Annotated in this window: 43 protein-coding genes and 1 pseudogene (1 of these 44 running past the window's edge); 23 read left to right on the plus strand and 21 right to left on the minus strand. The window is 67.8% G+C overall.

What is annotated here, in order from left to right; translation table 11 throughout:
* Positions 1-345 precede the first annotated feature (345 nt).
* Positions 346-1,398 carry an NAD(P)-dependent alcohol dehydrogenase gene (locus ABE522_RS08050; RefSeq protein ID WP_346591234.1) on the minus strand — a complete coding sequence of 351 codons (1,053 nt, stop codon included), beginning with the start codon at positions 1,396-1,398 and terminating at the stop codon, positions 346-348.
* Positions 1,399-1,504: 106 nt separating this feature from the next.
* Here ABE522_RS08050 and ABE522_RS08055 point away from each other — a divergent pair, with 106 nt between their 5' ends.
* The 5 genes and pseudogenes from ABE522_RS08055 to fghA form a co-directional block, all read left to right on the plus strand.
* The gene (locus ABE522_RS08055; RefSeq protein ID WP_346591235.1) at positions 1,505-2,392 is read left to right on the plus strand and encodes a LysR family transcriptional regulator; all 888 of its coding nucleotides are present in this window, start codon (positions 1,505-1,507) and stop codon (positions 2,390-2,392) included.
* 380 nt (positions 2,393-2,772) lie between these two features.
* Positions 2,773-4,677: a pyridoxal phosphate-dependent decarboxylase family protein gene (locus ABE522_RS08060; RefSeq protein WP_346591236.1), complete on the plus strand. Its 1,905-nt coding sequence runs from the start codon at positions 2,773-2,775 to the stop codon at positions 4,675-4,677.
* Positions 4,678-4,756: 79 nt separating this feature from the next.
* Positions 4,757-5,032, plus strand: coding sequence for a metal/formaldehyde-sensitive transcriptional repressor (locus ABE522_RS08065; RefSeq protein ID WP_346591237.1), 276 nt, complete (start codon positions 4,757-4,759; stop codon positions 5,030-5,032).
* Positions 5,033-5,122: 90 nt separating this feature from the next.
* The gene (locus ABE522_RS08070; protein WP_346591238.1) at positions 5,123-6,232 is read left to right on the plus strand and encodes an S-(hydroxymethyl)glutathione dehydrogenase/class III alcohol dehydrogenase; all 1,110 of its coding nucleotides are present in this window, start codon (positions 5,123-5,125) and stop codon (positions 6,230-6,232) included.
* Between the two features lie 14 nt (positions 6,233-6,246).
* A pseudogene (fghA, locus tag ABE522_RS08075) lies at positions 6,247-7,053 on the plus strand (S-formylglutathione hydrolase); the annotation flags it as partial.
* 100 nt (positions 7,054-7,153) lie between these two features.
* Here fghA and ABE522_RS08080 read toward each other — a convergent pair.
* The 5 genes from ABE522_RS08080 to ABE522_RS08100 form a co-directional block, all read right to left on the minus strand.
* Complete coding sequence (locus ABE522_RS08080) at positions 7,154-8,014, minus strand: PA4780 family RIO1-like protein kinase (RefSeq protein ID WP_191769659.1); 861 nt, start codon at positions 8,012-8,014, stop codon at positions 7,154-7,156.
* Positions 8,015-8,133: 119 nt separating this feature from the next.
* Positions 8,134-8,478, minus strand: a complete 345-nt coding sequence (locus ABE522_RS08085; protein WP_346591239.1) for a hypothetical protein — start codon at positions 8,476-8,478, stop codon at positions 8,134-8,136.
* A 67-nt stretch (positions 8,479-8,545) separates the two neighbouring features.
* A complete protein-coding gene (locus ABE522_RS08090; protein ID WP_182657704.1) occupies positions 8,546-9,487 on the minus strand; it encodes a DegV family protein in 942 nt (313 codons plus the stop codon).
* Between the two features lie 156 nt (positions 9,488-9,643).
* Positions 9,644-10,897 (minus strand): amidohydrolase family protein, encoded by a 1,254-nt coding sequence (locus tag ABE522_RS08095; protein WP_346591240.1) that lies wholly within the window; start codon positions 10,895-10,897, stop codon positions 9,644-9,646.
* A complete protein-coding gene (locus ABE522_RS08100) occupies positions 10,897-12,300 on the minus strand; it encodes an amidohydrolase (protein ID WP_346591241.1) in 1,404 nt (467 codons plus the stop codon). Before ABE522_RS08100 ends, ABE522_RS08095 begins: the two co-directional genes overlap by 1 nt.
* Positions 12,301-12,541: 241 nt before the next feature.
* Here ABE522_RS08100 and ABE522_RS08105 point away from each other — a divergent pair, with 241 nt between their 5' ends.
* The 3 genes from ABE522_RS08105 (at position 12,542) to ABE522_RS08115 (ending at position 17,420) form a co-directional block, all read left to right on the plus strand.
* The gene (locus tag ABE522_RS08105) at positions 12,542-15,931 is read left to right on the plus strand and encodes an autotransporter domain-containing protein (protein ID WP_406846324.1); all 3,390 of its coding nucleotides are present in this window, start codon (positions 12,542-12,544) and stop codon (positions 15,929-15,931) included.
* A gap of 128 nt (positions 15,932-16,059) precedes the next feature.
* Positions 16,060-16,836, plus strand: coding sequence for an AMP nucleosidase (locus ABE522_RS08110; protein ID WP_101098963.1), 777 nt, complete (start codon positions 16,060-16,062; stop codon positions 16,834-16,836).
* A 44-nt stretch (positions 16,837-16,880) separates the two neighbouring features.
* Positions 16,881-17,420 (plus strand): DUF924 family protein, encoded by a 540-nt coding sequence (locus ABE522_RS08115; protein ID WP_346591243.1) that lies wholly within the window; start codon positions 16,881-16,883, stop codon positions 17,418-17,420.
* Positions 17,421-17,492: 72 nt separating this feature from the next.
* Here ABE522_RS08115 and grxD read toward each other — a convergent pair whose 3' ends face one another.
* On the minus strand, positions 17,493-18,419 hold the full coding sequence (grxD, locus tag ABE522_RS08120) for a Grx4 family monothiol glutaredoxin (RefSeq protein ID WP_042613684.1): 927 nt from the start codon (positions 18,417-18,419) through the stop codon (positions 17,493-17,495).
* 59 nt (positions 18,420-18,478) lie between these two features.
* Between grxD and ABE522_RS08125 the strand changes: the two genes are divergently transcribed.
* A complete protein-coding gene (locus tag ABE522_RS08125) occupies positions 18,479-19,261 on the plus strand; it encodes a polysaccharide deacetylase family protein (protein WP_346591244.1) in 783 nt (260 codons plus the stop codon).
* A gap of 9 nt (positions 19,262-19,270) precedes the next feature.
* On the opposite strand, the gene ABE522_RS08130 is transcribed toward ABE522_RS08125, so the two are convergent.
* The 3 genes from ABE522_RS08130 to ABE522_RS08140 are packed head-to-tail and all read right to left on the minus strand — an operon-like array spanning position 19,271 to position 21,898.
* Positions 19,271-19,999 carry a methyltransferase domain-containing protein gene (locus ABE522_RS08130; RefSeq protein ID WP_346591245.1) on the minus strand — a complete coding sequence of 243 codons (729 nt, stop codon included), beginning with the start codon at positions 19,997-19,999 and terminating at the stop codon, positions 19,271-19,273.
* A gap of 4 nt (positions 20,000-20,003) precedes the next feature.
* The gene (locus ABE522_RS08135) at positions 20,004-20,615 is read right to left on the minus strand and encodes an SGNH/GDSL hydrolase family protein (RefSeq protein WP_346591246.1); all 612 of its coding nucleotides are present in this window, start codon (positions 20,613-20,615) and stop codon (positions 20,004-20,006) included.
* A 5-nt stretch (positions 20,616-20,620) separates the two neighbouring features.
* On the minus strand, positions 20,621-21,898 hold the full coding sequence (locus ABE522_RS08140) for a pyridoxal phosphate-dependent aminotransferase (protein WP_346591247.1): 1,278 nt from the start codon (positions 21,896-21,898) through the stop codon (positions 20,621-20,623).
* Between the two features lie 122 nt (positions 21,899-22,020).
* On the opposite strand from ABE522_RS08140, the gene rsgA reads away from it, so the two are divergent.
* Together rsgA and ABE522_RS08150 are read left to right on the plus strand one after the other, a co-directional pair.
* The gene (gene rsgA, locus ABE522_RS08145) at positions 22,021-23,118 is read left to right on the plus strand and encodes a ribosome small subunit-dependent GTPase A (protein ID WP_346591248.1); all 1,098 of its coding nucleotides are present in this window, start codon (positions 22,021-22,023) and stop codon (positions 23,116-23,118) included.
* 93 nt (positions 23,119-23,211) lie between these two features.
* Positions 23,212-24,465, plus strand: a complete 1,254-nt coding sequence (locus ABE522_RS08150) for a flavohemoglobin expression-modulating QEGLA motif protein (RefSeq protein ID WP_346591249.1) — start codon at positions 23,212-23,214, stop codon at positions 24,463-24,465.
* 488 nt (positions 24,466-24,953) lie between these two features.
* Here the strand turns inward: ABE522_RS08150 and ABE522_RS08155 are convergent, their stop codons facing one another.
* The 4 genes from ABE522_RS08155 to ABE522_RS08170 all read right to left on the minus strand — a co-directional run bounded on the left by ABE522_RS08155 (position 24,954) and on the right by ABE522_RS08170 (position 30,880).
* Positions 24,954-27,239 carry a TonB-dependent receptor gene (locus tag ABE522_RS08155; protein WP_346591283.1) on the minus strand — a complete coding sequence of 762 codons (2,286 nt, stop codon included), beginning with the start codon at positions 27,237-27,239 and terminating at the stop codon, positions 24,954-24,956.
* 326 nt (positions 27,240-27,565) lie between these two features.
* The gene (gene phbB, locus ABE522_RS08160; protein ID WP_346591250.1) at positions 27,566-28,306 is read right to left on the minus strand and encodes an acetoacetyl-CoA reductase; all 741 of its coding nucleotides are present in this window, start codon (positions 28,304-28,306) and stop codon (positions 27,566-27,568) included.
* Between the two features lie 31 nt (positions 28,307-28,337).
* A complete protein-coding gene (locus ABE522_RS08165; RefSeq protein ID WP_346591284.1) occupies positions 28,338-29,666 on the minus strand; it encodes a CitMHS family transporter in 1,329 nt (442 codons plus the stop codon).
* A 56-nt stretch (positions 29,667-29,722) separates the two neighbouring features.
* The gene (locus ABE522_RS08170) at positions 29,723-30,880 is read right to left on the minus strand and encodes an OprO/OprP family phosphate-selective porin (protein WP_406846326.1); all 1,158 of its coding nucleotides are present in this window, start codon (positions 30,878-30,880) and stop codon (positions 29,723-29,725) included.
* Between the two features lie 528 nt (positions 30,881-31,408).
* Between ABE522_RS08170 and ABE522_RS08175 the strand changes: the two genes are divergently transcribed.
* The 4 genes from ABE522_RS08175 to ABE522_RS08190 are packed head-to-tail and all read left to right on the plus strand — an operon-like array spanning position 31,409 to position 35,254.
* Positions 31,409-32,107: a response regulator transcription factor gene (locus ABE522_RS08175; RefSeq protein WP_346591252.1), complete on the plus strand. Its 699-nt coding sequence runs from the start codon at positions 31,409-31,411 to the stop codon at positions 32,105-32,107.
* A complete protein-coding gene (locus ABE522_RS08180; RefSeq protein ID WP_346591253.1) occupies positions 32,082-33,488 on the plus strand; it encodes a sensor histidine kinase in 1,407 nt (468 codons plus the stop codon). The genes ABE522_RS08175 and ABE522_RS08180 overlap by 26 nt, the downstream gene beginning before the upstream one ends.
* Positions 33,485-34,585 (plus strand): ABC transporter substrate-binding protein, encoded by a 1,101-nt coding sequence (locus tag ABE522_RS08185; RefSeq protein ID WP_346591254.1) that lies wholly within the window; start codon positions 33,485-33,487, stop codon positions 34,583-34,585. Before ABE522_RS08180 ends, ABE522_RS08185 begins: the two co-directional genes overlap by 4 nt.
* A 21-nt stretch (positions 34,586-34,606) precedes the next feature.
* Positions 34,607-35,254 (plus strand): response regulator, encoded by a 648-nt coding sequence (locus ABE522_RS08190; protein ID WP_042614680.1) that lies wholly within the window; start codon positions 34,607-34,609, stop codon positions 35,252-35,254.
* Between the two features lie 86 nt (positions 35,255-35,340).
* On the opposite strand, the gene ABE522_RS08195 is transcribed toward ABE522_RS08190, so the two are convergent.
* A complete protein-coding gene (locus ABE522_RS08195) occupies positions 35,341-37,989 on the minus strand; it encodes a hybrid sensor histidine kinase/response regulator (protein WP_346591255.1) in 2,649 nt (882 codons plus the stop codon).
* Positions 37,990-38,048: 59 nt separating this feature from the next.
* Positions 38,049-39,209: an OprO/OprP family phosphate-selective porin gene (locus ABE522_RS08200; RefSeq protein ID WP_346591256.1), complete on the minus strand. Its 1,161-nt coding sequence runs from the start codon at positions 39,207-39,209 to the stop codon at positions 38,049-38,051.
* Between the two features lie 236 nt (positions 39,210-39,445).
* Here ABE522_RS08200 and ABE522_RS08205 point away from each other — a divergent pair, with 236 nt between their 5' ends.
* Complete coding sequence (locus ABE522_RS08205) at positions 39,446-40,789, plus strand: dicarboxylate/amino acid:cation symporter (RefSeq protein WP_346591257.1); 1,344 nt, start codon at positions 39,446-39,448, stop codon at positions 40,787-40,789.
* 238 nt (positions 40,790-41,027) lie between these two features.
* On the plus strand, positions 41,028-43,319 hold the full coding sequence (locus ABE522_RS08210; protein ID WP_346591259.1) for an NADP-dependent malic enzyme: 2,292 nt from the start codon (positions 41,028-41,030) through the stop codon (positions 43,317-43,319).
* Positions 43,320-43,434: 115 nt separating this feature from the next.
* Here the strand turns inward: ABE522_RS08210 and ABE522_RS08215 are convergent, their stop codons facing one another.
* Positions 43,435-44,133 carry a basic secretory protein-like protein gene (locus tag ABE522_RS08215; protein ID WP_346591260.1) on the minus strand — a complete coding sequence of 233 codons (699 nt, stop codon included), beginning with the start codon at positions 44,131-44,133 and terminating at the stop codon, positions 43,435-43,437.
* A complete protein-coding gene (locus ABE522_RS08220) occupies positions 44,130-47,477 on the minus strand; it encodes a GH92 family glycosyl hydrolase (RefSeq protein ID WP_406846325.1) in 3,348 nt (1,115 codons plus the stop codon). Before ABE522_RS08220 ends, ABE522_RS08215 begins: the two co-directional genes overlap by 4 nt.
* Positions 47,478-47,690: 213 nt before the next feature.
* Here ABE522_RS08220 and ABE522_RS08225 point away from each other — a divergent pair, with 213 nt between their 5' ends.
* The 3 genes from ABE522_RS08225 to ABE522_RS08235 are packed head-to-tail and all read left to right on the plus strand — an operon-like array spanning position 47,691 to position 50,329.
* Positions 47,691-47,888 (plus strand): zinc-finger domain-containing protein, encoded by a 198-nt coding sequence (locus ABE522_RS08225; protein ID WP_042614687.1) that lies wholly within the window; start codon positions 47,691-47,693, stop codon positions 47,886-47,888.
* A 16-nt stretch (positions 47,889-47,904) separates the two neighbouring features.
* The gene (locus ABE522_RS08230) at positions 47,905-49,020 is read left to right on the plus strand and encodes a glycosyltransferase (protein WP_346591261.1); all 1,116 of its coding nucleotides are present in this window, start codon (positions 47,905-47,907) and stop codon (positions 49,018-49,020) included.
* Positions 49,001-50,329 (plus strand): O-antigen ligase family protein, encoded by a 1,329-nt coding sequence (locus tag ABE522_RS08235; protein WP_346591263.1) that lies wholly within the window; start codon positions 49,001-49,003, stop codon positions 50,327-50,329. The genes ABE522_RS08230 and ABE522_RS08235 overlap by 20 nt, the downstream gene beginning before the upstream one ends.
* Positions 50,330-50,823: 494 nt before the next feature.
* Here the strand turns inward: ABE522_RS08235 and ABE522_RS08240 are convergent, their stop codons facing one another.
* Positions 50,824-51,741: an LpxL/LpxP family Kdo(2)-lipid IV(A) lauroyl/palmitoleoyl acyltransferase gene (locus tag ABE522_RS08240; RefSeq protein WP_346591264.1), complete on the minus strand. Its 918-nt coding sequence runs from the start codon at positions 51,739-51,741 to the stop codon at positions 50,824-50,826.
* A 70-nt stretch (positions 51,742-51,811) separates the two neighbouring features.
* Here ABE522_RS08240 and waaA point away from each other — a divergent pair, with 70 nt between their 5' ends.
* Complete coding sequence (gene waaA / locus ABE522_RS08245; RefSeq protein ID WP_346591265.1) at positions 51,812-53,131, plus strand: lipid IV(A) 3-deoxy-D-manno-octulosonic acid transferase; 1,320 nt, start codon at positions 51,812-51,814, stop codon at positions 53,129-53,131.
* 130 nt (positions 53,132-53,261) lie between these two features.
* Positions 53,262-54,227 carry a hypothetical protein gene (locus tag ABE522_RS08250; RefSeq protein WP_346591266.1) on the plus strand — a complete coding sequence of 322 codons (966 nt, stop codon included), beginning with the start codon at positions 53,262-53,264 and terminating at the stop codon, positions 54,225-54,227.
* 61 nt (positions 54,228-54,288) lie between these two features.
* On the opposite strand, the gene mgtE is transcribed toward ABE522_RS08250, so the two are convergent.
* Positions 54,289-55,674, minus strand: coding sequence for a magnesium transporter (gene mgtE, locus ABE522_RS08255; protein ID WP_346591267.1), 1,386 nt, complete (start codon positions 55,672-55,674; stop codon positions 54,289-54,291).
* Positions 55,675-55,756: 82 nt separating this feature from the next.
* Positions 55,757-56,425 carry a hypothetical protein gene (locus tag ABE522_RS08260; protein WP_346591268.1) on the minus strand — a complete coding sequence of 223 codons (669 nt, stop codon included), beginning with the start codon at positions 56,423-56,425 and terminating at the stop codon, positions 55,757-55,759.
* Positions 56,426-56,940: 515 nt separating this feature from the next.
* Here ABE522_RS08260 and ABE522_RS08265 point away from each other — a divergent pair.
* Positions 56,941-57,671, plus strand: partial view of a hypothetical protein gene (locus ABE522_RS08265; RefSeq protein ID WP_346591269.1) — the 5' portion only. 229 nt of this gene lie beyond the right edge of the window; 731 of the gene's 960 nt are visible here — the first part of the coding sequence; the start codon lies at positions 56,941-56,943; the stop codon falls past the right edge of the window.

The following is a 57,671-nucleotide window of genomic DNA, read 5'->3' on the forward strand; positions in this document are numbered from 1 at the left end:
TTCGCCCCGCCCCTGGGGCGGCTTGCGCTGGGGGCGGTTGGCGTTAAAATTCCGCCGCCCTTGGGCCGCCGCTACCGGAGATCCCCGTGGCGCGTCGGGTGGAGGGAGCCCCTGGGTCAGGGGCGGCCGCGAAGCGGCGGGGTGTGGGTGCTGGTGAGGAGGGGCCCACGGTTTGCGCAGCACAGCGTGGGAGCGACAGCGCGAATGCGATGTCGTGAACCCGCGAAACGAGGCCCGCATGGATGCGGCTTCTGCCGTCCCCCGGCCAGTCTCACCGCCCGGCCCAAACCAGAGACCAGGCTCTACGCGACCCACCACGAGGGGCCGCGCCGTTCGCCTGCCTGATCAGCCCTTGATCGAGGCCATGTCGATCACGAAGCGGTAGCGCACGTCATTCTTCGCCATGCGCTCCCAGGCTTCGTTGACGTCCTGGATGTTGATCACTTCCACGTCGCTGACGATGCCGTGCTCGGCGCAGAAATCCATCATTTCCTGGGTCTCCGCCATGCCACCGATCGCAGAACCGGTCAGGTGCTTGCGGCCGAAGATCACGCTCACGCCGGTCAGCGGCGGGTCGAGTTCGGTCAGCACGCCCACCAGGCACATGGTGGCGTCGCGCTTGAGCAGGCCCATGTACGGGTTGGTGTCATGCCCGACCGGGATGGTGTTGAGAAGGAAGTCGAAGCTGCCGGCATGGGCCTTCATCTGCTCTGATTCACGCGAGACCAGCACCTCATCGGCGCCCAGGCGGGTGGCATCGGCGCCCTTTTCCGGGGTCGTGGTGATCATCACCACGTGGGCGCCGAGTGCCTTGGCGAACTTCACGCCCATGTGGCCAAGGCCGCCCAGACCGATCACGCCGACCTTCTGGCCCGGGCCGACCTTGAAGTGCTTCAGCGGCGAATAGGTGGTGATGCCGGCGCACAGCAACGGGGCGGCGGCCTTCAGGTCCAGCGTCTCGGACACTTTCACCACGAAGCGCTGCTCCACCACGATGTGATCGGAATAGCCGCCCTGGGTGGGCTCGCCGGTGTGGCGGTCGGTGCCGTTGTAGGTGAACGTCGCGCCTTCGGCGCAGTACTGCTCCAGGTCATCGCTGCAGGCTTCGCAGTGGCGGCAGGAATCAACCATGCAGCCGACGCCGGCAAAGTCGCCGACCTTCAGCGTGGTGACGTCGGCGCCGACTTCGACCACCTTGCCGATGATCTCGTGGCCGGGAACCATCGGGTACTTGGCGCCGCCCCAGTCATCGCGGGCCTGGTGCAGGTCGGAGTGGCAGATGCCGCTGTACAGGATCTCGATGCGGACATCGCCGGCGCCGACGGCGCGGCGCTCGAAGGTGAACGGAACCAGCGGCGCCGTGTTGGAATGCGCGGCATAGGCTTTGGCGAGGGACATGGGGGAATCCTTGGCAAGGGTTTATGGAAAGGCGTTTTACAATACGCCGGCGGCGACGCCCCACATAGGCCGTTGATCGGGATGATTCATCAAGGCGGACAGGATAATGGCGACGGATAACCTCACCCATCTCGCGGCGTTTGCCGCCGTGGCGCGTCATCGCAGCTTCCGCCGCGCCGGTGCCGAACTGGCGTTGTCCACGTCGGCGGTCAGCTATGCCATCCGCGCGCTGGAAGAACGGCTGGGCGTGGGCCTGTTCCACCGCACCACGCGCAGCGTTTCGCTGACCGAGGCCGGGCAGCGGCTGATGGAGCGGCTGCAGCCGGCACTGGGGCAGGTGAGTGACGCACTGGAGGAAATGAACCAGTTCCGCGCCACGCCGGCCGGCTTGCTGCGGATCAACGCGGCCCGCGCTGCGGTGCCGACCCAGCTCAGCCCGCGGCTGGCAGATTTCCTGCGCGCGCATCCGGACGTGCGCATCGAGGTAACCGAGAACGACGGGCTGGTGGACATCGTCGCCGAAGGCTTCGATGCCGGTGTGCGCCTGCACGAGTTCGTGCCCGAAGACATGGTGGCCGTGCCGCTGGGGCCGTTCCTGCGCGGCATGATCGTGGCCTCGCCCGCCTACCTGGCGCGCCACGAAACCCCGCAGCACCCGCGTGACCTGCTGCGCCACCAGTGCGTTCGCTTCCGCTTCGCCAGTGGTCATCTGTACAAGTGGCAGTTCGAACGTGGCGATGAAACGCTGGAGATCGACGTCCAGGGCCGGATCACCTTGAGCGAGCAGACCACCATCGTGCGCGCTGTGCTGGACGGATTGGGCATCGCCTACGTGCTGGAAGATGCCGCGCGACCATGGTTGGCGTCCGGGCAGCTGGTCAGCATGCTGGAAGACTGGAGCCCGCCGTTCCCGGGATTCGTGCTGTATTACCCGCGGCAGCGCCAGATGACCTCGGCGCTGAGGGCGTTCGTGGACCTGCTGCGCGGGACGTGAATGGCGCCATCGCGCCGCCCGCATCCGGATTCGACCCTGCGCCGGCCGTCTGCAGGGCGGGTACGCGCGGGGCGCTGCCGCACACGCGGTGACGCGTATCGACCACGAGCGGGCCATCGCCGGAAATCCGGATGCCCGGCCGGGCGGATTCCCTGCAATTCCCATCGGCCAGGCGACGCAGGATCGGGCTGCTGCACGCGCACCCGCCATGAAGCAGGCGCCAACCGCCTGCGTTGCCGCGGCAGCACTCTTCTGCCACGGCCAAGGTGTATACCCGCATGCAATCACGAGCTTTCAATCCTGCCGTACTTACCCAAGCGTGGCCTGCCGCCACCCCCGGACTTCCCGCCAGGCCAGCGCTGCGCTCGACGCAGGATCCCATGGCGGCCTGTTTTCTCGGGCCCTTCGCGGACAACGACGGGTTCATCCAGGAGCTGCTTTACGACTTCTTCCGCGATCATGTCGAGTGGCGTCGCGGCCTGCACCCGCACGGCGACGGGCCCGTGCCGGCCCCGCGCGCGGCGTCGCCGAAATACCGGCAACTGCAGAAGCGCATGTTCGAAGAGCTCAGCGCACTGTCCCATGCACTGAAGGATTCGGTGCCTTTCCACAGCCCACGCTACATCGGCCACATGTCATCGGACCTGCTGCTGCCCGGCCTGTTGGCGCAGATGCTGACGCTGCCTTACGACCCCAACAACATCAACACGGACTCCGGCGCGGTCACCATGCGCATGGAAATGGAGGTCGGCCTGCAATTGGCCCGCATGCTCGGCTGGCCCCACGATGTCAGGCAGCCCGGCTGTGCCTTCGGCCACCTGACCTCCGGCGGCACTACCGCCAACTACCAGGCGCTGCGCCTGGCCATGTCACTGAAGGCCTGGCCGGTGGCGCTGCGCGCTGCCAAGGTGCCGGAGATTCCCCTGCCGGTGGACGACGATGCGGCGTTCAACTGCGATCCTGCCGCCGGCATCACGCTGTTCCAGCAATGGCAGGCGTGGATCGCCGCGCTCCCACCCGCTGACCGCCTGCGGTGGCGGGCCCGGGTCGGCCAGCAGCAGGTCGAAACACTGGGGTTGAACGAATTCTTCGCTCGCCATCCCACGCTTCGCGTTCCGCAGGTACTGGCGTCGTCGACCGTCCATTACTCCTGGAACAAGGGCATGAAGCTGGTCGGCCTGGGGAAGGCGCAACTGCGGCTGCTGCACACCCAGGGCATGCGGCTGGACATCGAGGCCCTGGACGAAGCACTACGCGACTGCGCGCGCACGCGGCAGCCGGTGCTGATGGTCGTGGCCGTGCTGGGCAGCACCGAGTACGGCAGCATCGACCCGGTGGAGGCGATATGCGATGCGCGTGATCGCTCGACCCGCGCAGGGCTGGGCTTCGGCGTGCACGTCGATGCGGCATGGGGCGGCTATCTTGCCAGCGTATTCCGCCATGAAAGCGGGGCGTTGCGGTCGTTGCAGGAAATGCGCGCAGAGTATCGTGACTTCCCGCAACCCTATGTCTACCGGGCGTTCGAAGGCCTGGCCCGGGCAGATTCGGCCACCGTGGATCCGCACAAACTGGGCTACCTGGCATGCGGCGCAGGCGCCTTCGTCTGCCGTGACAACCGCGCGATGCCCTTGCTGGCCGAACAGGCCGACTACGTGTTCGCCGGTGACCCCGCGGCCGGCTACCTCGGTCAGTACGCGCGCGTGGGGCAGTTCACCCCGGAGGGCTCGCGTCCGGGGTCGATGGCTGCGGCGGCCTATGTCAGCCAGCGCGTGCTGCCGCTGGACCATGCCCATTTCGGGGTGCTGGCACGTCGCACCATCCTGGCCGCCGAGTTTTTCACCCGCCAGGCGACGGACTTCGCCGAACGCGTTCGCGACGTGGCCGAAGTGCTGGTGCCCTGCGAGCCGGACAGCAACCTGGTGTGCCTTGCGTTGAACCCGCAGGGCAATCGCTGCATCGATGCGGCCAACCGCTTCGTGCAGCAGCTCCATGATCGGCTCAGGCCTGATCCGGCGGGAAATGGCCGCTGCCCGGCCTTCCTCGCTTCCAGCACCTGTCTGCGCGAGCAGGCGGTGGGCCGGCGGGACATGCAGCGCATCCTGCGCCAGCTCGGCCTGGACGGCGGCGAGGCCGGCAGCGTGGGCAGCCTGTCCATCCTGCGCCACTCGCTGATGAACCCCTTCCTGCTGCATGCCGATGCTGCAGGGGAGGTGGGCAATCCCATCACGCAGTACTTCGTGCATCTGGAGGCGCTGGTGCGGGAGCTGGCGGCGGGCCGGCGGTGATCCTGCCATGACCCGGGCTGGACCGCTGCGGCGGCCGTGAATATACTGTGCCCCAGTATAGTTCCATGGCCGCTGCCCGATGCCGCACTCCGCTGAAGAAAAAAAGAAAGTCCTGGCCCGTGTGCGGCGCATCCGCGGCCAGTGCGATGCGTTGGACCGCGCGCTGGAATCCGGCGCGGAGTGCGGTCCGGTGCTGCAGCAGATCGCGGCCATCCGCGGTGCGGTGAACGGGCTGATGTCCGAAGTCATGGAGGCGCACCTGCGCGAGGAATTCGGCCAGCCCGCAGCCTCCGACGCGCAGCGTGCCGAGCGCGTGCGCGATATGGGCGCGCTGATCCGTTCCTACCTGAAATGAGCCGTGCCCGCCGCGTGCGGGCGCTCGTCAACATGCGCGCAACACGCGCCTGCCTACCCTTGTCCTTCCCGTCCCCTGGAGAATCCCATCATGAAGTCCCGCGCCGCCGTAGCCTTTGGTCCTGGCCAGCCGCTGAAGATCGTCGAGATCGACGTCGCCCCGCCGAAGAAGGGCGAGGTGCTGGTCAAGATCACCCACACCGGCGTCTGCCACACCGATGCGTTCACCTTGTCCGGTGATGACCCGGAAGGCCTGTTCCCGGCCGTGCTGGGCCATGAAGGCGCCGGCATCGTGGTGGAAGTGGGCGAGGGCGTGACCAGCGTGCAGCCGGGCGACCACGTGATTCCGCTGTACACCGCCGAGTGCGGTGAATGCCTGTTCTGCAAGAGTGGCAAGACCAACCTGTGCGTGGCGGTGCGTGCCACCCAGGGCAAGGGCGTGATGCCCGACGGCACCACCCGCTTCAGCTACAACGGCGAGCCGATCTACCACTACATGGGCTGTTCGACCTTCAGCGAATACACCGTGGTGGCCGAAGTGTCGCTGGCCAGGATCAATCCCGAAGCCAATCCGGAACACGTCTGCCTGCTCGGCTGCGGCGTCACCACCGGTATCGGTGCGGTACACAACACGGCGAAGGTACAGGAAGGCGACAGCGTGGCGGTGTTCGGGCTGGGCGGCATCGGCCTGGCGGTGATCCAGGGCGCGCGCCAGGCCAAGGCCGGCCGCATCATCGCCATCGACACCAACCCGTCCAAGTTCGAACTGGCGCGTGAGTTCGGTGCCACCGACTGCGTCAACCCGAGCGAGCACGAGGCGCCGATCCAGCAGGTGGTCGTGGAAATGACCGGCTGGGGCGTGGACCACAGCTTCGAGTGCATCGGCAACGTCAACGTGATGCGCGCCGCACTGGAATGCGCGCACCGTGGCTGGGGCCAGTCGGTGGTGATCGGCGTGGCCGGTGCCGGCAAGGAGATCTCCACCCGTCCGTTCCAGCTGGTCACCGGCCGTACCTGGAAGGGCAGCGCGTTCGGCGGGGTAAAGGGACGCAGCCAGCTGCCGGGCATGGTCGAAGATGCGATGAAGGGCGATATCGAACTGGCGCCGTTCGTCACCCACACCATGGAACTGGAAAAGATCAACGAAGCCTTCGACCTGATGCATGAAGGCAAGTCGATCCGTTCGGTCGTGCATTTCTGATCGGGGGACACAGCATGCAACGCATTGAACACCGCGCCTGTTCCGGCGGCTGGCAGGACGTCTACCAGCACCGTTCGGAGGTGCTCGGCTGCGAGATGAAGTTCGCGGTCTACCTGCCACCGCAGGCCGCCACGCAGAAGCTGCCGGTGCTGTACTGGCTGAGCGGGCTGACCTGCAACGAGCAGAACTTCATCACCAAGGCTGGTGCACAGCGCTACGCCGCCGAGCACGGCATCATCCTGGTCGCGCCGGACACCAGTCCGCGCGGCGATGACGTGGCCGATGCGGAAGGCTACGACCTGGGCAAGGGCGCGGGGTTCTATCTCAATGCCACGCAGGAGCCGTGGGCGCGCCACTACCGCATGCACGACTACATTGTCGATGAGCTGCCGGCGTTGATCGAAGCGCATTTCCCGGCAACCGATGCACGTGGCATCAGCGGTCATTCGATGGGCGGTCACGGCGCGCTGGTGCTGGCGCTGCGCAACCCCGGCCGCTACCGCAGCGTGTCGGCGTTCTCACCGATCGTGGCGCCCAGCCAGGTGCCGTGGGGCGAGAAGGCGTTCACTGCCTACCTGGGCACTGATCGCAGCGCGTGGGCGCAGTGGGATGCCACCGAACTGGTGGCCACCGCGACCGAGCGCCTGCCGCTGCTGGTCGACCAGGGCGACGCCGATGAGTTCCTTGGCGGGCAACTGCAGCCGCAGCGCCTGCAGGCCGCATGCGAGGCGACGGGCCACCCGCTGCAGCTGCGCCTGCAACCCGGGTACGACCACAGCTATTACTTCATCGCCAGCTTCATCGGCGACCACACCGCCCACCCCCCCAATAAAAAATGGGTACGGTGTGTATTATGTCTTTTCTGGCGCAACCCTGCAACACACGACTTAATCCCCTCCGTCCCCTTTTTGCTCCAGCGGGTCAGTCGTCGTTCTCTTCGGCGGCTTCGCGACCCTGCTGGCGGATCAGCGCTTCTTCGCGCGCATCGTTGATGGCGTGGCGGACGCTGTCCAGGTCGATGGTGGTTTCATCGTGGACGAAGGTGCCGGTCAGCGGCGAGTCGGGCAGCAGGTCACCGGCTTCGAACAGCGCCCACATCTCTTCGCCGTACCAGGTGTCGAGCAGCTCCGGGGCAAAACGACCCAGGTAGGCGGTGAGATTGTTGACGTCGCGCAGCAGCATGCTGCGTGCGGCATTGTTGCCTGCGGCACTGACCACCTGCGGGAAGTCGATCACCACCGGACCCTCCGGGTCCACCAGCACGTTGTACGGTGACAGATCGCCGTGGATCAGGCCGCAGCACAGCATGCGCACGACCTGGCGTACCAGCACCTGGTGGTAATCGCGTGCCTGGTCCGGCGCCAGTTCCACTTCGCCCAACCGCGGGGCGGAGAAGCCTTCGGCATCGGTGACCAGTTCCATCACCAGCACGCCGTGGTAGTAGCCATGCGGCTCGGGCACGCGGACACCGGCGTCGCGCAGCTGGTACAGCGCGTCCACTTCGGTGTTCTTCCAGGCGGTTTCCTGCTGCTTGCGGCCGTACTTGCTGGCCTTGCCCACGGCACGGGCTTCGCGGCTGCCACGGACCTTGCGGCCTTCCTGGTACTGCACGCGCTGCTGGAAGCTGCGCTGTGCCATGTCCTTGTAAACCTTCGCGCAACGCACATCGTCGCCGCTGCGTACCACGTACACAGCCGCTTCCTTGCCACTCTTGAGTGGGCGCAGCACTTCATCGATCACGCCGTCGTCGATCAGCGCCTGCAGGCCTTGGGGGGTCTTCACATAACCTCGGTGGGACGGCCGGCGCCAACGGCGGGCCTGAAAGGGGGGTGATTTTCGCACCTTCCTGACCCGGCGGCCACCTGCCCCTTCCTGCGCAAGCCGCCGGGCATGGCGCGGCGTTACGAGCGGACGTCGTGCAGGGTCCAGTGCGGGCCGGCGAGCAGGCGCAGGCGTTCCTTAAGGATCTCGCCCTTGATCGTGGTGCGGGCTTCAAGCTTGATCTGCAGGTCGTCCTGGCTGCCGGTCACGCTGGCGGCGGGGTCGGTGACGCCCCACTGTTCGGGCACCGCGTCCGGATCGGACTGCTTGGCCTTCCACTTCTCGAACAGCGTCGGGTTGGCAAGGGCTGCCTGCAGCTGCTCGGCGAAGCCATCGGCACCATGGGCGGTGAAAGCAAGTTCGGCATCGCTGCCGCGGGCCTTGGCCGGGTCCGGCAGGCTGATGTAGTACGTGGTCATGGGCATCTCCGTTCAAGGGTGCAAGCGTTGCAGGCGGCCGGTGCACGGTGCGTGCAGGACCGCCGCAGGCTACTCATTCGAAGCGGTGCGGTCCATCGGCGAAACCGACCGTCAATGCCCCCTTGCCCACGTTGACCATGCCGGTCAGGCTCATCACCGTTTCCAGCACCGCCACGCCGTGGTCGCTGCAGACCTGGCGCAGCGCATCGTAGCCGGGCAGGGCGCGCAGTTCGTCCAGTTCGCCGCCGTAGCTCAGGCATACCGCCGGGGTCATCAACCCGGCGCGTACGCGCTGGCCGACCACCTCGAACAGCTTGGTCACCGCGTTGTCGAAACCCTTGATCTTGGCCACCGGGCCGGTCTCGCCGCGGTAGCCGTGCAGCACCGGCTTGATGTCCAGTGCACTGCCCAGCGCGGCGCTGATCAGGCCGACGCTGCGATCCCCTTTGTGGCGGGCGCGGGCGCGCATGTAATACAGGTCGCGGGTGATCATGTAGCCGTGCACGTTGCCGGCCAGTTCCTCCAGCCGCTCGCGGATCTGCTGCACGCTGGCGCCGCTGTCGCGCAGCCGCACCGCTTCCACGGCGGTCACGGCCTGGGCGGCGAACAGGTTCTGGGTGTCGATCACCCGCAGCGCGAACGGCGAATTGAAGCCGGCCGCCTGGCGCACCGGTTTGTAGTCGTTGAGGATGGCGAAGCTGGCCTGCAGCGCGTTGTCGTGGATCGGGCTGCGGGTCTTGGTGATGGTCATGCAGAACACATGGTCGTAATCGATCACCAGGCGCTGCAGGAACAGGTCGCGGATCTGCTGGACGCTGAAGGGGATGGTCTCCGCCTCCGCGCCGTTCTCGGCCACGTGGGCATGCAGGAAGCTGAGCGTGGCCTGTTCGTCACGATGGTCGGCGAGGATGGCTTCGCCGATCCGCACCGTGATCGGCAGCAGGACGATGTTGTGCTGGGTGATGAAGTCCTGCGGCAGGTCGCAGGCCGAGTCAACGACGATTCCGATGCGCATTCGCAGGCCCCCTCCAGGCGCGTTTACCGCTTCATAAGCGTGAAACGTATCGCACTTTTGGGAATTCCGCGCGTGCCATCGGCGTCCCGGTGCCCAGCGGCTGCGGTGCACCGCAGCCGGGCGGGTGGTGTCCTTGGGGCCCGGGGCCTGGGCAGGTCAGGGCTGCGCCGTGCGCGGCAGGTAACGGTCGCGCAGTTCGGTCTGGCGCGAACGCATCGGCATTGCGCGTCCGCCCAGCCACACGTGTTCGGCATAGTGCGCCACGTCCAGCGGATCGCCTTCCCACAGCACCAGGTCGGCCAGCTTGCCCGGTTCGATGCTGCCGATGCGGTCGCCCACGCCCAGCGCCTGCGCCGGTACCCGGGTCAGGCCGGCCAGTCCGTCGGCCCACGGCAAGCCATGCGCCACCGCGTTGCCCGCCAGCTGGCGCACCTTGCGCGCGTTGTGCGAGGCATCGCCGCCCTGGGTGAAGCTGACCTCCACTCCGGCCTTGCGCAGGCGGGCGGCATTTTCCAGGGTCGCGCCGATCTGGTCGAAGGTGGTCGGCAGGTTGCCCAGCGCATCGACGAACACCGGCACGCGGGCCTGGGCCAGTCCGGGTGCCAATTGCCAGGCCTCGGCGCCGCCGGCGATGGCGATCTTGACGTTCTCGCGTGCCGACCAGCGCAGCAGCTGGCGGATGTCCGCGGCACGGTCCACTTCGATGATGATGCGGCCCTTGCCGGCCAGGTAGTCGGCCAGCGTGCGCCGGCCGGCGGGGGTGAGCAGGGCATGCGGGGAATCACTGCCGACGCGGCCACGGGCCTCGTCGACGGCCTGCTGCAGCAGCATCCACTGGGCAGCGCGGGACTTGCCGGTCAGCTCTGCCGCGGCCGATCCCAGCCGCAGGTACAGGGCGCGCGGACCGATCGGATCGGCACTGCCATCCAGCCGGATCACGCCGCCCTGGCCGGCGATGAAACCACCGCCGGTGTGCGCGCCCAGCGCGGTGAAGCCGATGCCTTCCACGCGTGCCACCGGAACCAGGATCGAGGCCGGGTTGTAGGCCAGGGTGACGTCGAACTCCGGCCGCAACGGCTGCTCGCCGAGGGTCAGCGTGCTGTCCACCGTGCTCTCTTCGCCGGATACTTCCTCGATGCCGATTTCGGTGATGCCGCCGAACAGCGCGGGCGTCAGCGGACGGCCCTCGGCCTCCACCACCGCCACGCCGGCCGGTGCGGCAAGGCCGCTGCCGACGGCCTGGATGACGCCGCCGCGCACCAGCACATCGGCATTGGGCAGGCTGCCGCGCGCGCTGGCGGTATGCACGGTCGCATTGCGGATCAGCAGGTCCTGCGCGGCGGCGGGCAGCGCGGCCAGGCCCAGCAGCAGGGCGAGGACGTGCGCGGTCTTGATGCGTGCACGGATCATCAGCGCAGCTCCTGGCCGAGACGGAAATCAGACACCGGTTTGCTGCGCGGATCGGCCCGGTCGTAGTACTGATGGCCGTCGATGAAGACCTGGTCGGCCAGCGCATAGGAACTGAAGGGGTTGCCGTTCCACACCACCACGTCGGCATTCTTGCCCGCTTCCAGGGTGCCGGTCTTGCCTTCGATGCCGAGCGCCTTGGCCGCATTGGCGGTCATCCAGGTGATGGCGCGTTCCGGCGCGATCGCCGGCATGTCGGCGCGGCGCGCGGCGGCGATCACCTTGGCCGCTTCCTGGTTCAGGCGCTGGATGCCTTCAGGGGAGTCCGAATGCACGATGGCGCAGCTGTTGGCGGGGCGATCGACCAGCGCGATGTTCTCCTGGATGCCGTCGAAAGCTTCCATCTTGAAGCCCCACCAGTCGGCCCACAGGGCGCCGCAGACGCCTTCCTGGGCCAGCCGGTCGGCCAGCTTGTAGGCTTCCACGCCGTGGTGGAACGCGGCGATCCTGAACCCGAACTCATCGGCCAGGTCGAGCATGGTGGCCATCTCGTCGGCGCGGTAGCAGTGGATGTGCACGCGGATGTCGCCCTGGATCGCGCCGGCCAGCGTGTCCAGTTTCAGGTCGCGCTTGCCGCCGCTGTCGCCGCTGCTGTCTTCCTTGTCGCCGCCGAACCAGCGCTTGCGCTTGGCCGGCTTGGCGGTGTTCTTGGCGATGTATTCGCTGGCATCGATGAAGGCGGCGCGGTAGCCGGCCACGTTGCCCATCCGGGTGCCCGGCGCGGTGCCCTTGCCGCCGTACACGCGCTTGGGATTCTCGCCGCAGGCCATCTTCAGCCCCCACGGCGCACCGGGGAATTTCATCGCCTGGTAAGTGGTGGTGGGGACGTTCTTGAGCACCACGCCGCGGCCGCCGACCAGGTTGGCCGAACCGGGCAGCACCTGCATGCTGGTCACCCCGCCGGCCAGCGCCTCGGCGAAACCGGGATCCTGCGGCCACACCGAATGTTCGGCCCAGACGTTGGCGGTCACCGGGGCGGTCATCTCGTTGCCGTCGCTGTGCGCGCTGACGCCGGGGCTGGGATACACGCCCAGGTGCGAGTGCACGTCGATCAGGCCGGGGGTCACCCAGCGCCCGTGCGCGTCGATGCGGCGCACGTCGCTGGCCGCCTGCAGGGCACGGCCGACCTCAACCACTTTTCCGTCACGCAGCAGCACGTCCGCATCGTCCAGCCGCTGCCCGGTGCCGGTCAGCACGGTGGCGTTGTGGATCAGCACGGCCTCGCTGCTGCGTGGCTGGTAGGTGCTGGGATACGGATCCTGGATGAAGCGCGAAGCAGCGATGGCCGGCGCAGCGGCCAGCGACAGCAGCGCCAGGCCGATGCCGGCGCGCAGCAGGTTGTGCATGGAGTCCCCGTGAGCATGGTGGTGCAGGCCGCTGACGCTAGCCGAGTATCGCCCTGCTTGCCAAGTGGCCTTCGGCCTGGCGTTGCCACCGTGCGTGGCGCGACGGTGAAAGCGCGCCTGCGTATTTGCGGTAATCTCGGGGAGCGATGGCGCCACGCGCTGTCCGCCGTGTGGGTCGCCGCGAGCTGCAATGGCCGCGCGCGCCCAGGATGAACCACGTAATCAAGGAATAGATCCAACCATGACCCGTAGCATGTTGTTCCGTACTTCTTCTTCGTCGCGCCGCCCCCTTCCTTCGCTGCTTGCTTCGGCCATCGCCGGATCCTTGCTGTTGGCCACCGCGATGCCTGTACTGGCGCAGCCGCAGGATGCGCAGCTGGACCGCTACCAGCAGCTGCGCAGCGTACAGGCGGCGGCCGCGTCTGTGCCTTCGGCCAGCGTTGCACGTTCGACCGCAACCGCGCTGGCATCGGCTGCTGAAACCGCCCCGGTAATGGGCGCGGCCGGCAACCGCGAAAGCTGGCAGACCGGAGAATTCCAGGTCGATTGGGGCCTGGCGACGATGAACGCCGACGCCGCCTATGCGCGCGGCTTGACCGGCCAGGGGATCCGGCTGGGCGTGTTCGACAGTGGCAGCGGGTTGGCGCACGACGAGTTCGCCGGCAAGAACCACAGCAGCATCCGCATCGCCGACCTGCTGCCCGATGGCACCTCGTGCAGCAACGTCAACGCGTTGTGGGGCCCGGACGCCTGCTTCGCCAGTGACGGTGACGTGGTGGCGCTGGAGGCCATCGGCTTCGATTACGGCCTGACCGAGGAAGACATCGCCTTCCTGATCGGTGCCGGTGCGCCGTACGGCCTGACCTTCAACACGCATGGCACGCATGTATCGGGCACCATCGCCGCCAACCGCGATGGCAGCGGCATGCATGGCGTGGCCTTCGGCGCGGACCTGGCTGCCGCCAAGCTGTTCTTCGACAGCTATGTCGAGTGGTACCTGGGATCGGACAATTACTACCGCCAAGGCGCTGTGTTCCCGCAGGTGGGGCCGAGCGAAGATGCCTTCGCCAGCATGTATTCGCAGATGAACGCCCAGGGCGTGCGTGCGATCAACCACAGCTGGGGCCTGGGCAGCGAGCCGGAAACCGTCGAGGAATTCGACGAGATCTACAACCACGAAGGCGACCGCGCCTACCTGGACATCTTCGCCGAAGGCTCGCGCCAGGCCGGCATGATCCAGGTGTGGGCAGCCGGCAACTCCGCCGACTACAACCCCAGCCCGGAAGAAGCTCCGTTGGCCGGCGTGTATGCCACGCTGCCGCGCGCCTTCGCCGATATCGAACCGTACTGGCTTGCCGTGGTGAACCTCGACCAGAACCTGCAGCTGAGCGACCTGTCGCACCGCTGCGGGCTGGCGGCGAACTGGTGCCTGGCCGCGCCGGGCAGCGACATCATCTCCACCTCGTACGGTTCGGAAGGACTGGAAGGCCAGCTGGCCACCGATGACAACCAGAACGTGCTGCTGGACGTACTGCAGCGCGTGCCCAGCTACACCTACGAACAGATGAGCGGCACCTCGATGGCGGCCCCGCATGTCACCGGCGCGCTGGGCCTGCTGTTCGAACGTTTCCCGTACCTGGACAACGCGCAGGTGCGCGACGTGCTGCTGACCACCGCCACCGACCTCGGCGCCGAAGGCGTGGACGATGTCTACGGCTGGGGCCTGGTGAACCTGGAAAAGGCCATCGAAGGCTATGGCCAGCTGCGGGTGGACACCCACGTGGTGATGAACACCGCGGCCGGCGGCCTGAAGGTGTGGGAAGGCGATGCGTGGGATGACTGGAGCAACGACATCGGCGGCCCCGGCGCGCTGACCAAGTCCGGCAGCGGCTGGCTGCGCCTGAGCGGTGACAACAGCTTCCATGGTGCCGTGCTGCGCGAAGGCATCCTGGAGCTGGACGGCGTCAACACGCTGACTGACGCCGTGGTGGTGCAGGGGGGGCAGCTGCGCTTGAACGGCAGCCTGGTGGACACCGACCTGGACGTGCGCGGCGGTAGCGGGCTGGTCGCCGCAGGCGCGCTGCTGGAGGGGGCGTCGTTGTCGATCAGCGGCGGCATGCTGTCTTTCAACGGCACCCAGACCGGTGGATCCACCGTGGTCGGGGCCAATGGCCTGCTGCAGGGCATCGGTACGCTGGGCGATACGCGCGTGGCCGGCATCATCGCGCCGGGCAACTCGATCGGCACGCTGACCATCGATGGCGATTACGTGCAGACCGCCAGCGGCGTCTACCTGGCAGAACTGTCGCCGGGTGGCAGCAGCGACCTGCTGCGCGTCAGCGGCAGCGCCTCGCTGGATGGCACGCTGAAGGCGCTGCCGGAAGCGGGCATCTACTACCTTGGCGAGCAGTTCAACGTCATCCAGGCCGATGGCGGGGTGCAGGGCCGGTTCGCCACCACCGACTTCAGCGCGTTCTCGCCGTTCCTGCAGTTCGGCGTGGGCTACGGCAGCAATGGCATCAACATCGAAGTCACCCGTGGCCAATTGCTGGCCAGTGCGGCGACCACCGCCAACCAGCGCGCGGTGGCCGGTTCGGCCGATGCGCTTGGCGTGGACCAGGGCCTGCCGAAGCCGTTGACCCTGCTGTTCCCGCAGCAGGTCGGTGCGGCGTTGGATGGCCTGAGCGGTGAACTGCATGCCGCCACGCCGCTGGCGCTGGTGGAAAGCAGCCGTTACGTGCGTGATGCGGCTTTGAGCCGTGCGGTAGGCGCGCGTTCGCCGCAGGACGACGCCAGCCAGGCCACCGGTGCGTGGGTGCAGGCGATCGGCGGCAGCGGCAAACTGGATGGCGATGCCAACACGGCACGTACCCGGTCCAACACCAGCGGCTTGCTGGTCGGCATCGATCATGACATCGGCGGCTGGCAGCTCGGCCTGCTGCTGGGCAACGGCCGCACCGATACGAAGCAGGCACAGGGGCGTTCGGCGAAGGCGCGTATCGACAACACCCACGTGGGCCTGTACGCCGGGCACAGCTGGGGCGCATTCGGCCTGCGCGGTGGCCTCGGTTACAGCCGGCATGACATCGACAGCAGCCGCCAGGTGGCCTTCGCCGGTTACAGCGACGCGCTGGATGCCAGCTACGACGCGAAGACGAAGCAGGCCTTCATCGAAGCCGGTTACCGTTTCGGCGGCACCCAGGGCGGACTGGAGCCGTACCTGCAGCTCGCCCGTGTCGAAGTAGACGTGGACGATGTGCGCGAGCAGGGCGGTGCAGCCGCATTGACCGGCCGGGTGGCCGACACCGCGACCACCGTGGCCACCGCCGGCGTGCGTTTCGACAAGGGCCTGAAGGCGGCGTTCCAGCAGGACGCGTGGCTGCACGTGGTGGGCGGGGTGGGCTATCGCCGCGCCTCCGGTGACCGCGATGGGCTGGCGCAGCTGGCCTTCGAGGGCGGCAGCAGCTTTGCCGTCAGCGGCGCGCCGATCGCCGACAGCGCGGTGGTGGCGGAGCTGGGTCTGTCGGCCTGGTTGAGCCCGCGCCAGCAGCTGGAACTGGGCTACAACGGCCAGTTCGGCGATGAAAGCCGCGACCATGGGGTCAACGCACGCTGGTCGGTGCGGTTCTGATCTACGCCTGATCCGTGCGTGATGGAGGGCGGCCTGCGGGTCGCCCTCTTTGTTTCCGCACCGGCGATGCTCGACTCTGTGCCGCGCCTCTCGCAGAATCGTGCCCTGACGTTCGCGAAGACCGCCACATGAAGACCAAGCAGGACATCGTCGACAACTGGCTGCCGCGTTACACCGGCGTGCCACTGGACCAGTTTGGCCAGCACATCCTGCTGACCAACTTCAGCGGCTACCTGCATGCCTTCGCCCAGCTCACCGGCGCACCGGTGGTGGGCCTGGACCGGCCGATGGCCAGCGTCACCGCCGATGGCATCAGCATGATCAACTTCGGCATGGGCAGCCCGAACGCGGCCATCATCATGGACCTTCTGTCCGCGGTGATGCCCAAGGCGGTGTTGTTCCTGGGCAAGTGCGGTGGGCTCAAGCGCAAGAACCAGCTGGGCGACCTGGTGCTGCCCATCGCGGCGATCCGCGGTGAAGGCACCTCCAGCGATTACCTGCCGCCGGAAGTGCCGGCATTGCCGGCGTTCGCGCTGCAGCGGGCGGTCAGCACGATGATCCGCGACCTCGGCCACGACTACTGGACCGGTACCGTGTTCACCACCAACCGGCGTGTATGGGAGCACGATGAAGCCTTCAAGGAGCGTCTGCGCAGCATGCGCTGCATGGCCATCGACATGGAGACCGCCACGGTGTTCGCGGCGGGCTTTGCCAACCACATCCCGACGGGGGCCTTGCTGCTGGTCTCCGACCAGCCGATGATCCCGGATGGGGTGAAGACCGAAGCCTCCGATGCCAAGGTGAGTTCGCAGTTCGTGGACAACCATATCCAGATCGGCATCGAGGCCCTGAGGCTGATCCGGCGCAACGGCAAATCGGTCCGCCACCTGCGGTTCGACGAATGACCGGCAATGGGCAGGGCGCCCCGATGCAGCCCATGGAGCAGGATATGCAGACCGCAGCGCAGGTGGTGGCATTCTGGAACGAGGCAGGGCCGGCGAAATGGTTCGCCCGCGATGACGCGTTCGATGCGCGGTTCCGTACGCTGTTCCTGGAAGAACACCATGCGGCGGCGGCGCGTGCCCGCGAGCACTGGCTGTCAACCGCCGAAGGGGCGCTGGCGCTGATGCTGCTGCTGGACCAGTTCCCGCGCAACTGCTTCCGCGGCACCGCCCATGCGTACGCCACCGACGGGCTGGCCCGGCACTACGCGATGCGCGCCGTGGAGGAGGGCCTGGACCTGGAGCTGCTGCCCAAGCTGCGGGCGTTCATCTACCTGCCGTTCGAACACTCCGAAGAGCTGCAGGACCAGGACCGTTCGGTGGCGATGTTCGACGTGCTGGGCGACAAGCAATACCTGCAGTTCGCCGAGCTGCACCGGGACATCATCCGGCGCTTCGGGCGCTTCCCGCACCGCAATGCGGTGCTGGGGCGGATGACCACGATGGAAGAAATGGATTTCCTGGCCGAGGGCGGCTTCGCGGGTTGAGACGCTGCAACGGAAAACGCCGGCATGGGCCGGCGTTTTCCAGTTCGTTACGGCACTGCGTGAAACGCCGGATCAGTACTTCGGCACGCCGTTGTCGACCTCGTCGGACCACGCATCGATGCCGCCGGTCACGTTGTGCACCTTGGTGAAGCCCAGTGCACGAAACTGTTCGGCCGCCTGCGCGCTGCGACCGCCGTGGTGGCACAGGAAGGCCAGCGCAGTGTCCTTCGGCAGGGCTTCCAGCTCGGCACGGCCATTGCCATCGAAGACCTTGAACGGCACGCCGACGGCGGCGATCGAACGCTCTTCGGACGGACGCACGTCCACCAGCAGCACGGTGCCCGCACGCACCAGGTCATCGGCATCGCGCACCGACAGTTCGGTGATGGCCTTGGGGGCGTTCGGGTTGTCGATGGCCAGGCCCTTGCCGCGGATGTCATCCACCCAGTCGATGGTGATGCCGTCGGCGCGCCGCGCGCTGGCCAGGTCGAACTGCACGCGCAGGCCATTGGATTCGGCCGCGATCGCGCCCTCGTCGAACGGGGCCAGCTGGAAGTTTGGCTGGAAGCGGGCATCGATGCCCAGCTGCAGGGCCGCGCCGGGCGAATCGGCCAGGGCACCCTTGAGCATTTCCACCGCGGCCGGGGTCACGGTGATGGACGGCGGCGTGCGGTCCGGGGCGGCCAGGCCGAGCACGCTGCTCAGCTCACCGCTGGAGGCCATCTGCAGGATGATGTCGCTGCCACCGACCAGCTCGCCGTCGATGTACAGCTGCGGGATGGTCGGCCAGTCGCCGTACTGCTTGATGCCTTCACGGATCTCCTGGTCGGCCAGCACGTTGACGTGGCCGAACTCCACGCCCAGGTCCTGTAGTGCGCCGACGGCCTTGGCCGAGAAGCCACACTGCGGCATGGACGGCTGGCCCTTCATGAACAGCACGACGCGGTCGTTGGCGAGGAGGGTTTCGATGCGCGAACGCAGGGCGGGATCGAGGGACATGGCGGTGGAAATCCGGTGATATCGAACCGCTGATTCTACCCCCCGTGGCATCATGGGGCATGACCACGGTAGAAACGCTGCATTGCCCCCCGCGCTGGCCCTGGCGCGCCCTGCTGGGCTTCGCGCTGTCCCAGCTGCTGGCCCTGGCGGTGTGGATCCTTGCCGGCTGGGGCTGGGGACTGGCCCTGCTGCTGGCCAGCCATGCGCTGTTCCTGCTGCCGGTCTTCCTGCCCAACTGCCGCTTCTACACCCCGGTCACCAGCCGCCTGACCGAGGCCGGCGAGGCGGTCTGGCTGACCATCGATGACGGCCCCGGAAGGGATACGCCCGCGGTGCTGGACCTGCTTGACCGCTACCAGGCCAAGGCGACCTTCTTCCTGGTGGGCGAGCGCGCGCTGGCCCATCCGGAGCTGGTGCGCGAGCTGATCCGCCGTGGCCATGACGTGGGCAATCACAGCCACAGCCACCCGCAGGCCCGCTTCTGGCGGCTGGGCCCGGTGGCCATGGCCCGCGAGATCGGCCACTGCCAGCAGGCGCTGCAGGCGATCACCGGGCGGCCCACGCGCTGGTACCGCTCGGTGGTGGGCATGACCAATCCGTTCGTGGGGCCGGTGGTGCGGCATCTGGGGCTGACCCGGGTGGGCTGGAGCGCGCGCGGCTTCGATGGGGTGGACTGCACACCCGCGCAGGTGCTGGCGCGGCTGCTGCCGGACCTGAAGCCGGGGGCGATCGTGCTGCTGCACGAAGGCAGCGGGCACGGCCACAACCTGCAGATCATCGAAGGCGTGCTGCAGGCGCTGCACGAGCGCAGGCTGCAGGCGCGGTTGCCGGCAGGCCCCTGACGCGGGAGGTCAGCGCGCCACGGGTGGGCGCGTGGCCACCAGCAGCCAACTGTTGAAGGGAGTACGCCCGTGCAGTGCGCGCGGCGCTTCGGCGACCAGGCCGGCCTTGTCGAGCAGCCGTTGCAGCGCACCGGCGGTTGGATAGTGGCGTGGGCGGGTGCGCATCCAGCCGGACAGCCAGCCCAGCCGGTCGGCCAGGCGCGTGGTGCGGTCACGGCCATCGCCGGTATCCAGCGGACTGCGCAGTACCAGTGTCCCGCCGGGCGCCACGCGCGCGGCCGCCGCCTGCAGCAGGCTGGCCTGGGCGTGTGCGTCCAGGTAATGCAGCACATCCAGCACCGCTACATGGCCGCTGTGGCGTGGCAGCGGCTGCTGGATGTCCAGGTGGCGCAGGTCCAGGGTGGGAAGTGCCGCGCGGCGGACCGCACGCGCACCGCGATCGATCTTGCCGGCGTCCAGGTCCACGCCCAGGTAGGGCTGCATTCGGCCGCGCAGGCGCGCGACGTGGCCCAGCAGGCCCAGCCCGCAGCCCAGGTCGAGCAGCGGCAGGTGATCGTCCGGCAGGGCCTGCAGCACGCCGTTGTAGAGCGGGTCGCTGCCGAGCTTGGCGCGCACGTAGTAGTAGGTGCTGCGATTACCCCAGCTGCGTTCCGGCAGGAAAGCGCGGGCGATGGCCGTTGCCTCGGCGGTGTCCAGCGAAGAGGCCGGCGAATGCGCCGTGGGCAGCGCGCCGGCCACCAGTTCAGGCGGCGGACGCGAGCAGGCGCTCGGCCAGCGGCAGGGCCCGCTGCGCCCACAGCGCATACATCCGCGCCGAAGGATGCAGGCCGTCGTCTGCGAGCATCGACGGTTCCGCGCCGTGCTGGCGCGAGAGATCGGTGATGTCCACGTAGGCGATTCCGAGCGCGTTGCAGATCGCCTGCGCGGCATGGTTGTAGCCATCCAGCGCGTCGGCAATGGCGGCGTGGTCGCGATCATGCGCGAACGGCGTAACGCCCCAGTCCGGGATGGACAGCACCAGCACCCGTGCCGGCCTGCCGCCGGCAAACGCCAGCGCACGCTGCAGCAGGGCGCTGAACTGCTGCTGGTACTCCTGCAGTGACCGACCGCGGTATTGGTTGTTGACCCCGATCAGCAGGCTGACGAAGTCGAACGGACCGTCCGGTGCAACGGCGTTGATGCCGGCGTCCAGCTCATCGGTGGTCCAGCCGGTGGTGGCGATGGTCCGTGGGTCCTGCAGCGCGATGCCGCGCGCGCGCAGCAACACCGCCAGCTGGTGCGGCCAGCGGCCTTCCGCCGGAACGCCTTCGCCGATGGTGTAGGAGTCGCCCAAGGCCAGCCAGGTGAGTGCCATCACAGTCAGGCGACGGCCGAGCGGCGCGGCTTCAGCGGCACCACCTTGCGGTTGGCTTCGGCCCGGCGTGCCAACGCGCGGTCGATCCGCGAGAACACCTCGCGCATCACCGTCGCTTCGGGCAGCAGGGTCACGCGGAAATGATGGCGGTAGGGCACGTTGAAGCTGGAGCCGGGAACCACCAGCACGCCTTCGTCGTTCATCAGGCCGAGCGCGAAATCGTGGTCGTCCAGGCCCTTGGCCACGTCGCCGACCACCGCCGGGAAGGCGTACAGCGCGCCGGCCGGCGCCACCAGCGAAAGGTGTTCGCTGGCCGCGCAGGCTTCGATCACCGCGCGGCGGGTCTCATACAGGCGGCCGCCGGGGCTGCACAGCGGGGTGATCGTATCGGGACCGTTGACCGCCGCATCGATGGCGTACTGGCCGGGCACGTTGGCGCACAGGCGCAGCGCGCTGAGCAGGTCCATCGCGGCGCGGAACTCGCCCAGCCGCTCGGCTTCGCCGGACAGCATCGCCCAGCCCACGCGCCAGCCGCACGCACGGTGCACCTTGCTCAGGCCGCTGAAGGTGATGCAGGGCTGGTCACCCGCCAGCGGTGCCACCGGCTGGAACACCGCGTCGTCGTAAAGGATCTGGTCGTAGATCTCATCGACCATCAGCAGCAGGTTGTGCTTGCGCGCGATGGCGACGATGCGTTCGAGCAGTTCGCGCGAGTAACTGGCACCGCTGGGATTGTTCGGGTTGATCAGCACGATGGCGCGGGTACGCGTGGACACCAGTGCTTCGATCTCGCTCGGGTCCGGCTGGAAGCCATTTTCCGGGGCGCAGCGGTAATACACCGGGCGGCCGTCGTTGAGGATGGTCGCGGCCGACCACAGCGGGTAGTCCGGCGAGGGCACCAGCACTTCATCGCCGGGATTGAGCAGCGCCCGCAGCGACAGGTCGATCAGTTCGCTGACCCCGTTGCCGATGAACACCCGGTCCGGGTGGGCGTCCGGTGCACCGCGGCGGGCGTAGGCCGCGGCGATCGCCTCGCGCGCTTCCGGCAGGCCCTGCTGGTGGGTGTAGGGATCGGTGCGGCCCATGTCATCGGCGATGGCGCGCTGCAGGTGTTCCGGCGCGCGGAAGCCGAAGTTGCCGGGGTTGCCGATGTTCAGCTTGATCAGCGTGCGGCCCTGCGCCTCCAGTTCCCGCGCTCGCCGCGCCAGCTCTCCTCGGATCTCGTAGCGCACTTCGGAAAGGCGCTCACGGATGGCCAGGGGCTTGGGCGTGGGGGTGGACATGGCAAACGGGCCGTCGATGGGCATGGAGGGCCCATACTAGCTGAATTGCTGCAGCGCATGGCAAGCGCCTCCCCGCCAGGCACAGCGCACCCGCAGGGCCTGCTGCCGGTAGAATGCGGACGATGACCGATACCCCTGATTATCCCGCGCTGCAGACCATTGGCTGGCCATGGCCCGGCCCACCCGCCGACGCCGAGCAGGCGGACTGGCAGGCTGCGATGGCCACCCATCCGTTGGCGCGCCCTGCGCGGGTGATCGAACAGCACCGCACGCATTACGTGGTGGCGGATGGACCGGACGCCTCGATCAAGGCGGAATCCCTGCCGGAATGGCAGCGCCCGCGCTTTCCCAGCCATGAGCGTCCCGCGGTGGGCGACTGGGTGCTGCTTGAGGGCGTGCGCATCGTCGCGCTGCTGCCGCGGCGCACCTCGATCAAGCGTGGCGCGGCCGGGGAGCATTACCACCAGCAGGTGATCGCGGCCAACGTGGATACGGTGTTCATCGTCTGCGGCCTGGATGCCGACTTCAATCCGCGGCGGATCGAGCGCTACCTGCTGCTGGTGGGCGGGGGCGGCGCCGAGCCGGTGGTGGTGCTGACCAAGGCCGACCAGACCGAGTACACCGAAGACGCACTGGCGGTGCTGGAAGAACTGAAGGCGCAGGGCATCGCGCTGCGGGCCGTCAACGGACTGGATCCTGCCAGCGTGGCCACCCTGCATCCATGGCTGGGCGCGGGGCATACCGTGGTGCTGGTGGGCTCTTCGGGCGCGGGCAAGTCGACCCTGACCAACACGCTGCTCGGCGAGCAGCGGATGAAGACCAACACGGTGCGGTCGAATGATTCGCGCGGCCGCCATACCACCACGCACCGCGCGCTGATGCCGTTGCCGATGGGCGCCTGCCTGATCGACACGCCTGGCATGCGCGAACTCAAGCCGACCGGCGAGGAAACGCTGGCCGAAGGCGGTTTTGCCGATATCGAAGCGCTGGCGGCACAGTGCCGGTTCCGCAACTGCCTGCACCAGCAGGAACCGGGTTGCGCAGTGCGTGCGGCGATCGAAGAAGGCGAGATCGAAGAAACCCGCGTGCTGAATTACTTCAAGCTGAAGGAAGAAGTCGCCGCCGCCGCCGCCAAGCTTGCCGTGCGCCAGGCCGAGACCGCGCAGGAGCGCCGCACCGCGGCCCGTCGTGGCGCAGGCAAGGCGCCGCGCCGCCGGTAGTGACGGCCGCTGGCCGTCTTGTGGGTGACGGCCATCTTGTGGGTGACGACCGTTGGTCGTCACGCCGTTACCGCCTCAGGCTATAGTTGGCCCATGGATCCAGGCGCGACGCTAGACCATGAAGTGGCCCACCATGCCGCGCTGGACGCGCGGCTGGTCGAGGCCGTCGGTGGGATCCGGCTGCTGGGACTGACCAGTTGGCCGGCGGCGCTGCAGTCCCCGTTCCTGGCCGGCGTGGCGCGTGGCCAGCCGCAGCTGCCCCAGGTGGACTACCCGAAACTTGATTTCAGCGACGCGCGCCGTGGGTTGGCGGCGCTGACCGCCGAATGCGATGCCGACCATCCGCTGGGCCGTTACGTGCAACAGTCCGCGCAGAGCTGGGACCTGGCCGCGCAGTTGCTGGAAGGGTTGGGCACCGCCGCGGTGGATGCGTGTTCGGTGCAGTTGTTCGGTTCGCCCGAGCAGCCGCTGCCCGGCAACGGGCCCAGCACGCGCGATGCCGCGCGCCATTTTATCCAGATCGCCGCCGAACTGGACCACGAACTGCTGGCCCCGGAAGAGCAGGTCCCGGTCTCGGCTACCGCGCTGCAGCTGCAGTTGCAGGGCGACCTGGACGCGTTCTTTGAAGCGCGCATCATCCAGGTGCAGCTGGACCCCGGGCTGGTGTCCAAGGCCGCCGCCGGGCCGGCCCGCATCCGCCTGCGCACCAGTGCCCGTTTCAGCGCCTATGACCGTGCGCAGCTGTTCCATCACGAAGCCCTGGTGCACTCGCTCACCGCGTTGAACGGCAGGGAGCAGCACGTCCTGCCGAGCCTGGCGTTGTCATCGCCGCGTGTCACCGCCACCCAGGAAGGCCTGGCCACGTTCGCCGAGCAGATCACCGGCAGCATCGACATCGAACGGCTGAAGCGCATCAGCCTGCGCACCGAAGCCATTGCGATGGCCCGCGAGGGCGCAGACTTCATCGAGGTGTTCCGCTATTTCTGCGACGCCGGGCAGAACCTGGAGGAGAGCTTCGCTTCGGCCCAGCGCGTGTTCCGCGGCGTTCCGCCCAGCGGCGGCATGGCCTTCACCAAGGACACGGTGTACCTGCGTGGGCTGGTATCGGTGCATACGTTCTTCCGCCACATGTTGGCCGAAGACCGCCTGCAGGTATGCCGGTGGTTGTTCGCCGGCAAGATGACGCTGACCGATGCGATCACCTTCGCGCCGTTGTTCGAGGCGGGGATACTGCAGCCGCCGCGCTGGCTGCCGCACTGGGTGAGCCGGGCCAATGGGCTGGCGGGGATGCTGGCGTTTTCGCTGTTCGCCAATCGGATACGGATGGATCAGCTGTCACCGGAGTGACCCGGTCGAACGGGTGGGACCCTCTCGTGGCGGGCGTTTGACAGCAGGCTGCGTGTTGGCGACGGGTGGGTGGGTCATGCAGGACACGCCGTGAACCCGTCCTTGGGGGCTCGCTGTTGCCATCCATGGCAACAGACGGTCCTGCATGACCCACCCGCCCGCCGCCCGGACAGATTCCGGTGGCCGCCCGCCACGTAAAAGAAAAAGAAAAAGCGGTAGCGCCGAGCCATGCTCGGCGGCTTCTGCTTCTGCTTCTGCTTCTGCTCTTCCCCCCCCAAACCCGGCGGCGGCAGCGCACCGTCCGGAGGCGGGGGAGGGTGATGCGCGGGACGCTGAGCCGCATGGGTCGGGCGCATGCGGTCTTGCCGTGTGCGCAGGACAGCGCACACGAGCAAGCGGCGGCGCAGCCTCCAAGGACGGATTCACGGCGTGTCCCGCGCATTACCCTCCCCCGCCTCAACCCATGACACAACCACCCCCGCCGAGGACTAAAAATCAACCCCCACCGTCATGAACACCTGCCGCGGTGCGCTGGCGTGGATCGCATAGCGGGTCCCGGTCGGATCGGTCGGCGCGAACGAACTCAACTGCCCTGCGTAGCGCTTGTTGGTCAGGTTGGTGGCGTTGAGCGATACCTTGATGTCGCGCAATCCCATGCCCGGGCCGAAGGAATAGCCGAGGCCTGCATCGAAGGTGGTCACCCCCGGTACCGACTGGTCATTGGTATAGGTGTAATAGCGCTTGCCGGTGTACTTGGCGCGCACGCTGGCGAAGAAGCCGTCGTGGTTCCAGCTCAGTTCGCTGGAAGCCATCCGCTGCGGCGTATCGACGGTGATCTTTCCCGCCACCGGTACGATCGCACCACCGGAGGTGTAGTCGTCCTCGTAGGTGGTCTTGTTCCACGACAGCGCGTTGTACCACTGCAGGCCGTCGAGCGGCTTGAGGATGAACGTCAGCTCGGCGCCCTGGCTCTTCACCGAACCGACATTGATGAAGCGGGTGATGCACTCCGGCCGCGTGCCGACTTCGATGCTGGTGCAGGGATTGAGCGACAGCAGGCGGTTGTCGAACATCACGTGGTAGGCCGCCAGCGAGGCCTGGTACTTGTCGCCGAAGCGACGGAAACCGGCTTCGAACGTGCGCGACTTTTCCGGCTCCAGGTCATCCACGCTGGCAGCGAAGGACTCCGGCGATACCTGCAGGGGACCGCCGCTGCCGCCGCCGACGAAGGCGGCGATGTTCTCGGCGTAGGAGGCAAACACTTCCTGGCGAGGGCTCAGCTTGAAGCTGATGCCGGCCTGCGGCAGCACCGATTCCCTGGCGGTCAAGGTGCCGGAGGCATAGCGGGATTCAGTGCCCGGTTTCGCATGGGCCGTCATCCGCGTGTTGGGGCTCTTGACGCCCACGTCCACTGTCATCCGGTCGTCCAGGAAACGCATGCGGTCCTGCACGTAGAACTGGCGCGTACGGATATCGAAGTCCTGGTCGAACAGGCGGCGGTCCGGGTGGTTGAGGTAGGTGTCGTCCAGGAAGGGGCCGTCGATGTAGTAGAAATTGCGCTCTACGTTATGGTCGTTCTTCTCGTACCAGAGCCCGGCTTCCAGTTCGTGGATACCCAGGTTCCAGGTCAACGCTGCGGTCAGGCCCTGGCGGTTGATGGTGTAATTGGTGCTGCGGATCGAAATCGGAATCTCGCGATCGGTGCCCGGATGGGAAGGCTGGCCCGGTGCCCACCAGTGGCCCTGGCCGCGGTTGTCGTGGTGGTAGGCCAGCAGCTTCAGCACGGCGGCATCGCCCAGCTTGAAGTCGGCATCCAGCGAATACAGGTTGTCGTCGCGCAGTGCGCGGCTCTGGTAGTACGCATCGTCGATGCTGTTGACGCCGCCGGTGAAGGCGCAGCGTGCCGGATCACGGGTGGCGGGCGCGCAGTAGGCGGCGGCGACGGCACGCTCCCAGTCAGGTGCATAGATGTTCCAGTCGTAGCCCAGCCCGCGGTCCAGCATGCTCTTGGACAGATACGCATAGTTGGCCTGGCTGGCGCGCGAGGTCGCGGCGAACGCACCGAAACGGTTGTCGCCCACATGCCAGACGGCCTTGGCGTTGAACTGTCGCGTCGTCTGGTTCTGGTACGGCGCCGCCCACATGTCCGCGTCCTGGTGCACGCCGGACACATAAGCGGAGAACCCGTTGATGTCTCCGGTATCCACGCGCAGGTAGCCACGGCGCTGGTTGTCATCGCCGACGGTGACGCTGGCACGACCGCCGAACTCGGTGGAAGGGTCCATCGAGAAATACTGGATCGCACCACCGAGGTTGCTGGTGGAGGCAACGCCCAGCGAGCCGATGCCCTGCGACAGCTCGGCGCCGGCCAGGTTCTCGGCGATCAGGGCGCGCGCGATGCTCAGCCCGTTGTAGTTGCCGTAGCTGTTGTCACCCAGCGGGATGCCGTCCAGCGTATAGCCGAGGCGGCTCTTGTCGAAGCCGCGCAGGCTGATGGTCTGCGATTCCTCGTTGGCACCGAAGGCATCGTTGGACTGCACGGAAACACCGGGCAGGCGATCGAGGATCTTCTGTCCGCTGGTGCCGGGCGGCAGCACCTGCTTGTCCACGGTGGTGATGCGTTGCACCTGACGGGTTTCACCCTGGCCGATCACCGACACGGCATCCAGCGTCTGCGCGGTGACGGCCGTATCGGCGTTGGATTCGCCGGCGGCGTGGGCGTTGGCGGCGCAAAGCGCGATCGCCACGGCTATCGTCAGGTGTCGGGTCTGCATGTCGTTCCGTTGCATGGGGAAGGTCCTGCGGGCTGCAGGTCACCAACCACTATGCGGAGCGGAAATGACGGGTTTTTGACGGTGAAGCGTAGAAGGCGTGCAACTGCGACGGCGTTCGCTTTATGTCGAAGGACCGCGCGCCGCCACCGAGGGTAGCGCCGAGCATGCTCGGCGAGCGCAGCGGCAAGGGCAAGGGCAAGGTCGTGACGACCAACGGTCGTCACCCACCAACAGCAGGAGCAGACGACCAACGGTCGTCACCCACCCGGCCGTCACTACCGAGGGACGGCGAGCGCAGCGCCACCCATCGGATCCGCCTGGCTGCGTCACCCCATGTACAGGCCGCCGTTGACCGGATAGTCCGCGCCGGTCACGTACGCCGATTCGTCCGATGCCAGCCAGCCACACAGTGCGGCCACTTCTTCGGGCCTGCCGAGGCGACGGATCGGCACCGAGGCGGCCAGCCGGTCCAGCACGTCCGGCGGGAAGCTGCTGATCGACTGGCTGGCGATGTAGCCCGGCGATATGGTGTTCACCGTGACCCCACGAGCGGCGACTTCCGCAGCCAGCGCGCGGCTGAAACCGTGCATCGCGGCCTTCGCCGTGGCGAAGTTCACCTGGCCGATCTGGCCCTTGTGCGCGCTGACCGAACCGATGTTGATGATGCGTCCCCAGCCGCGCGTGGCCATGCCGTCGACCACCTGCTTGGTGATGTTGAACAGCGAGTTGAGGTTGGACGCCATCACCGCATTCCAGTCATCGGCGCTCATCTGGCGGAACAGCACATCGCGGCTGCCGCCGGAATTGTTGACCAGTACATCGACCTCGCCGACTTCGGCGCGCACCTTGGTGAAGGCAGACGCGGTGGAACCCCAATCGGTTGCGTTGCCTTCGGAGGCGATGAAGTCAAAGCCGAGGTCACGCTGCTCGCGCAGCCAGCCGGCCTTGCGCGGGGAGTTCGGTGCGCAGCCGGCGACCACGGTATGGCCCGATCGTGCCAGGGTCTGGCAGATCGCAGTGCCGACACTGCCCATGCCGCTGGTGACGTATGCGATGCGAAGGGTCATGGTTTTCTCCAGTTCCTGTGACGGGGCCGCATCAGGCGGCCAACGGGTAGAGAGCGAACAGCAGGCTGCCGGCCATCAGCAGCAGCGAGATCAGCACCGCCCATTTCAGGGTGAATTTCTGGTGGTCGGCGAACTCCACCTTGGCCAGCCCGACCAGCAGGTAGGTCGAGGGCACCAGCGGGCTGAGCAGGTGAACCGGCTGGCCGGCCAGCGACGCGCGGGCCATTTCCACCGGGGTGATGCCGTAGTTGCCAGCGGCCTCGGACAGGATCGGCAGCACGCCGAAGTAGAAGGCATCGTTGGACATGAAGAAGGTGAACGGCATCGACGCCAGTGCGGTGATCACCGCCAGGTACGGCCCCCAGCTTTCCGGGATGATCGCCAGGAAGCTGTGCGACATCGCTTCGACCATGCCGGTGTTGTTGAGGATGCCGGTGAAGATGCCGGCGGCGAAGATCAGCGAGACCACCGACAGCACGTTGCCTGCGTGGTTGACGACGCGGCGGCGCTGCTCGGCCAAGTTCGGGTAGTTGATCACCAGCGCGATGGCGAAGCCCACCATGAACAGGATCGGCATCGGCAGCAGGCCCATGATCAGGGCGGCCATCAGCGCGGCAGTCAGGCCGAAGTTGACCCACAACAGCTTCGGACGCTTGATGTCTTCGGCATCTTCCACGGTCGGCAGCGCATCGCCATCGTCGGACACGCTGGAGTCCATCCACGAGCCGCCCTGCGGCAGCGTGACCACGCCCAGCCGACGGCGCTCCTTCATGCCCAGGTACCAGGCGAGCACCAGGATGCCGGCACAGGCGATCACCATGGACGGAATCAGCGGCACGAACACATCGGCCGGGTCCACGTGCAGCGCGGTGGCCGCCCGCGCGGTCGGCCCACCCCACGGGGTGAGGTTCATCACGCCACCGGCGAGGATGGTCACGCAGGTCATGTTCAAGGCATTCATGCCCAGTCGCCGGTACAACGGCAGCATCGCTGAGACCGTGATCATGTACGTCGTCGAGCCATCGCCATCCAGCGAGATCAGCATCGCCAGCACGGCCGTGCCCATGACGATCTTCAGCGGATCGCCCTTGACCACGTTGAGGATGATCCGGACCAGCGGATCGAACAGGCCGGCATCGATCATCACCCCGAAGTACAGGATGGCGAACATCAGCATGACGCCGGTGGGCGCGATCTTCTTGATGCCGTCGAGCATCATCTGGTCGATGCCGGCGCCGAAGCCGCCCAGCAGGGCGAAGATGATCGGGACGGTGATCAGGGCGACCAGCGGCGACAGTCGCTTGCTCATGATCAAGTACATGAACGTAATGACCATGCCAAAGCCGAGGATGCTGAGCATCATCTGCGGACTCCTTGCGGATTAGTGCGGAAGGGGGAGGGGAGAGCGGGTGGGCATCAGAAATCGAACTGCAGGCGGCCGGTGACCGCACGCGTGCGATCGACGGTGACGTCGGCCAGACGGTCGCGGTTGCGGCTCTCGATCAGGTTGAGCATGAAGCGGAGGTTGTCGCGCAGGTACCAGTTGCCCGCCAGCGTCCACGCTTCGGTGCTGCCGTCACGCAGGTCGGGCTGGCCAACCAGGTGCTGGTCACCCCGCATCTGGTCGTAGCGCAGCGCCAGTTCGAACGCACCAGCCTTGTGCCGGATGTCCTTGATGCGGGCGAAGCGACCGGTCCTGCGGTCGTAGCCGCGCGACTCACCGGTGACGAACCAGCTGAGCATGCCGTAGCCGGCCAGCACCTTGCCGCGCTGCAGGCCATCGTCGAAGGTGGCATCGCTGAACTCGCCCTGCCAGGACCATGGCCCACGCACCTGCGCGTACTCCAGCGACCACTTGTCCACGTCGGTATCGCGGCCTGCGGAGAAGTCGACCAGGGTCAGGCGGCTCTCATCGGACAGGTGGCCGGCGGGGCGCGGACGGATGCGCAGCGCCGGGGCACCGCTGGCGCCGGGGTTGTCATACCGCTCGCGTGCCGCCGAGACGCCCAGGTGCAGCACGTCGCCGGCAGCGGGACTCGGCGCCCAGGTGGCACGGCCACCGGCGGCGCGGCCCTTGACCTGCCAGGCATCGATGCTTTCCAGGCTGTACAGGCTGGCCGCCCAGGTGAAATCACCCGGATTGGCCTGCCAGGAAGCGCCCAGCCGGTACAGCGGCGCCAGCGAGGTGCCGGCGTTGCCGCGTTCCAGGAAGCTGCCGTAGTTGGAACCGGTGCGGTCATCGAGCGAGAAGTACTGCTTGAACTGGCCGACGGTGAGCCGGCCGGCATCGCCGAAGCTGCGGCTCAGGTAGACATCCTTGGCCTCGACGCGATCGCCGGAGAAGTCGGCTTCCATCTTGTAATCGGCCACGAAGAACTTGCCGGAAACGTCAAGCCACGCACGACGCACCTCGGTGTCATCCTTGTTCGGCGTGCCACGGCCATCGTTGTCGAAGCTGGCGAAATCCAGATGCAGGCGCCCACCGATCTCGGCGGTGACTGGCCGGTCATCGTCGGCGGCAAAGACCGGCGCAGCAGCAAACACGGCACAGGCAGCCACCGCGCACGACCCCACGGCCGACCAACGAACAGAAAATACTTCCACAAACCCTCCCAGGTGCGCGCCCGGCGCGCGGCCAACGTGGGCATCCGGAACGGATGCGAGGCCGCAGTCTCGACCCGGCAAGCTGTCATTCACCTGTCAGCGGTTTGTGCAGCGCAGCGAAAGCGCGCGATTCCCCCCGCCGGCCCGCCCCGCCGAGCATGGCGATGCCGGGCATCCTGCCCGGCACCCTGCGGGCCGTCGCACGCGACGTTGGCAGCGGCTCCTGCCGCTGCCTTCGGCGCTACCGCTCTTTGTTTTCAACGCGGCTGCCGGCCAGCGGAACCTGTCAGGGCGACGGTGGGTGGGGTTGGCAGGACCGTCTGTTGCCATGGATGGCAACAGCGAGCCCCCAGGGACGGGTTCACGGCGTGTCCTGCCAACCCCCTCCACCCGCCGCCAACCCCGTAATCCGGCAAGCCGGCACGCCGCGAGCGGCATCACCCGTTCGATCCACCCCCCGTGCGTTAGCATCTCCATTCCCCCGTACCCGACAACCGCATGCGCCTGCTGCTGGTCGAAGACAACCCGGACCTCGCCGATGCCATCATCCGCCGCATGCGCCGCAACGGCCACGCGGTGGACTGGCAGTCCGATGGACTGGCCGCTGCCAGCGTGCTGCGCTACCAGAGCTTCGACCTGGTGGTGCTGGACATCGGCCTGCCCAAGCTGGACGGCCTGCGCGTGCTGGCTGGGATGCGCGAACGCGGCGATAGCACGCCGGTGCTGATGCTCACCGCCCGCGACGGTATCGAAGACCGCGTGCAGGCGCTGGATGTGGGTGCCGATGACTACCTCGGCAAGCCCTTTGATTTCCGCGAATTCGAAGCGCGCTGCCGCGTGCTGCTGCGACGCGCGCGCGGTCAGTCGAGCGAGATCGTGCAGATCGGTGGGTTCCAGTTCGACAATGCCGCCCACCGGGTCAGCCTGGACGGCGAACTGATCGAGCTGCCCAACCGCGAATTCCGCCTGCTGGAGATCCTGGTCGGTCGGCTGGGCCAGGTGGTCGGCAAGGACGAGATCGGCAACGGGCTGTTCGGTTTCGACGACGAAGCCGGGCCGAATGCCATCGAACTGTATGTCGGCCGGTTGCGGCGCAAGCTGGTTGCTGCGCCCCTGCGCATCGTCACCGTGCGCGGCGTGGGGTACATGCTGGAAGCCGTGGACGCGATCGATGGGGGCAGCGATGCGCCCGCATGAGCGGCAGCGCCCGGCATCGCTGCGGCGCACGCTGACCCTGTACCTGGGCGCGTTGCTGGCGGTGTTCGCCGTGGCCCTGCTGTTTGCCGCGCGGGATTACGGCCAACGCGCGGCGAACCGCTCCTACGACCATCTGCTGGTGTCCTCGGCGCTGTCCATTGCCGATTCGGTGGCGCTGGTCGACGGACAGTGGCAGGTCGACCTGCCCTATGCCGCGCTGGACCTGCTGGCGATGGCAGCGGAGGACCGGGTCTTCTACCGCGTGGCGGACAGCCGCGGCAAGCTGATCACCGGCTACGCTGACCTGCCGACCGCGCCGCGCAGTGCGAAGCCATCCGGTGATGCGCCGACCTTGTTCGATGCGCCCTACAGCGGGGAAACCGTACGTTTCGTGGTCGTGGCGCGCAACCTGTCATCGCCCTCGGTGCAGGGCGAGGTACAGGTGCAGGTCGGGCAGACCCGGCGTGCGCGCGAAGCACTTGCGCAGGAGATGGTGAACCGCGCGCTGCTGGCCATCACGGTACTGTCCTTGTTGTCGCTGGCGCTGGTCGGTGTCGGCGTACACCGTGCCTTCCGCCCGCTGGTGCGGGTGGAACGTGAGCTGTCGCGGCGAGAACCATCGGACCTGCGTCCACTGGACGCGCACGTGCCGCGCGAGATGGACCAGATGGTCGCCGCGCTCAACCGCTTCATGGGCCGGTTGTCGACCAGCAACGAAACCCTGCGTTCGTTCATGGCCGAAGCCGCGCACCAGATGCGCACGCCGCTGGCGGCACTGCGCGCGCAGGCGCAGCTGGCGCTGGATGACGAAGAGCCCGAAGACATGCGGCGCAGCCTGCTGGCGATCGAGCGCAACGCCAGCCACATGAGCCGCCTGCTCAACCAGCTGCTCAGCGATGCCAGCGTGATCCATCGCGCGAACCTGCAGCGCTATGCGCCGGTGGACCTCGCCGAAACAGTGCATCAGGCGCTGCACGAGGCCGTGCCGCAGGTGGAGCCGATCCCGCGGGTGCATCTTGCGATGAGTGCGGGACCGGTCTGGGTGCAGGGCGACGCGCTGCTGCTGCGCGAGGCGATCAAGAACCTGATCGACAACGCCATCAAGTACAGCGCGGCGGCCCCGTTGCAGGTGGCGTTGACTGTTGATGGCAACAAGGCCGTGCTGACCATCGCCGACCACGGCCCGGGCATCGCCCCCGGCGATGCCGAACGTGTCTTCGAGCGCTTCGCCCGTGGTGAAGGCGCGGCAGCCGGCGGCGCGGGGCTGGGGCTTGCCATCGTCAAGCGCGTGGTGGATGCGCACGACGGCCACATCGACCTTTCCAACCGCCGCGAAGGCGGCCTGGTAGCCACCATCGTGCTGCCCCGGAGCCACGCATGACCCGACTGTTTGCCCTGGTGGCCCTGCTGCTGTCGCTACAGGTTGCCGTGGCGGCGCCCGGCGATGTGCAGCGTTTCCCTGCCACCGGGCAGGCCAGCGCACAGCTGCGCATCCATGGCTCGACCGATATCGAGGTATTCGCGGTGGTGATCGCCGATTACCAGCGCCTGCATCCGGGTACGGAAGTGGTATACGAGGACATCATCACCCAGGACCTGCATGCGCGTTTCCTTCGCGAACGGAAGGGGGCCGCCTCGGCCGACCTGCTGATTTCCAGTGGCATGGACCTGCAGGCCAAGCTGGTCAACGACGGGCATGCATTGGCGCACCGCTCCCCGCAGACCGAAGGGTTGCCCGGGTGGGCGCAGTGGCGCAGCGAGGCCTTCGGGATCAGCTACGAGCCGGTGGCGATGGTCTACAACACCCGCACGCTGCCTGCCGCGCGCGTGCCGCGCACGCGGCGCCAGCTGCTGGACCTGCTGCGCGCGCCGGATGCCCCGCTGCGCGGGCGGGTCGGCACGTATGACATCAACCGCAGCAGCGTGGGCTACCTGCTGGCCACGCAGGATGCGCAGCGCGGCAGCATGGCCGGCGCCCTGCTGGGCGCGCTTGGCGACAACCAGGTGCTGCTGGAAGAGCGTACCGGCGTGCTGCTGGACAAGGTCAGCAGCGGCGAGCTGTCGCTGGTCTACAACGTGCTCGGCTCCTATGCGCAGGCGCGCATCGAAGACGGCCAACCCCTGGGCATCGTCGAACCCGAGGACTACACGCTGGTCATGCTGCGTACCGCGGTGATCCCGCGCAACAGCCGCAACAGTGCCGAGGCGCGGCGCTTCCTGGATTACCTGCTGTCTCCGCGTGGTCAGCAGGTGCTGTCCCGCGAAGCCCGGCTGATGCCGATCGTGCGCGGCGGCGCGACGCGCAACGGCAGCCCGGGGCGCAACCTGAGGCCGATCCAGCTCGGCCCCGGATTGCTGGTCTACCTCGATGCATTGAAGCGGCGGCAATTCCTGGACGCATGGAACAGCAGCATGCGCCCGGCGCGCCAGCCGGCACCGATGCAAGGGCGGCGTGGCCCTGCAGCCGCAGCTGACTGAAGTCGGCCCTACAATGCCCGCATGAGCGAACTGAACCTGCTGGTTGCCGACGACCATCCCCTGCTGCGCGCTGCCGTGGTCCATTCGCTGCGGCAGGGCCTGCCGCAGGTCAACGTGCGCGAAGTCGCCAGTGCCGAAGCGCTGGAACAGGCGCTGGACCAGCATCCCGACGTGGACCTGGTGCTGCTGGACCTGACCATGCCCGGCGCGCACGGGTTTTCAGCGCTGCTGCATGTGCGTGGCGCGCATCCCGACATCCCGGTGGTGATCCTTTCTTCCAATGACCACCCGCGCGTCATCCGCCGCGCGCAGCAGTTCGGCGCCGCCGGTTTCATCCCCAAATCGGTGCCGCCGGAGACCATCGGCGAGGCGGTGGCGGCCGTGCTCGATGGGGGGCTGTGGTTTCCGGCAATGGCCGCCGAGCGATCCGACGCCGATGCACTGCTGGCCAGCCGCCTTGCGCAGCTCACGCCGCAGCAGTTCCGCGTGCTGCTGTGCCTGGCCGATGGGCTGCTGAACAAGCAGATCGCCTATACGCTGGGGCTGGCGGAGAACACGGTGAAGGTGCATGTCACCGCCATCCTGAAGAAGCTGGAATGCCACAGCCGTACGCAGGCCGCGGTGCTGGTGAAGGCGCTGGAACCGGAAGGGGATGCCGGCCTGGTGTAGGGCAGGGTAGGGCCGCGCCGCGCCGCGCCGCTGCGCTCGCCGACCATGGGTCGGCGCTACCGCGACGTCAGGCCGGGCATCTGGCGCTACCCGCGGTGGCGCAGCAGCAGCTGGGTCATCAGCGCGCGCAGCGCGGGCGGGCGCACCGGTTTGGCCAGGAAGCCCCAGCCGTTGTCAGCGGCCAGCGCCCTGAGCGCGTCATCGCGTTCGGCGGTGACCAGCACCACCGGCGGCCGCGCCTGCCAGCGTTCGCACAGCGCCTCATACAGCGTCGGCCCGTGGAACTCGCCCATGCGCACGTCCAGCAGCAACAGCTCCGGTGCCTGCCCGGCGTGGGCGGCATCCAGCGCGGCCTGCGGGCCTTCGGACTGCTCGACATCGCAGCCCCATTTTTCCAGCAGCGCGCGCGTGGCAGCGCTGACATGCGCATCGTCATCGATGGCCCATACCCGGCGTCCACGCAGGGGGCTGTCGGCGGTGGTTTCCACCACCACCGGCGCGTGCACCGTCACCGACGTCACCACCTCATCCGCGCGGCCCAGTGGCACGGCCACTTCGAACATCGTGCCGCTGCCCAGCACCGAGCGCAGCCGGATCGGATGGCCCAGCAAGCGGCCGATGCGTTCGACGATCGCCAGCCCCAGTCCGGTGCCGCGCTCCTGGCCATCATGCAGGCGGCGGAACTCTTCGAAGATTTCCCTGTGCAGGCTCTCCGGGATGCCGGGGCCCTGGTCGTGGACCTGGATCCACAGGCGGCTGCCTTCGCGGCGGCAGCCCAGCAGGACGCGCCCACGCTGGGTGTAGCGCAGCGCATTGGAGAGGAAATTCTGCAGGATGCGCCGCAGCAGGGCCTCGTCGCTGACCACCACCGCAGCGGTAGGCACCCAGCGCAGCTGCAGTCCACGGCCTTCGGCGGCGATGCCGAACTCGCGGGCCAGCGTCTCCAGCAACGGGTTCAGCGCGAAAGCCCGCACCCGCGTCTGCAGGCTGCCCGATTCCAGCCGGGAAATGTCGAGCAGGCTGACCAGGATCGCATCCTGCGCCGACAGCGCCGCTTCGATGTGGTCGGCGGTCTGCTGCTGTTCGCCATCGGCCAGCTTGCCGCGCAGTACCGACACGAACATGCGGGCCGCGTTCAGCGGCTGCAGCAGGTCATGCACGGCCGAGGCCACGAAGCGGGTCTTGTAGCGGTTGGCCTGCTCGGCCTCGCGCCGCGCTTCGTCGAGGTCGCGGGTGCGCTCGGCCACGCGGTGTTCCAGCGCATCGGCCAGCGAACGCAGCTCACGCGCGGCGTTCTTGTAACTGGTGATGTCGGCATAGCTGGTGACGAAGCCACCATCGGGCAGCGGATTGCCGCGGATTTCCAGCACCGTGCCGTCGTCCTTCTCGCTTTCGCGCATGTGTGGGCGTCCGCTGCGCAGGTGGTTGAGGCGGCGCTCGATGGCTTCATCGATGGGCCCCGGCCCGAGCAGGCCGCGACGCGCGTTGAAGCGGAAAATTTCCTCGATCGGCCGTCCCACCTGCACCAGTCCGGGCGGGAAGCGGAACAGTTCAAGGTAGCGCGAGTTCCAGGCCACGAGATGCTGCTGGTTGTCGATGATCACCACGCCCTGCGGCAGGTGTTCCAGGCTGCGGCTCAGCCCGCGGTCGGCGTCCTGCGCCGCCTGCAGCAGGCCGTCCTGCGCGCTGCGCAGTTCCTGCGCGTGCTGCTTGAGCAGGGTTTCCAGTTCGCGGCGACTGCGTTGCCGATGTGCCGAAAGGCGCCGCCGCTGCTGCACGAACAGCACCAGGAAACCCAGCGCCAACCAGGCCGCGCCGCCGCCCACGGCCGCACTGCGCGCCACCGCGCCGGCGCCGCTGGCGTCGTGCAGCAGGTGCAGGTGCCAGTTCTCTTCGGGCAGGTCGATGGTCTGCCATAGCAGCGCGCGGGGCATCGCGGGATCGGCCATGCGCACGATGCGGCCGCCATCATCGAGCACCCGCTCGGTGCGCGCACGCAGCGGCTGCAGGGAACGGTCGGCGTACTGCCGGCTGGCCAGCATCTCGCTGCGCTCTTCGGCGCCCAGGGTCCGCAGCAGCCGGTAGCGCCAGGGGTCCTGGTTGGACAGGAACACCACGTCGTGATTGTCGCTGGCCAACACGATATCCGGGCTGGCCACCCACTCCTGTTCCAGCGCGGACAGCTCGATCTTGATCACCACCACGCCCAGTCGGGTGCCGTCGGCATCATCGATGGCGTGGGACAGGTAGTAGCCCGGCACGCCGGTGGTCATGCCGATGCCGTAGAAACGGCCGTGGCCGGACGCCATTGCCTGCAGGTAGTACGGCCGGTAGCTGTAGTCTTCGCCGACGTTGGTCGACGGCTGGTTCCAGTTGCTGGCCGCAACCGCAACCCCGTCACGGCCGACCAGGGTCAGGGTAGAGGCGCGGGTCACCTGGTTGGCCTGGGACAGCTTCAGGTTCAATCGCTGGCGCTCGGCGGGGTCGGGCGCGCTGCGCAGCGCGGCCAGCAGGTCCGGATCCAGTGCCATCACCTGCGGCAGGGTGCCGAAGCGATCGATCCGTTGTTGCAGGCCCTGCCCGTAGAGCTGCAACTGGCGCTGCACCTGCGCGCTTTCCCCGGCCAAAGCACGCTGGCCGGCGAAATGCCCGGCCGAGACCGCGCACAGCGCAGTCCCGCCGATCATCACCAGCAGGGTCGTGGCCAGCTTGCGGTAGCGGCCGAGCCGATACATGGCAGCAGAGTCTACGGGGAGCGCGTGACGGCCAACGGCCGCCACGCCTCAAGCGCGGATCAGAAATGCATCTGCGCGCGGACTTCGAAGATTTCCGGCTTGGTATGCACGCCGCGACGGCTGGCATCGGCCTTGATGTAGTTGGCCTGGAACTTGAAGTGGCTGGTCAGGTACCAGTTGGCACCGAGGGTCCAGTTGTGTTCACGGCCACCGAGCACGTCGGCGTCGTCCAGGTCCAGCCGGCTGTAGCGCGCCAGCACTTCCACCGCGCCGTAGTCACGCGCCGGCTTGACGTTGGACACGCTGCCGCTGCCGTAGCCGCGCGATTCGCCGGTCAGCACCCAGCTGCCCATCACGTACTGGCCGTTGCCGGTGTAGTCCGGCTTGCCTTCGCGGGTGATGGTGGCCTGCAACGCTTCGGCCTGGACCGAGAACGGGCCGCGGATGAAGATGCCTTCCAGGCCGGCGCGGTTGATCTTGTCGGCGGTGACCAGCGCACCGGAATCGACCAGGCGGAGGTCGGTCAGGCCGGCCTCCGGACGCGCACGGAAACGCGCGGTCGCTTCATGGTGCACGTCGCGGCCATCACGCCAGCCACGCGGGCTTTCCTGCGACAGCGCCAGGCCCAGGTGCAGCACGTTGGCTTCGGCCTTGACCGGGGTCCACACCGCACGCACCGCCTGCATGGTGCCGGGGTTGTCGCCCTGCAGGTCCTTGCCACCGTACAGGCCGGCCTGCAGCAGGTAGGCCGGGCGCTCCAGCATCCAGTCCACGCCGGTGCGGCGGCCGGCGTAGAACGCCTGCACCGGCATCGCGAATTCCATGAAGCTGCCGGCGCGCGAGCTGGTCACCGCATCCAGGCCGACCGGGGTCTTCATGTAGCCGAAGCGGAACTTGCCGATGTCCTGGCCGACGAACGCCTTGCTTTCCAGGCGCAGGTACACGTCCAGCCAGGTATCGGACTGGAAGTCGTAGTACACCATGGCGTCATACACGCCCTTCTTCTTCAAGGTGGCGCCGAATTCCTTGCGGCGCACGGCGTCGGCATTTTCGATGTCGCCGGAGAAATTGTTCCAGTCGTAGGCGATGTTGCCGGTGGCGGCCAGCTCGGTGCCGTCAGCAAACGCCACCTTGGTCGGCCAGTTGTCGAAACCGGCGGCGCCGGCCAGCAGCGGGCTGGCAGCCAGGGACAGGGCAATCAGGGTCGGGGTCATTCGCATGGGACGGCAGATCTCTGTTCGGGAAAGGTGGAACTACAGGCTCATCCGCCGCGGCGGGGTCGTAGCGCCCGGCGCAGTTTAGGCGCAGAAAGGGTCCGGAGGCAGCCTGAACCGGGAGGGTAGTACCAATAGGTTATCTGCTGATGCGTCCGCGCGGCGTACAAAGGGCGCCATCCGATGCCGCGCCACGTTTCCTTCGTGCCAACGGCGTCACCTGTCCCCTTCCGGAGCCCGCCATGCACGTTCCCGCCGCTTCCCCGGTGCCGACCAAGCCGCTGCCGTTCTATCGCCAGCTGTATTTCCAGGTGGTGGTCGCCATCATCCTGGGTGCCGTCCTGGGCCATTACGAGCCGCTGGTCGGCGAGAAGATGAAGCCGCTGGGTGACGCGTTCATCAATCTGGTGAAGATGATCATCGCCCCGGTCATCTTCCTGACCATCGTCACCGGCATCGCCGGCATGACCCACCTGCGCACCGTGGGCCGGGTCTTCGCCAAGGCCATGGCGTACTTCATGTTCTTCTCCACGCTGGCACTGGTGGTGGGCATGATCGTGGCGCACGTGGTGCAGCCGGGCGCGGGCATGAACATCAACCCGGCCGACCTGGACCAGACCGCGGTCAACAGCTACGTGCAGAAGTCGCACGAGCTCACCCTGGTCGGCTTTGCGATGGACATCATCCCCAAGACGCTGGTCAGCGCGTTCGTGGACGGCAACATCCTGCAGGTGCTGTTCGTGGCGGTGCTGTTCGGCATCGCGCTGGCGCTGGTCGGCGACAAGGGCAAGCCGGTGCTGAACTTCCTGGAAGCGCTGGTCGCCCCGGTGTTCAAGCTGGTGCATATCCTGATGCGCGCCGCCCCGATCGGCGCCTTCGGTGCCATCGCCTTCACCATCGGCAAATATGGCGTCGGCTCGCTGATCAACCTGGCCTGGCTGGTCGGCTCGTTCTACCTCACCGCCTTCCTGTTCGTGGTGGTGATCCTGGGCGCGGTAGCGCGCCTGTGCGGCTTTTCGGTGTTCAAGCTGGCGCGCTACCTGAAGGCCGAACTGCTGCTGGTGCTGGGCACGTCCTCTTCCGAGTCCGCGCTGCCCTCGCTGATGGAAAAGATGGAACGCGCCGGCTGCAGCAAGTCGGTGGTCGGCCTGGTGGTCCCGACCGGCTATTCGTTCAACCTGGATGGCACCAACATCTACATGACCCTGGCGGCGCTGTTCATCGCCCAGGCCACCAACACCGAACTGAGCCTGGGCCACCAGATCGCCCTGCTGCTGGTGGCGATGCTGAGCTCCAAGGGCGCCGCCGGCGTCACCGGTGCCGGCTTCATCACCCTGGCCGCGACCCTGGCCGTGGTGCCGGAAGTGCCGGTGGCCGGCATGGCGCTGATCCTGGGCGTGGACCGTTTCATGAGCGAATGCCGCTCGCTGACCAACTTCATCGGCAACGCGGTGGCCACCGTGGTGGTTTCGCGCTGGGAAGGCGCGCTGGATCGTGACCGCCTGAAGCTGGCGCTGGACGGCCGCGAAAGCGAGCTGCCGCCGCCGGTCGATGCGGCCCTGCCGCTCGGCTCTGCCAGGATCTGACCCTTCCACGTCAGGGTGCGGGGCCCGTCAGCAATGACGTGGCCCCGCCGTTTTTCCTGCTGGCGGTCGCGCCTCGCTGTCACATCCGCGTAGGGAACGCAGCGCGATGCTGGGCAGCAGGCGGAACCCTTCGCTTGGTGCGTTGCAGCATCCGCAGCGACAGCCCCGCGACAGGTCCGCATCGTTCAACGGGGGTATGATCCCCTGTCCCTCTTGCCCATTCATGTGCCCAACGTCGATGTCCAAAGAAGATTTCAAACAGGCCGCCCTCGATTACCACCGCATGTCGCCGCCGGGCAAGATCAAGGTCACGGCGACCAAGCCGATGCTGACCCAGCGTGATCTGTCGTTGGCCTATTCGCCCGGCGTCGCCTACGCCTGTGAAGCGATCATGGCCGACCCGCAGCAGGCCAGCGAGCTCACCGCACGCGGCAACCTGGTGGCGGTGATTTCCAATGGCACCGCCGTCCTGGGCCTGGGCAACATCGGCCCGCTGGCCGGCAAGCCGGTGATGGAAGGCAAGGGCGTGCTGTTCCAGAAGTTCGCCGGCATCGATGTGTTCGACATCGAAATCGACGAACTGGACCCGGACAAGCTGGTCGACATCATCGCCTCGCTGGAGCCGACCTTCGGCGGCATCAACCTGGAAGACATCAAGGCGCCGGAGTGCTTCATCGTGGAGCGCAAGCTGCGCGAGCGGATGAAGATCCCGGTGTTCCATGATGACCAGCACGGCACCGCGATCATCGTCGGTGCGGCGGTGCTGAACGCCATGGCGATCACCGGCAAGAAGATCGAAGAAGTGAAGCTGGCGACCACGGGCATGGGCGCGGCCGGCATCTCCTGCGTCAACATGCTGGTGCAGCTGGGCCTGAAGCCGGAAAACATCCTCGCCTTCGACCGCGACGGCGTGATCCACACCGGCCGCACCGACCTGGATCCGGAAAAGGCGCGTTACGCGCGTGACACCGACAAGCGCACCCTGGCCGAGATCGTCGACGGCGCGGACATCTTCCTGGGCCTGTCGGCGCCGGGCATCCTGACTGCCGACATGGTCAAGACCATGGCGCCGGACCCGGTGATCTTCGCGCTGGCCAACCCGACGCCGGAAATCATGCCCGAAGACGTGCGCGCGGTCCGTACCGACGCGATCATCGGCACCGGTCGTTCGGACTACCCGAACCAGGTCAACAATGTCCTGTGCTTCCCTTACCTGTTCCGCGGCGCGCTGGACGTGGGCGCCACCGCGATCAACGAAGACATGAAGATCGCCTGCGTGCGCGCCATCGCCGCGCTGGCACGGCGTGCAGCCACCGACATGGGCTCGGCCTACGGCGGTGACACCCCCAGCTTCGGCCGTGAATACCTGATTCCGCGCCCGTTCGACCGCCGCCTGCTGGTCGAGTTGTCCGCCGCCGTGGCACAGGCCGCGATGGATTCCGGCGTGGCCACCCGGCCGATCGCCGACATGGCCGCCTACCGCCAGAAGCTGTCCGAGTTCGTCTACCGCACCAGCTTGATGATGAAGCCGGTGTATGACCGCGCGCGCACCGACAAGCAGCGCGTGGTGTACGCCGAAGGCGAGGAGGAAGTGGTGCTGCAGGCGGTGCAGAACGTGGTCGACGAAGACCTGGCGCATCCGATCCTGATCGGCCGCCCTGACGTCATCGAGGCGCGCATCGAACGCCTGGGCCTGCGCCTGAAGATCGGCGAGAACATCCAGGTCACCAACATCAACGATGACCCGCGCTTCAACGAGTACTGGCAGTACTACCACGCGCTGACCGGCCGTCGTGGCGTCACCGTGGCCGCAGCGAAGAACCTGATGCGCTCGCGTCCGACCCTGATCGCCGCGGTGATGGTGGCGCGCGGTGAAGCCGATGCGCTGCTGACCGGCGTGGTCGGCCGCTTCCACAAGAAGCTCGGTTACGTGCGCAGCGTGCTGCCGCTGGAATCGAAGGTCACCTCGACTTCGGCGATGACCGGCGTGATCAACCAGCAGGGCGTGTTCTTCTTCGTGGACACCCACGTGCAGGAAGATCCCACTGCCGAACAGCTGACCGAAGCCACGCTGCAGGCGGCCTACCGCATGAAGCTGTTCGGCATCGAGCCGAACGTGGCGCTGCTGTCGCACTCCAACTTCGGCAGCCACGATTCGAAGGACGCGCTGAAGATGCGCCAGGTGCGCGAGATGCTGCTCAAGCGTAATCCGCGCTTGAACGTGGACGGCGAGATGCAGGGTGATACCGCGTGGGATGAAGCCCTGCGGCAGAAGCTGCTGCCGGGCTCGACCCTTAGCGGCCGCGCCAACCTGTTCGTGCTGCCGAACCTGGAAGCGGCCAACATCGCCTACAACCTGGTGCGCGTGTTCACCGACGGCGTGGCGATCGGCCCGATCCTGATGGGCGTGGCCAAGCCGGCGCACATCCTGACCAGCAGCGCGACCTCGCGCCGGATCCTGAACATGACCGCGATCGCCGCGGTGGATGCGCAGATCCGCAAGCAAATCGAGGCCGAGAAGAAGGCGTAAGCCTTCTTCACAGGCTCGATTTGCCCACGCATTCCCCCTTATCCCCCCACCTTCGGCGCGCCCCCTTGAACAACAAGGGGGCTCTGCTTCGGATGGGGTACGGGCGTGTGCGTTCTTATCGTGCTTTTGCGTACGTGGCCCACAGGGCCGGCAAGGCCTGGCCGGTCTGCTGCTGCCACAACGCCGGTGTATACGCGCCGCTGCGCAGTGCGCCATCCAGCGCCTTCACCAGGCCCGGATGGGCCGCCTCGCTCCACTTCAGGAACGCGCCGGTGACCCGGTAGCCGGTGTCGAAATCCTGCCCGTCCTTTACCGCGAGCGGCAGCGCCCAGCCGGCGGCGGCGTTGTCCACGCCGTAGCGGTCGCGCGCATAGTCGGCGATGCCTTCCACCAGCCAGCCGGGTACGCGCTCGTTGGCGTACTCCGGGTAGCCCTGCACGATGTGCATGGCCTCATGGGTCACCAGATCGGTGTCACCCGGGTGCTTGGCCAGCCACGCCGGATTGATCGTGATCGTCGCCGCCTTGGCCTTCTCGCCGACATAGGCGATGCCGTCGTATGCCGGATCGATCACGATGGCGGCCTGCGTCGGCGCCATCGGATGGAAGTCGGCGCGCTGCGGCAGGTAGGCCTTGAAGAACGTGTCGATGATCCGCTGGCGCATGGCCTCCGGCAGCGCATCGCGGGCGTCCTGGTAGCGCAGGGTCACGCCGCCCCGCTGCTGCGTCGCTTCGAAGGCATGCGCGGCAGGGGAGGCGAGCAGGCACAACGCAGCCAGGGCGCCCGGCAGCAGAGGGTTCGACGCACGGTTCATGGCGTCGTCCCCGCGGCCAGCAGCTCCACTTCGGCCAGTTGCATCCGCCCGGGCGCACCGATGCGCAGGCGGTATTCGGCATGGCGGCCCGGCTTGGCGATGCGGAACGGACGGGTCTGGCGGGCCCAGGCGAAGTCTTCGGCGCTGCGCGTATCCAGCGTGGTCCAGCGACCCCCTGCGGCGCGCGCTTCCAGCGTCCAGGCGCCGCCACGGATCGCGCTGTCGCCACTGGTCAGGGTATACATCGACGGCGCACCATCGGCGATGCCGCTGAACACCACCGTGGCCTTCGCGCCCAGCGGGGCAGCGGTCGCGGCGTTGTCATCGACCAGCGCGTCCAGTGCACGACCGTCTTCCAGCCGCGCCTGCGCGCCCTTGACCAGCAGGTCATGCAGCAGCGCAGGGTGCTGGCCGCGTGCGGTCAGCGACGGCAGTACATCGCCTTCGCCGGTGCCCCAGCGCGACGGCTGCGGGCCCATCTGGAAGTCCAGCGTGGCACCGGCCGCGACGATGTCATGCGGCAGCCAGGTCTTCGTCCATGGCTTGCCGTTGACCTTCAACGACTGCACGTACACGTTTGCCGGCGAGTTGTCCGCCGCGTTGACGGTCAGCACCGCGCCGTCCTGCAGGGTGACCCTGGCGTGCCGGAACAGCGGCGAGCCGATCGCATATTCCGGTGCACCCATCCGCAGCGGATACAGGCCCAGCGAAGCAAACACGTACCACGCCGACGTCTCGCCGTTGTCTTCGTCACCCGGGTAGCCCTGGCCGATCTCGCTGCCCACGTACAGGCGCGCCAGGATCTCGCGCACGTGCTTCTGGGTCTTCCACGGCTGGCCGGCGTAGAGGTACATCCAGGGGATATGGTGCGAAGGCTGGTTGCTGTGGGCGTACATGCCCATGCGAACATCGCGCGCTTCGGTCATTTCATGGATCAGCCCGCCGTAGGAACCGGCGAACGCCGGGTCGGCGGTTTCCGGCGTGGCGAAGAAGGCATCCAGCTTGGCGGCCAGCGCCTCGCGGCCGCCGTAGAGCGCCGCCAGCCCCTCGCCATCGTGGGGCGCGGTGAAGGCGAACGTCCAGCCATTGGATTCGGTGTAGTCGTGGCCCCAGACGCGGGCGTCGTAGTCCTTTGCGGCCACCCGCCAGCTGCCATCTTCGCGCCGGCCCTGGAAGAAGCCGGCGGACGGGTCGAACATCGTTGCATAGGCCGCCGCACGATGGCCGAAGTAGTCCGCCTCGGTGGCGAAACGCTCGCGCTCGGCGCTGGAGCCGGCCGCGCCGGCGAGCCGGGTCGCCATGTTGGCGATGCCGAAATCGTTGAGCGCCCCTTCCATCGTCCACGACATGCCCTCGTGCACGTCGGCGCTGGCAAAGCCGGTGAAGGGGGAACGGTCCATGCCCTTGCGGCCGACGTGGCGGTCCGGTGGCACCACCGTGGCATTGCGCAGCGCTGCGGCATACGCGGTATCCACCTCGAAACCGCGCACGCCCTTCAGCCAGGCATCGGCGAAGGCGACGTCCGAACTGGTACCGACCATCAGGTCGGCATAGCCCGGCGATGACCAGCGCGCGACCCAGCCGCCCGCCTTGTACTGTTCCAGGAAGCCCTGCACCAGCGCGCCGGCGTCCTCGGCGCGGAACAGCGCGTAGGCCGGCCAGGTGGTGCGGAAGGTGTCCCAGAAGCCGTTGTTGACGTACACCCTGCCATCGCGGACCGGCGCGAAGCTGCGCACCGCGCTGCCATCGGTGTTGTCCTCGGCCGCGCTTGCCTGGCTGGCGTAGCGCCACTCCGGCGACTGTGCGGTGCCGACGTTTTCATGGCCGGAGTTGGGATACAGGTACAGCCGGTACAGGCTGGAATACAGCGTGGTCTTCTGGTCGTCGCTGGCGTCGCCGATGTCGAAGGCGCCCAGCCGCACGTCCCATGCATCCTGGGCGCGGGCGGCCACGCGTTCCAGGTCGTCGTCGGCGCTCAGTTCCAGGGCCAGGTTGTGGCGCGCCTGCTCCACCGAAATCAGCGAGGTGGCGATGCGCATGTTGACTTGGCGATCGCTGCCAGGGTCGAACTTGATGTAGCCGGTCGGGCGCCCGGTCTGCAGCGTGCCACTGCTGCGCCACGGACGGTCGAAGCTCGCCACCACGTACATGCGCGTCGCTCCATTGGACAGGCCGCTGCGTACATCGGTGTAACCGGAAAGCGTCTGGCTGGCGGCGTCCAGGGTCAGCCCGCCGCGCGCATCGACATTGTCGAACAGCAGGTTGGCATCGCCGCCGGTCGGGAACTCGAAGCGGAACAGGGCGGCGTGGTCGGTCGGGGCGATGGCGGCGGTGATGCCGTTGTCGAAGCGGACGTCGTAGCGATACGGACGCGCGCTTTCCTGGTCATGTGAGAACGCCAGCGCGCGCTTGGCACGGTCGGCTTCGGGCACGCCGCGGCTGGCCGACGGCATCACCTGGAAGGTCTGCCGGTCGCCCATCCACGGACTGGGTTGGTGGCTCAGCGACAATGCCTGCAGGCGCGGGCGGTTGTCCGCGTCGTTGTGCTCGTTCCAGCGGTACAGCCAGTTCAGCACGCCGGCATCGGTCACCGGCGTCCAGAAGTTGAAGCCATGCGGCACCGCCGTGGCGGGGAAGTTGTTGCCGCGCGAGAAACGGCCGTTGGACTGCGTACCCCGCGTGGTGAGCACCCACTCGGACGGTCGCGCCGGTACGACCGACGGCGTGGCGTCCAGCCGTACATCGTCGATCCAGCCGGTCACCGGCTTGCCTGCCGCGCTGGCTACGTCCAGTTCAACGGCCACCACGCGGCGCCCCCGCAGGGCGGTTACGTCGCCCAGCCGCACGGCCTTGCGTGCCCATTGCTGCGGGTACAGCGTCTTCGACCCGCCCTGCGCCGCGGCGCCCAGGGCGACTCCGTGCTGGTCACGTGCCGCGCTGGCCGACACGCGCTGGCCGTCGTCGAGCAGCAGGTCCAGCGAGACATACGTGGAAGCGACGGTATCGCCGTCCACGATTTCGGGCAGCACCATCCAGCTCAGGGTGGTGTCGGCGTCGATCTGCTGGTCGGTCGTCAACAGGACCTGCCGGGCAGTGCCACCTGTACTGCGGTACTGCAGGGCGTGCTGGCCGCTGTAGCCCGCGCTCGGCTTGGCCGCGTACGGATCGGCCGGGCCGGGCCCCACGCGCAGGCTCAACTGGCCGCCAGCGCCTGCGGGGGGCAGCGGCTGCCCGGGCTCGAACGAGGTCGACAGCGCGGCCGCATGGGCGACGGGAAGCATGGCGAAGGCCAGCGCGAGGCACAGCGGCGCGCGGCGGGCACGGTCAGACGCATTACGGGGCATTGCGGTCTCCTCCCAGAGCAACGCGGACCATCCTGCAACACGCATGTTGGCGCTGACAAGTGCATTTGGTTCGATCCAAATTGGTGCGCCGCGCCATATGGAACGATCCAAAACGCGTCTTCCGGCCGCAGCCCAAGCGCCCACCGGCGCCGACCGCGCGCCGCCACCGGTGATAGAATCCCAGCCCTCGCAATCCCATCCACGACGCCCGCCATGAGCCATACCGCCACCGCTCCCGCCAACGCTGAAAAGCGTTACACCGTGCACCGCGGCGACCTGCCGCTGAGCTGCCCGACGCCGGAGATGGCGCTGTGGAACTCGCACCCGCGCGTGTACCTGCCGATCGAAGACGAACCCAACGGCGAAGCGAAGTGCGCCTATTGCGGCGCCGTCTTCGTGCTGGCCGACTGATCGGGCGCCTGAGCTGATGCGCCGATTGACCGTGGTGCAGTTGCTGCCGGCGCTGCACTCCGGCGGTGTCGAGCGCTCTACGCTGGAAATCGCCGCCGCGCTGGTCCAGGCCGGCCACCGTGCGTTGGTGGTGTCTGCCGGCGGGCGGCTGGTCGAGCCGTTGCTGGCCAGCGGTGCCGAGCATCTCACGCTGGATATCGGCCGCAAATCGCTGCTGACCCTGCGCCACATGCCCACCCTGCGCCGCCTGTTCGCCGAGGTCGGCGCGGACATCGTGCATGCGCGCTCGCGGCTGCCGGCCTGGCTGGGCCTGCATGCCGTACGCGCGCTGCCTGCCGCGCAGCGCCCGCACTGGGTGACCACCGTGCACGGACTGAACTCACCGGGACGCTACAGCGCGGTCATGACCACCGGCGAGCGGGTGATCTGCGTGTCCGAGACCGTGCGCGGCTTCGTCCAGCAGCACTACCCAACGGTGCCGTCCGCGCGCCTGCAGGTGATTCCGCGCGGCGTGGACACCGTGCAGTTCCCGCGTGTCGGCAGCCACGACAAACGCCCCAGGCTGGCGCTGGCAAAGGACCACCCCTGGCTGGCGGAAGTGACCGCGCCGGTGCTGCTGCTGCCCGGCCGCGGGACCCGGTTGAAAGGCCACACCCACGCCCTGCAGCTGCTGGCACGCCTGCATGCGGCCGGGGTGATGGCGCAGCTGTGGATGCTGGGCACGGACGAACCCGGGCGCGAAGCCTACGTACAGGAACTGCGCCGGCAGGCGCAGGCACTGGCGGTCGGCGATGCCGTGCACATCAGCGCTCCGACCTCGAAGATCGCGCAGGCCTACGCCGCCAGTGACCTGGTCCTGCAGTTGTCCGACAAGCCCGAGGCCTTTGGTCGAACCGTGGTGGAGGCCCTTTCCGTGGGCCGGCCGGTGCTGGGCTGGGACCACGGCGGCGTGGGCGAACTGCTGCGCCAGCTGCAGCCCGGCGGCGCCGTCGCCCTGGGCGACATGCAGGGACTGGGTGAACGCGCGCTGGCCCTGCTGGCGGCGCCCCCGTCGCCGCCGGCACGCATCCCGTTTACCCTGCAGGCCATGCAACGCGACACCCTCCGCCTGTATGCCGACCTTGCCGGCTGACCCGCAGCCCGCCGTGATCGATGATCGCGCCGGCCGCTGGGCGCCGTGGGTGGTGCTGGCCTTCGTGGCGCTGTGGCCGCTGCCGGGCATCGCCGAAGGCGTGCTGGCGCTGGGGGCGATCTATGCGGCGGTGCGCATGGTCACCCGCCGCCTGCAGGGCCAGCCGCGCCTGCTCAGCCCGGCCGCCTGGGCGCTGACCAGCATCCTGTTCCTCGGCTACTGGCTGCCGCAGGCGCTGTCCGCGCTGGATGCAGTGGATCCTTCAGCAGCCTGGACCAAGACCGCAGCCGGGCTGCGCTACCTGCCTTTCATGTGGCTGGTCGCCATCGCGGTGGCCACGCCGGCCCGGCGCACGCTGACCCTGGGGGGTCTGGCCGTGATCACCGCGGCGTGGACACTGGACGCACTGGTGCAGGCGGCCGCCGGCACCAGTCCGTGGTTCTGGTCGCTGGACCAGCTCAAGCAGCTGGCCAGCCAGCGGCCGCTGTGCAGTGCCGAAGAAGCCGCGCTGGCTGATCGCCTCAGTGGCGCGCTGGGACCGTGCAACCTTAAATTCGGTCAGGTGCTGGCCAGCCTGTCGGCCTTCCTGCTGCTGCCCGTGGCGGCCCGTTTCGGTCGGATCGGCTGGACGGTGGCCACGCTGGCGATCGGCGTGGTGTTGCTGCTGGCCGGCTCACGCGCTTCGTGGATCACCTTCGCGCTGGTGGTGGCCTACAGCGGCTGGCGTCTGTTCGGTGGGCGCCAGCTGGCGCTGCTGGCGGTATGTGGGCTGGTGGTGGCGGCAGGCCTTGCCTACAGCGTTCCGCAGCTGCATGACCGCGTGGTCCGCACCGCGCAGGCCTGGGAAGGCGATGACGATGGCATGGACCAGGCGCTGTCCGGGCGCGGAAGGATCTGGTCCGCGGCCGGCTGCATGATCCAGGCCCATCCGATCAATGGCGTGGGCGCGCGTGGCTTCCGCGATGCCTATCCGGACTGTGATCCGGCTGCCGGGAGCAACGGGGTATGGGGCGCGGGGCCGGCGTTGCATGCGCATCAGATCGTGCTGGAAATACTCGCTGAAACCGGGGTCATCGGCCTGCTGTTGTGGCTGGCGGCGGCGGCACAGGCGTGGCGGGCATGGCGGTTCGCGCCGCCGGCAGCGCGCGAGCGGGCGCGTCCGGCCATGCTCGCATTGGCGGTCACGGTGTTCCCGTTGAATACCCACCTGGCGTTCCATTCCACGTTCTGGGGTGGGGTCACGGTGCTGCTGGCGGCGTTGTTCGCCGGCAGCCTGCTGGCGCGGGACGAGCCGGGTTCCAACGACTGAAAACGCTTCGCTGTTGGCGCTCTTGGCGGCGTTCCAGGTGTTGGCGACGGGCGGTGGGACTGCGCGGGGGACGGCAGGAGCCGCATCCTGCGGGCCTCGTTTCGCGCCATCCATGGCGCTCAACGCCCCCGCCCAGCCCCTCCGCCCGTCGCCCCGAGAGATTCCGGTGGCCGCCTGCCAGAAAAATAGAACGGTAGCGCCGAACCATGGTCGGCGGCTTCTGCTTTTGCTCTTTTTTGACCCAACTCCGCGGGACACGTTCAGTGTCCGGAGGCGGGGGAGGGTGCTGCGCGGGACGCTGAGCCGCATGGATGCGGCGACGCAGCCTACATGGGTGAGAGCGCATGGCATGCGAGGCACTGCCTCGCAGGCGCTCGAACGCACAGCCGCCAGCGGCTGGGCCGGGCCGCGGAGCGGGACGTGCGGCGTGTCCCGCTCAGCATCCTCCCCCGACTCAACCCATGAATCGATCAACGCAGCACGCGAACGGTTCTTCACTCGTAATAGGAACTGCGGCCACCGGGTTGGCGCTTGAAGCGGCGGTGGATCCAGAGGTACTGGTCCGGGGCCTCGCGCACCATCTGTTCGATGGCCTGGTTGACCCGCGCGGTATCGGCTTCCACGTCCTGGGTCGGGAAGTTGTCCAGGGGGGCGCCCACCTTCAGGTAGTAGTCGCCGCCTTCGCGGCGATGGAAGTACGGCACGACCGCGCAGCCGGTCATGCGCGCCAGCTGGTGGGTGGCGGTGATGGTGGCGGCCGTGTGCCCGAAGAAGGGCACGAACACGGTGTCCTTGCCGCGCATGTCCTGGTCCGGCGCGTACCACAGGAACCCGCCCTTCTTCAGGTGCCGCACGCTGGCGCGGATGTCTTCGTTGGCGAACATCGCGGTGGCGTAGCGCAGCCGGCCGAACTTCACCGCCCATTCGTACACCGGGTTGCGGTGCTTGCGGTACATGCCGGCCAGCTCGACGTGGTCGCACAGCAGGCGGCCGCACATCTCCAGGGTCATGAAGTGGCCTGAAACCAACAGCACGCCGCGTCCTTCGGCCTTCAGCTTCTGAAGGTGCTCCACGCCTTCCACATGCACGCGCGGGCGGATCGTGGCGATGCTGCCCCACCAGGCGCGGGCAAACTCGAAAATGCCCACGCCGAGCGCATCGAAACTATCGCGCAGCAGGCGTTGGCGCCACGCATCGTCCTTTTCCGGGAAGCACAGCCTGAGGTTGACCTCGGCCGCCTTGCGCCGGCTGCCCGCCAGCCGCCAGCTGACCCAGCCGACGCCGCGCCCCAGCGCACGCTGCAGCATCCACGGCAGGCGCGCGATGGCGAAGGCGCCGAGCATCACGGCGAACATGGGCCAGTTGCGCGGGTCGCGCAGCGAAGGACGGGGGGCGGTGGTGGCATCGGACATGCCCCCATTCTACCAAGGCCCCATGGGCGGGCCGCGTGTCTTTCAGCGGGCCCTCCCGTATCCTTCCCGCATGCGCAAAGACCCCGTCGAATGGATCCTGCGCGGCCTGTATTCGGCCGTGCTCTACCTGCTGCTGCCCATCACGGTGTACCACCTGGTCTGGCGCGGGTTCCGGGTCCGGGAATACTTCCAGCGCTGGGACGAGCGTTACGCCTCCTACCCGGATTCGAGCTGCCAGCCACGTGTCTGGCTGCACGCGGTATCGGTCGGCGAGGTGAACGCCGCCGCGCCGCTGGTCAACGCACTGCGCGCGCTGCGGCCGGACATCCGCTGGGTGGTCACCACCATCACCCCGACCGGCTCGGAGCGGGTGCGCGCGATCTGGGGCGATGCCGTGGACCACGTCTACCTGCCGTATGACGTACCCGGCAGCGTGGGGCGCTTCCTCAACCATTTCCAACCCAGCCTGGCCTTGATCCTGGAGACCGAGCTGTGGCCGAACATGTTGTTCGGTTGCCGAAGCCGATCGATCCCGGTGTACATCCTCAATGCCCGGTTGTCCGCGCGTTCGCTGCGTGGCTACCGGCTGCTCGCCGCGCTGATCCGGCGTGCACTGCGCACCGTCACCTGCGTGGCGGCGCAGTCCGAAGACGACGCCGCGCGCTTCATCCAGCTCGGCGCCGATCCGGCGCAGGTGCAGGCGCTGGGCAACCTGAAGTTCGACATCGCCGCGCCCAACGTGCAGGCCTTCGTCGCGCAGTTCCATCGCAGCGTGCCGGCGAAGCGGCCGGTGTGGATCGCCGCCAGCACGCACGAGGGCGAAGAGCAGGCGATCATCGACCTGCACCGGCGGCTGCGCATGCAGCATCCGCAGCTGTTGCTGCTGTGGGCGCCGCGCCACCCGGAACGGTTCGCCCGCGTCGACGCGCTTGCACGCGAGGAGGGCTGGCAGGTGGCCACCCGCCGCGCGCAGCACTGGCCGCAGGCCGACAGCGATGTGTTCGTGATCGATACGCTGGGTGAGCTGATGTCCTTCTATGCGTGTGCCCAGGTCGCCTTCGTGGGCGGCAGCCTGCAGGCCATCGGCGGGCACAACCTGCTGGAGCCTGCGGCGATGGGGACCGCGGCCGTCACCGGTCCGCACCTGCATAATTTCGCCGAAATCTCGCGGCGCATGCTCGAGGCCGATGCGCTGCTGATAGGGCAGGACGTGCAGTCGGTGGGCGAACACCTGCAGCACCTGCTGTCCGACGCGCAGGCCCGCGAGGACATGGCGCGGGCCGGCTGCGCGCTGGTCAGCAATGGCAGGGGTGCCCTGAAGCGCACGATCGCGCTGGTAGAACCGCAGCTGCCGCCGCCGCTCTCCAGCGCTGCGGCCGCCGACTGCTGACGCGATTGCGTTGGTCGCAGTGACGCATCGGCCGAGCCGGCTTCATTTCAGATTCGACCGATAGGGCCCACCAGCCGCAGCGTCCTAGCGTCCACGAACAGGCATCTGCCTGCCTTTCGTGGAGAACGCCATGCTGTTTCGTCTTTGTCTGCCACGGCGTCGTGGCAGCGTGCGCCTGGCCATCGCCTTGCTGCCCGCAGTGGCCGCCTGCGGGCACGCGGCGGGGTTGCAGGATTCCCCGCATTTCATCGGCCCGCTGGCCACGCCTGCGCCTCCGCTGCCAAAGGGGGCCTTCAACATCGAGCCCTACCTCGTCTCCGGCCAGTCGGGGGCCCGCTTCGATGGCGATGGCCATCGTCGGGGCAGCCGTGCGCCAGTGCAGTGGACCACCTCCATCCCGATCCAGTACGGGGTGACGGACCGGGTCAGCATTGGCGGTACGTTGCGCGGGCAGTACAACCGTCTGGCCGGCGGCAGCCGCGGTTTTGCCCGCGGCGATACCAGTGTGGCGGCATCGTTCGGGTTGCTTGATCGTGACGTGCCGAACCGCACGCGGCTTGCGCTGACCGTGCGCCAGCGGCTTCCCACCGGCCGCCATGATCGGCTGGAACGGCACGAGGTGCCCGGCAGTGGTACCGGCGCGGCTTCCACCACGCTGGTGCTGCATGGCCAGGCCTACCTGCTTGCGGGACTGCTCCGCGCGCGCGCCAGCATCGACTGGACCGTGCCGGGAGCACGCGCACGCCTGCACGGGCGCAGCACGTACGGCACCGCCAGCGGGTTCAGTGGCCGCATCCAGCTGGGTCACGGTGCGGGTGCCACGGCGTCGGCGGAATACAGCGTGGACCCGCGCTGGACGCTGGTGGGCGAAGTGGTCTACGAACAGGATGGGGGCTCGACATTGCGCGGCCACGACCGGCGAGGCAACGCCGAGCGCCGGCAGCTGCCATCGTCGTGGCGACTGTCCCTGCTGCCTGCGGTGCAATACCACGTCAGTGACCGGGTAGGGCTGATCGCCGGGGTGCAGGTGGGTGTCGCGGGACGCAATGCCGCCGCGCTGGTGGCCCCGCAGGTCGCGCTCAACGTCGGGTTCTGACCTGGCAGTGGGGTGCGGCGCATCGTGCTGATACGCCGCACCCCCCCTCATCGCGCCTGTCTCAGGTGCCCGCGCCGACCAGTTGGTCGCCAAGCAGTGCCCAGGCAAAGCCGAAGTAGACGAACACACCGACCAGGTCCATCACCGACGTGATCAGCGGCGATGACAGGGTCGCCGGATCAGTGCCCATCCGACGCGCAAGGAACGGCAGCAGCGCACCGACGACCCCGCCCAATGCGGTGCACACCAGCATGCTCAGGCCGACCACCAGCAGCACGTCGATCCCCACGCCTTTGCTGAAGTACGCCAGCACCGCTTCCAACAGGGCGATGGTGACGCCCAGCATCGCCGCTACCGGCAGCTCGCGCCGGATGACGAACAGGACATGCCGCCAGTTGAGTCCCAGTTCGCCCAGCGCCATGCTGCGGATGACCAGCGTGGCCGACTGGCTGCCGGTGTTGCCGCCCATGTCCACGATCGGTGCGATGAACGCGGCCAGCACGATCGCCTGGCTGAGCAGTTCTTCCTGCGCGGCGACGAAGGTACTGGTGATGATGCCGAAGAAGGTCAGCACCGCCAGCCAGAACACGCGGACACTGAACATCCGCCGCAGCGGGGTGGCCATCATGTCCAGGTCCGTGCCGCCCGCCACCGTCGTGCCGCCGAAGCGCGCCAGCTGGTTGGCATCCTGCTGTTTGTCGATGTCCATCGCATCGTCGACGGTGACGATGCCGATCATGGCCTGGCTGGCATCCAGCACCGGCACCGCCAGCAGGTCATACCGGCGGATCAGCTCGGCGGCCTGCGCGCGCGGCCACGCCGCCTGTACGAAAACCGGGTCCGGTCGCACCAGGTTGGCCACCGACGTATCGGCCTGGGCGACCACCAGGTCGCGCAGCGACACGGTTCCCTGCAACCGGCGTTGATCATCAAGGACATACAGCGCATAGATCGTCTCGCTGCTGGGGGCGAGGGTGCGGATATGCGCAAGCGCCTGCACGACGGTCTGGGTGCTGTTGATCGCGACGAAATCGGAGGTGGTGACTGAGCCGATCGACTGCTCGGGGTAGGCGGAAAGCGTGAGGATGTCGTCGCGCTCCACGCCATCCAGGCCAGCCAACAAGTCCGGACGGGACCGCACGTCCAGGCGATTGAACAGATCCGCGCGGTCATCGGCGGGCATCCGTTCGAACAGGTCGAAGACCGTCTGGCGGGGCAGCAGCGCCAGCAGTTCATCCTGCTGCGGGAAGGCCAGGTGGGCGAACAGGTCGGCCCGCTGCTGCGGATCCAGCAGCAGCAACAGCGCGGACAGCGACTGCGCGGAGGTGCACAGCAGGGCCTCGGCGAGGTCGGAGGGATGCGATGCACGGACCAGCGCCGCGAAGCCTTCGCGGTCGGGTGCATGGGCAAAGCGGCGTACGGCGAACATCAGCTCTTCACGGTTCATCGTGATGATTCCTTTTGTCTGGTTGAGGAAATGGGGAAGCAGGAAAGGGGGAGGCGGCAGACGCGCGCCGGCGCGGAGCGGCTCAGCGCGACAGCGGCAGGTTCAGGCCGACGGTGATCCACGAAGCGCCTGCCGCGCCGTGACCGCGCCCGCCGAGCAGGTCAAGCGAAGCGTCGCCGCGCAGGTGACGGCGCATGCCCAGCTGGCTGCTGCGCTGGCGGGCCGCGTCGCGTGCCTGTTCGGCCAGCAGCGACCACGTCGGGGCGATCCGGATCTCGACGCCGGCACCCACGGTGATGCCCCGTTCGTGGCGCGATCGGCTCCATCCGGCGTTGAAATGCGCGGCGGACAGGGCCTGCCGATCCAGTGCAACGCTCACTGGAAGATTCAGTGACCAGCTGCGTGCATCGCCGTGCCGGACATCGCCGGCGGTCTCGATGGATGCGGCCAACTGCAGGCGTTCGTCGTGCCAATGGCGCAACGTCCGTTTGGCACCCAGCGCCCACGGCACGGTGCCTTCGCCACGCAGATGGCCCAGGCCCAGCGACAGTTCGGTGCCGGACAACGTGCACGCCGGCACGGCGGTCAGTTCCCGATGGCTGGCAGGCTGGCGGGTCCAGGTTTCCAGCTGGCAGGTCCCTTCCGGAGTGGTGCCGGCATCGTCCACCAGCAGGCTGGCGGCGGCATGCAGCGGGCCGCTGGCAGAGAGGGTCGCCCACAGCGGGGCAAGGCGAAGGAAGGTGAAGCGCATGGTCGTTTCTCCGGTAGACGGATACGCCAGCGGCTCCCACTTGGGCCGAAGGTAAACAGTGCGATGTTCGAAGTTCAGGCCGCCCACGGCGGGCGGCACCGGGCCCCGTCCTGGCGGACGCGACCTGCCTGGCAGTGTCGGGTCCGCTCAGTAAAAGCAGGATCTACTGTGACTGTCCAAGCAGGGGCCCCCGGGGCGATGAAGTGGGCGCATGGTGTTGGCCTCGATACGGGCGCGTCAAGCAGGATGCGGTGCATGCGCCTCGTTTCGTGCGCGCCAGCACGCTTCTTGCTCGGAGGCGCGTGCTGTTCTCGCTTCAGGACAAGGCGGATGCGACATTGATCACGTGGCGTTTGGCGCTGCGCGCGCTGCTTTCCATAGGCCGCCTGTTTCTATTGAGAACATTCGATAGCTTTCAAAATCTCATCTCCTCAACTTCCCGCATGTCCGTGTGGCGGAAGTCCGCCTAGCGTCGTCAGGGCAGGCAGATGCTTGTGTCGAGGAGAGAGAACATCATGTCCGATCGCGTCAACCGCCGTTCCGCAGGGACCGTGGTCGTGATGCTGCTGGCATCCACGCTGGCCAGTCACGCCGCCGCCGAGGGGCCGCGCTTTGCCGGCCCGCTGCTCAGCCCCGCACCGCCGCTGCCGGTGGGCATGCTCAACATCGAGCCCTACCTGATCAACAGCCAGCTGCGCGGCCTGTATGACAAAAAAGGCAACCGTCGCGATGCCGGTGGGCCGGACGGCTGGTACCTGGCCGTGCCGATCCAGTACGGGTTGCATGAGCGCCTGACCATCGCGGCCAGCTTGAACGCGTCCTACAACCGGGACGACGCCAACCAGCGTGCCTTCGATATCGGTGACACCACGTTGTCCGCGCTGTTCGGGCTGTACAAGGGGCAGGGCGCGCATCGTCCCACGCTGACCCTGGCCATCCGCCAGAGCATCGCCACCGGGCATCACGACCGGCTGGAAGAGCGGCCGATCTCGGTCGCCAGCGGAACGGGCGTGGGCGCCACCAGCTTTGGCCTGCACGGCCAGGCCTACTTCCAGGAGGGGCACCTGCGGATGCGCGCCAGTACGTTGTGGCGCACGCCGGGCGCGAATGCCGGCGTGCGGGGCCAGAGCGCGTTCGGTACGCCGGTGGGCTTCGATGGCAGGGTGCGGCTGGGTGCGGCAGTGACCAGCCTGCTGGCGGCCGAGTACAGCCTTTCGCCCACCTGGGTGCTGGCCGGCGAGCTGCT

This window comes from Stenotrophomonas lacuserhaii (genome assembly GCF_039674585.1).
Taxonomy (GTDB): domain Bacteria; phylum Pseudomonadota; class Gammaproteobacteria; order Xanthomonadales; family Xanthomonadaceae; genus Stenotrophomonas; species Stenotrophomonas pennii_A.

Bases quoted from the DNA above. Each gene is read 5' to 3' on its own strand.
- ABE522_RS08050 (WP_346591234.1), bottom strand. From the start codon at position 1,398: ATGTCCCTCGCCAAAGCCTATGCCGCGCATTCCAACACGGCGCCGCTG.
- ABE522_RS08055 (WP_346591235.1), top strand. From the start codon at position 1,505: ATGGCGACGGATAACCTCACCCATCTCGCGGCGTTTGCCGCCGTGGCG.
- ABE522_RS08060 (WP_346591236.1), top strand. From the start codon at position 2,773: ATGGCGGCCTGTTTTCTCGGGCCCTTCGCGGACAACGACGGGTTCATC.
- ABE522_RS08065 (WP_346591237.1), top strand. From the start codon at position 4,757: ATGCCGCACTCCGCTGAAGAAAAAAAGAAAGTCCTGGCCCGTGTGCGG.
- ABE522_RS08070 (WP_346591238.1), top strand. From the start codon at position 5,123: ATGAAGTCCCGCGCCGCCGTAGCCTTTGGTCCTGGCCAGCCGCTGAAG.
- ABE522_RS08085 (WP_346591239.1), bottom strand. From the start codon at position 8,478: ATGCCCATGACCACGTACTACATCAGCCTGCCGGACCCGGCCAAGGCC.
- ABE522_RS08090 (WP_182657704.1), bottom strand. From the start codon at position 9,487: ATGCGCATCGGAATCGTCGTTGACTCGGCCTGCGACCTGCCGCAGGAC.
- ABE522_RS08095 (WP_346591240.1), bottom strand. From the start codon at position 10,897: ATGATCCGTGCACGCATCAAGACCGCGCACGTCCTCGCCCTGCTGCTG.
- ABE522_RS08100 (WP_346591241.1), bottom strand. From the start codon at position 12,300: ATGCACAACCTGCTGCGCGCCGGCATCGGCCTGGCGCTGCTGTCGCTG.
- ABE522_RS08105 (WP_406846324.1), top strand. From the start codon at position 12,542: ATGACCCGTAGCATGTTGTTCCGTACTTCTTCTTCGTCGCGCCGCCCC.
- ABE522_RS08110 (WP_101098963.1), top strand. From the start codon at position 16,060: ATGAAGACCAAGCAGGACATCGTCGACAACTGGCTGCCGCGTTACACC.
- ABE522_RS08115 (WP_346591243.1), top strand. From the start codon at position 16,881: ATGCAGACCGCAGCGCAGGTGGTGGCATTCTGGAACGAGGCAGGGCCG.
- grxD (WP_042613684.1), bottom strand. From the start codon at position 18,419: ATGTCCCTCGATCCCGCCCTGCGTTCGCGCATCGAAACCCTCCTCGCC.
- ABE522_RS08125 (WP_346591244.1), top strand. From the start codon at position 18,479: ATGACCACGGTAGAAACGCTGCATTGCCCCCCGCGCTGGCCCTGGCGC.
- ABE522_RS08135 (WP_346591246.1), bottom strand. From the start codon at position 20,615: ATGGCACTCACCTGGCTGGCCTTGGGCGACTCCTACACCATCGGCGAA.
- ABE522_RS08140 (WP_346591247.1), bottom strand. From the start codon at position 21,898: ATGTCCACCCCCACGCCCAAGCCCCTGGCCATCCGTGAGCGCCTTTCC.
- rsgA (WP_346591248.1), top strand. From the start codon at position 22,021: ATGACCGATACCCCTGATTATCCCGCGCTGCAGACCATTGGCTGGCCA.
- ABE522_RS08150 (WP_346591249.1), top strand. From the start codon at position 23,212: ATGGATCCAGGCGCGACGCTAGACCATGAAGTGGCCCACCATGCCGCG.
- ABE522_RS08155 (WP_346591283.1), bottom strand. From the start codon at position 27,239: ATGCAGACCCGACACCTGACGATAGCCGTGGCGATCGCGCTTTGCGCC.
- phbB (WP_346591250.1), bottom strand. From the start codon at position 28,306: ATGACCCTTCGCATCGCATACGTCACCAGCGGCATGGGCAGTGTCGGC.
- ABE522_RS08165 (WP_346591284.1), bottom strand. From the start codon at position 29,666: ATGCTCAGCATCCTCGGCTTTGGCATGGTCATTACGTTCATGTACTTG.
- ABE522_RS08175 (WP_346591252.1), top strand. From the start codon at position 31,409: ATGCGCCTGCTGCTGGTCGAAGACAACCCGGACCTCGCCGATGCCATC.
- ABE522_RS08180 (WP_346591253.1), top strand. From the start codon at position 32,082: ATGGGGGCAGCGATGCGCCCGCATGAGCGGCAGCGCCCGGCATCGCTG.
- ABE522_RS08185 (WP_346591254.1), top strand. From the start codon at position 33,485: ATGACCCGACTGTTTGCCCTGGTGGCCCTGCTGCTGTCGCTACAGGTT.
- ABE522_RS08190 (WP_042614680.1), top strand. From the start codon at position 34,607: ATGAGCGAACTGAACCTGCTGGTTGCCGACGACCATCCCCTGCTGCGC.
- ABE522_RS08195 (WP_346591255.1), bottom strand. From the start codon at position 37,989: ATGTATCGGCTCGGCCGCTACCGCAAGCTGGCCACGACCCTGCTGGTG.
- ABE522_RS08200 (WP_346591256.1), bottom strand. From the start codon at position 39,209: ATGCGAATGACCCCGACCCTGATTGCCCTGTCCCTGGCTGCCAGCCCG.
- ABE522_RS08205 (WP_346591257.1), top strand. From the start codon at position 39,446: ATGCACGTTCCCGCCGCTTCCCCGGTGCCGACCAAGCCGCTGCCGTTC.
- ABE522_RS08210 (WP_346591259.1), top strand. From the start codon at position 41,028: ATGTCCAAAGAAGATTTCAAACAGGCCGCCCTCGATTACCACCGCATG.
- ABE522_RS08215 (WP_346591260.1), bottom strand. From the start codon at position 44,133: ATGAACCGTGCGTCGAACCCTCTGCTGCCGGGCGCCCTGGCTGCGTTG.
- ABE522_RS08220 (WP_406846325.1), bottom strand. From the start codon at position 47,477: ATGCCCCGTAATGCGTCTGACCGTGCCCGCCGCGCGCCGCTGTGCCTC.
- ABE522_RS08225 (WP_042614687.1), top strand. From the start codon at position 47,691: ATGAGCCATACCGCCACCGCTCCCGCCAACGCTGAAAAGCGTTACACC.
- ABE522_RS08230 (WP_346591261.1), top strand. From the start codon at position 47,905: ATGCGCCGATTGACCGTGGTGCAGTTGCTGCCGGCGCTGCACTCCGGC.
- ABE522_RS08235 (WP_346591263.1), top strand. From the start codon at position 49,001: ATGCCGACCTTGCCGGCTGACCCGCAGCCCGCCGTGATCGATGATCGC.
- ABE522_RS08240 (WP_346591264.1), bottom strand. From the start codon at position 51,741: ATGTCCGATGCCACCACCGCCCCCCGTCCTTCGCTGCGCGACCCGCGC.
- waaA (WP_346591265.1), top strand. From the start codon at position 51,812: ATGCGCAAAGACCCCGTCGAATGGATCCTGCGCGGCCTGTATTCGGCC.
- ABE522_RS08250 (WP_346591266.1), top strand. From the start codon at position 53,262: ATGCTGTTTCGTCTTTGTCTGCCACGGCGTCGTGGCAGCGTGCGCCTG.
- mgtE (WP_346591267.1), bottom strand. From the start codon at position 55,674: ATGAACCGTGAAGAGCTGATGTTCGCCGTACGCCGCTTTGCCCATGCA.
- ABE522_RS08260 (WP_346591268.1), bottom strand. From the start codon at position 56,425: ATGCGCTTCACCTTCCTTCGCCTTGCCCCGCTGTGGGCGACCCTCTCT.